Source organism: Janthinobacterium sp. P210006, assembly GCF_036231885.1.
In the GTDB taxonomy this organism is placed as follows: Bacteria; Pseudomonadota; Gammaproteobacteria; order Burkholderiales; family Burkholderiaceae_D; genus Janthinobacterium; species Janthinobacterium violaceinigrum.
The window spans coordinates 1,193,157-1,250,827 of sequence record NZ_JAZARD010000001.1; the positions used below are offsets into that span (position 1 = coordinate 1,193,157).

A 57,671-nucleotide genomic window follows, 5' to 3' on the forward strand; every position below is an offset into this window, starting at 1 on the left:
TGACTGAGTTCTATCCTGCTATAGAGCAATAGAGATCGCGTCCGAGTCTATCTAAATCAAGAAGATCATCAACTTTTGAAACTGCCATGAAGTTGACATAGTCATATCGAATGCCTATTATTTTATTAATACAGCCTCATCACGATGCGGTGCTTTCCAAGGTAAAGGAGGGACGAAGTGAACAACGAAGACATAATTGTGCTAAAGCAATATAGGCGTTATAGCTACGCACTGAACAGGATGCGAATAGCGGTGAATCGAATGACAAGGTCCGAGTCCGTTAGAGAGCACGAGATTGCATTTAGGTGGGCAAATGCCTGGCTTAATGTAATGAGAAATAGTTTAAAGACCTTTGCCCAATCAAATATTGAGTATTCCCGCTTCACTTAGATAGTGACGACAAATGATGCAGGAGAGTTTCGCGAATCAGCGTATGATCAGTTGCATTGATGCCTATAAGAGGCCGCGCAGGAAATGTATAGGCTGGGCCTTTTTTGGATAAACGATCCTGTTGCCCAAAGTGATGCACCCGCGCCACGCGCGCCACCCAGCCAAAGAACCCGACCTCGATCTGGTCATCGCTTGCCTTCACTTTCAGGTGCTTGGCGGTGCGAACCTTGGCGAACATCGCCGCTTTCTGCCGCTTGATGCGCCCATTCTTTCCCTTGAATTCCTTGCGCTGCTTGCGCGCCGGATAGGCCGCGCCGTCCGGCCCCTGCTGTGCCTTGATGCGCTTCGCCTGGCTGCGGCGCAGGTCGATGGCCACCTTGTGATTGATGGCGCGGCGCTGGGCTGGCTGCAGCTTGGCCAGCAGGGCGCCGGCCCAGGCTTCCAGCGCGTGCAGGTCGCCGCTCATGGCGTGGCCTCGGGTGTGCGCCATTCGGCCAGCAGTTTCTCGCCGGCGTACAGCTTCCAGAATTCGTCCGCGTAGGCGGGCATGTGCTGTATCTCGGCCAGGTGCTTGATGTCGAGGCGGCCCGCCTTGCCGGCCTTGACGGCTACGCGTTCGGTCAGGTCCAGCTTGATCGAAATATCGACCGTTTCATGGTTATTAAAATCGACTTCGAAGGCGATGCCGTGTTTGCGCGTTTCCTCGTTGGCCATCAGGTCGAGCTGGTGGACTTTGAGCCAGGCGATCAGGGCCACCATGATGGTGTCGGCGTCGCCCGCGTAGTCGGTGACGATCAGGTTGAGCTTGAAGCGGTATTCGAAGGAGAGGGAGGCGGTGGCCGACGCCACCACGTTGCCCTCGTCGGCGAAGACCAGCAGGCGGTCGGGATCGCGCTGCAGGTCGGGGATGGCGGCGGCCAGGTGCTGGCGCAGGCTATTCGGTTTGTACATGGTAGGTGTTCCGCAAGGTGTTGTAGGCGTCGATACAGGCGTTCAATTGGCGGGTGGCGTCGTCGCCGTCGCCGGCAATGGCGTCAAGAGCTGCCGCAGTCGCCGGGTCAAGTTCGGCGCGCGTTTCATGCCGATGGCCTGCGGCAGCGGTGGTATCTGCTGTTGCGGCGCACTGGCCGCTGGCGACGGGGATTGACAGGCGCACAGCGCCGCTGCGCACATCATCGTTAAAACGGTCACGCTCGGTTTTCGCATGGGTTTGTTCCTGGGTGAGGTGGTCGGCGCGCAGCATTAGGGCGGCGCCGGCGGCGCGCTCCAGGGTGAGCACGCGGGCGGTGGCCTGGGCCAGTCGGGTGGCGGCGTTGGTCGCTTTGGTGGCCGCCGCCCGCCGCAGCTCGGCGATTGTGACGTCCTTGCGCCAGCCCTGCGTCGTCCAGCCCGCAATGGCGCCGCACAGGAGAACAGCGGCCAGCGGGCGCCAGGTGCTCGCAGTCACATAGCCACCCGTTCCTTGATCCAGCCGAACAGAAAACGGCGCTGGGTCTTATTGGCCTCGGTGATGTCCAGGTAGCGCGCTGCCTGCAGTCCGTTCAGGGCGCGCAGCAGCACGGTGGCGCCATCCTGGCCGCGCCATTTCAGGAAGGCGGCCAGCGCGCCCAGCGACTGCGCGCCCAGGCGGCCGTCGACGAACAGGGCGGGGTAGCGGGCGCCCGTGTCGTTGAAACCGTTCAGCCATCGCTGCAGGAACTCGGCCGCGCGGTGCGGTCCCATGTTCACGCCCGTGTCGATCACTTCGGCGCCGATGCCGGCATGGATGGCCAGCACTTGGTCGAACTTCGGTTCCGTGATGTAGCGGGCCGTGTAGATGGCGCGCGCCACGGTCACGGGCATATTGCGCATTGGCCCCGCGTAGCCGTTGGCGCGCGCCACCGACACGGTGATGCCGTAATTGGTTTCGCCGCCCTTGTCTTGCGGGTCATTCACGTAGCCGCCTTCGGCGCGCAGGATGGCGTCGATAACATGTGCGATCAGGGGATTTTCCATGACGGCCATCAGTGTTCCTTCGCGTCTTTGACCAGCTCGGCGATGTCCTTGTCGCTGCGGTGCTGGAACCACAGGGCGACGGCGCGCGATACCCACCAGCCGGGCGCGCCGACGATCAGGTCGATGGCGCTGGCGTTGACCATGGCGCCGATGGCGGGGAGCTGGGCGCACAGCAGCTGGTACACGGTGCCGCCCAGCAGGCACGAGAACACGCCGGCGCAGGCCAGGCGGGCGACGAACTCGCCCTTGTTGAAGGTGCCGTCGCTGTTCAAGGGCGGCAACACGATGTACAGCATGGCGGCGCCGACCATGCCCAGCGCCGCCTTGAAGCCGTACAGTTTGACCAGGGTGGCGAAACCACCAAACGATTCTGCGGACATTGCTTGATTCTCCGGGGTGAAGTTAGATAGATTTTTCATGAGGGTAAAAAGGTGGATTGCTGCTTTAATCCCATAGCTGCACAAGATCGGCTGCCGCCACCTGGGCCGTGCTGGGCGCCGGCTCGGGCAGGGTGACGACCAGGCCGGCAGGCAGCACGGCGCCGTGGCGCGCCAGTGCGGGATTCATTTCCAGGGTTTGCTCGACGTATCCCGCGCCGTCGCCCAGGTAGCGCCACACCAGGGCATCCACCGTGTCGTGCTGCTGTGCGCGTACCTGCATCAGATCAGTTCCACGGTCAGGTGCGTGCGCCCGACGATATCGGCGATGGCCCATTGCGCATTGCGCCGCTGCGCGCCGGGTGCCTCGTCCAGCCACTCCATGCTTTTCTTGTCGCTGACGGACGTGGCCGTGCTGTCGTAGTCGCGGTAACGTTCGATCAGGTCGGCTTTCGCCGTGCTGTAGACGGCGCGCCGGTACTGCGCCAGCAGGCGGGACTCGCGGTTGATGCGCGCGGCCGGCACGTCGACCAGGGCGGCTATGCCGGTAGCGGCCTGCTTGCCCTGCCAGTCGGCCAGCTCGCGGTTGACCTGCAGGATGGCATCGACCACGGCTTGCACCAGGCGCGCGTCGGTGACGGTGCCATCCAGGCGCATGGCGTCGCGCATATCGGTGAGCAGGATGTCGGGAAACCAGCCGTCGTTCTCCACGATTCCGGGAACGGGGATCGGTGCCGGCGGCGTGCCGGCGACGGGTTGCGCACGGGGAGGGAGGGCGATAAAGGACATGGTGTTTGCGGTGGGATTGAAAGGGAGGCGGTGGACGGGGTTCATCGGATCGATGGATTGATCGGAATCCCCCCGTGCCGCCTGTGCGCCGGGGGCTGCTCTTTAGCTGGAATCGGCCGCGCGCTTGATGCGCCGTTCCAGCCGTTCCATTTCTTTCTTGACGCCGACGGACTCGGACAAGGCCCGCGCCCGCTGCAACTGGGCCATGGCCACGCCGGCTTGTTCCAGCAGGGCCGGGGCGATATCCGCCTCGTCGTGCTGGTCCAGCACGGCCACCATGGCCAGGCCGATGGCCTTGTGCAGCTTGGCGCGCGCCTGGTCGGGCGCGTCGCAGAGGACCGTCATGGCTTCGACGGCGCCTAGCACGGCCACGGCGTGCTGCGGATCGTCGCCCAGCTTGCCCTGCAGGTAAGCGGCGGCAAATTCGTCCAGCATCATGGTCGGAATGTCACGGCTGTAGCCGTCCGGCAGGGTGAACTTGTGTTCCATGCAGTAGGCGGCAATCACCAGGGCGCGGTCATACGCGCCGGTATCGATGTGCCACACCAGCAGTGCGGCCACGACATCGTCCTGGGCGCCCTTGCCGCCGGCCAGCACGCCGTCGATCCACTGGTCGTAATCGGGCAGCAAGGTAGTCTTGACTTCGATCTTGCGTTCCACCGACTGGATGGATTTCAGGCGCCGCCGGTCGTCGGCCAGCTTGTACAGCATCAGGTCGTAAGCGTTGCCAGTGGTCACGCCCAGCGGTTCGGCGGCGCCGGCCGTGCGCTCGGCCAGCATGCGCGCGCGGTGGCGCAGGGCAGGAGACAGATTGCTCATGGCTTAGGCTTTCAGCTCGATGTGCTCCACCAGTGCGGCCAGGCCCAGGTCTTCGATCACGTAGGCGTCATTCGACGATTCGTAGTTCTCGATGCGGTCGCGCGAGGGTTTGTCCTCGACGCGGCGGCGGCGCGCGCCGTCCTGGAAGTAGATCGACAGATTGTCGAAGCGGGTAATCAGGATGGCGTTGTCCGGGAAGTAGGGAACGCGCGCCGCCGGCAAGCCGCCGATGCGTTTCTGGCTCAGGATAATGTCGGCCGCCAGGGTTTCCGTGGGCGCCTGCTTGGTGTTCACCAGCGGGAAGTATTTATCGCTCAAAAGCTTGCGCCCGACGATGGCCACCAGGCCCGTGTCTTCCTGATACCACGGGTCCAGCAGGTTGACGGCATCGACCACGGCCGCGTCCAGATTGGCATAGTCGGCATCTGCACCCTCGCCGATGATGACCTTGCCCGGCAGGCCGGCGCCGGCCAGGCCCAGCACGCGCTCGGGCGCCTGTTCGCGCAGGTGCTGCAGCCAGCCCTTGTTCACGTCCTGCAGCAGCGGATTGGCGGCCAGGTCGGTGGTGGCCATGACTTTCACGCCGTTGAAGCCGATGACGATGCGGTCCAGCGCCTGGCGAATCACGATGGCGTTGGCCACGCGCGATTGGAAATCGGGGAACTTGGCCCAGGCGTCCAGCTTGGCATAGGTCAGGTGCGTGTCGAAGTTGGTTTGCTCGCAGCGGTATTTCGTGCTATCCAGGGTGGACAGGTCGCGCGTTTCGCGTTCCTTGGCCTTGGTGTCGGTGCGGCCTGCAATCGGGCCAGACACGCCCAGGCCCAGCTTTTCGCCTTCCTGCTCGGCCACGCCCATGATGTTGATTTTTGACAGGAACTCGCTCGACTCCTGCATCTTCGTTTCCAGCTTTTGCTGCACGCTGGGCGCCACGCTGAAGGTCTTGGCCACGCTGTCCGTGTCGTTCAGTTGGCCCAGGCGGTTTTCGTACTGGCTGTAGACCTGGCGGGTATTCTTTTTCATTGCTCGGTGCTCCGTTGTTGGTGGGGTGTTGGGGATGGCGTGTGCTTAAAACTCGGTTTGCACGGCGCCTTCGTTGCCGGTGGCGGACGGGCGGCGCGGGCCATTGCCGGGCGCCTCGTCCATCTGCGTCTTGAAGGCGGCCAGTTCGGTTTGTGTGGCCGTCAAGGCCGTTTCCGCTTTGTCCAGGCGGGCCAGGGCGCTGGCGTAGTTGTCGTTGGCGGTGACGACGTGGCCTGCCAGGGCCTGCACGGCTTCGCTGATGTCGGCGAACTGTGCCGCGTCGCCGCTGGTCTTGGTGGAAAAGCGCGACAGCAGGTTTTTGACGGCATCGGCCAGCTTGACGCCCGCCGGTTCATCGAATGCCAGTTCGACTTCGATGCCCGCCGTAAACAGGTTGCTGTTGTGCTGCTTGCGACCGGCGGAAAACTTCAGCGCATCGGTGCCTAGGCTGGCAGGGCTGTCGGTGACGCCCAGGCCGACCAGATAAGGCAGGCCCGTGTCGGCAAAGTCGGGGGAAATTTCCAGGCTCGAATAGAGCTTTTGTTTTGCCTTGTTGATGGCGACCAGTTCCGGCGTGGGTTCGATCTGCGCGAACAGGGCCAGTTTTTTGCCGCTGTCGGTGTCCACTTCCTCGGCTTTCACGGCGATCACGTCGCCGTAGGCCTTGAACTGGCTGTCGGGCAGGATGCCGCGAATGTGTTCCAGCCAGATGCGCGCGCCGTAGGTCTTCGGGTTGTAGGTGGCGGCGATCTGCTCGATGGTGGCGCGGTCGATGTTGCGGCCGTCCGTGGTGGCGCCTTCGGTGGCGACGCGGAAGTATTTCGATTTGGACATGGTGGGCGTTCTCGGTTGATCGGATAACGCCATGGTCAACGTCTTGGCGCTGCGATTCAATGCGCTGCGGGTTGCTATGGGCCATAGCGACTTTTGCCTTTCCCCGTTCCGCGCGCGCGCGGCCTACGCTGGCGGCATGCTGACAATCGAGAAAACAAGCGAACAAATCTCCGACGAAATCATCGGGGAATTGGCCCTGCCCGAATCCGAGCCGCGCCGTGCCGCGCGCGCCCTGTACTGGAAGGGCTGGCGCATTTCGTCCATCGCCCGCCACCTGGGCATCAAGCGCAGCACCATCAATAGCTGGAAGCTGCGCGACGAGTGGGACAAGGCGCAGGCCATCGAGCATGTTGAGGCCGCGGCCGAGCTGCGCCTGGTGAAACTGATCGAAAAAGAGGTCAAGAGCGGCAGCGACTACAAAGAAATCGATCTGCTGATGCGCGCCATCGTGCAGGCGGCGCGCGTGCGCCGCTACGAGCAGCCGGGCGGCAACGAAGTGGATCTCAACCCAAAGCTGGCGAACCGCAATGCCGGCCCAAAGAAGAAGCCGACGCGCAACGATTTCAGCGAAGAACAGAAAATCCAGCTGCTCGACGCCTTCCAGGATTCGCTCTTCGACTATCAAAAGGTCTGGTTTCGCAACGGCGACCAGCGCACACGCGCCATCCTCAAGTCCCGCCAGATCGGCGCCACCTGGTATTTCGCCCGCGAGGCGCTTGCCGATGCGATGGAAACAGGGCGCAACCAGATTTTTCTGTCTGCCTCAAAAAGCCAGGCGCACGTCTTCAAGCAATATATCGTGCAATTCGCGCGCGAGGCGGCCGGTATCGAGCTGACGGGTGACCCCATCGTGCTGCCGAACGGCGCGCACCTGTACTTCCTGGGCACGAACGCGCGCACGGCGCAGGGTTACCACGGCAATTTCTACTTCGATGAATTTTTCTGGACGCAGAACTTCCAGGAGTTGAACAAGGTGGCCTCGGGCATGGCCATTCACAAGAAATGGCGCAAGACCTACTTTTCAACGCCGTCATCGACCACGCACCAGGCCTACCCATTCTGGACGGGCGAGCTGTTCAACAAGCGTCGCGCCAAGGCAGAACAATTCAACATCGATGTGAGCCATGGGCGCCTGTCGTCGGGCTACACGGGCGAGGACAAAATCTGGCGCCAGATCGTCACCATCCTCGATGCCGAGCGCGGCGGCTGCAACCTATTCGACATCGACGAACTGCGCAACTTCGAATATAGCCCGGACCAGTTTGAAAACCTGTTGATGTGCAATTTCATCGACGATTCCGCCAGCGTCTTCCCCTTGAACGAGCTGCAGCGCTGCATGGTCGATTCCTGGGTGGAATGGGAAGACTATAAGCCGCTGCTGGGCCTGCGCCCGTTCGGCAACCGCGCCGTGTGGATCGGCTACGACCCGGCCTTGAACGGCGACAGCGCCGGCTGCGTGGTGCTGGCGCCGCCCATGACGGCCGGCGGCAAGTTCCGCATCCTCGAGCGCCACCAGTGGCGCGGCCAGGATTTCAAGGACCACGCCGAAGCCATCCGCCAGATGACCCAGCGCTACAACGTCGAATACATCGGCATCGACACGACCGGCATGGGCATCGGCGTGCTGCCCATCGTGCGCGGCTTCTTCCCGGCCGTCACGGCCATCAACTATTCGCCGGAAGTCAAGACGCGCATGGTGCTGAAAGCCAAAAACATCATCAGCAAGGGCCGGCTTGAATTTGACGCCGGCTGGATCGACATCGCGCAATCGTTCATGGCGATCCGCAAGACCCTTACGCCCAGCGGGCGGCACGTCACCTATGTGGCCGGGCGCAGCGACGAGACGGGCCACGCCGACCTGGCGTGGGCCTGCATGCACGCGCTCGATCACGAACCCTTCGAAGGCAGTACCGACAACAACCAATCCATCATGGAGATTTACTCTTGAGCAAAGCACGACATCAGCGCGCCCGGGCGCGCTCCGCGCCCGGCGCCAACACGAACGCGCCCGCGCCAGTGGCGCCGGACGCCACCGGCATCCAGGCGTTTTCCTTCGGCGATCCCACGCCCGTGCTCGAGCACGGCGACATTCTCGACTGCTTCGAATGCTGGAAGAACGGCCACTGGTATGAACCGCCCATCAACCTGGCCGGTCTGGCCAAGTCGTTCAATGCTGGCGTGCATCACTCAAGCGCCATCCACTTCAAGGCAAACGTGCTGGCGTCTACCTTGGTGCCCAGTAAGTATCTGTCGCTCGACGCATTTAAACGCCTGGCGTTGGACTTCCTGACGTTTGGCAACTGCTACCTGGAAGACAGGCCCAGCCGCAGCGGGCGTCCGTTGAGCTATGCGCATGCGCTGGCCAAGTACATGCGCCGCGGCGTCGATTGGGACACCTATTTCTTCGTCACCAATCACGGCACGGCGCACCAGTTCGACAAGGGCCGCATCTTCCACCTGATGGAACCGGATGTGAACCAGGAGCTTTACGGCGTGCCGCAGTACTTGAGCGCGCTGCAGTCGGCCTGGCTCAACGAGGCGGCCACCTTGTTCCGCCGCAAGTATTACAAGAATGGTTCGCACGCCGGTTTCGTGTTCTACATGACGGATGCCGCCGCCAACACTCAGGACGTGGATAACCTGCGCCAGGCCATGCGCGACAGCAAGGGGCCGGGCAACTTTCGCAACCTGTTCATGTACGCGCCGAACGGCAAAAAGGACGGCATCCAGATTCTGCCCGTGTCGGACGTGGCCGCCAAGGATGAGTTTTTCAACATCAAGAGCGTGACGCGCGACGACCAGCTGGCCGCGCACCGCGTGCCGCCGCAGTTGATGGGCATCCTGCCGAACAATGCCGGTGGTTTCGGCGCCGTCGAGCCGGCCGCGCGCGTCTTCGCCCGCAATGAGCTGGTGCCCCTGCAGGCGCAGTTCATGGCGATCAACGAGTGGGCCGGCGTGGAAGTGGTGCGCTTCGCCCCGTATGACCTGGGCCTGGGCAAGGAGGCTGCGCAATGAGCGACCATATCGACAACACCGACAAGATCATCTTTGCCGAGGTGGCCCGCGGCCTGGCCGCCGTGCGCTGCCGTCCCGCCTTGGTGACGCACGGCGCCTGCCACTACTGTGACGAGCCGCTGGCGCCCGGCCTGCCGTTTTGCAACGTGGACTGCCGCGACGATTACGACAAGGAGCAGGCGGCCAGGGCGCGCGCCGGCCGCGCAGGATGACCGCCACGCCGCGATAGCCGCCGGGCCAGGGCTGCGACAGCCCATCCGCGCCAGAGCGCCCCAGCCACCGCACAAGCCGCCCACGAGGCGGCTTTTTCACGCCCCATCAATTGATATTGCCGTGGAGGCAAGAAAAAGCCCTGTTTCGGCCCGGCGCGCGCAGTTGTCCCCCCTCCACACCTGCCCGCTATATAGGGCTCTTTTGACTCAAATTTGCACCATGGCCGAAAGCGCATGAGGACTGGCGCGGCGGGGCGAAGAGGGCGTGTGCGATTTGACGCATTTTGACGCACTTTGAGCGGTTTTGCGTGTGGGGGGGGGCTACGGCGTGGAAAGAAAAGATTTTCAACTACCGTATTTCTATTTAAATACTAATTTCAACCCTTTTTACCTTATATCTATCTTTTTCTCTTGATGCTTTATACAATTTAATGTTGATATTGGCCGCTTTGATTGCTGCTATGACTTTTTTTTCATCTTCATCATTAACGTTCATTCCAAGGGTTACATCAATGATGCTCTTTTTTTTAAATTTATATGTATTTGGGCCGTCGAAATCTCTTACGAATCTATGAATTCGTGAGTTTTCATTTCTTTTAAAAAATTCATTCTTTTCATCATTGCTCCATTGTGGTCTTATAACTCGCCATTCCTTTTCATACGCCCAGCATAGCGACTTTCTCAAAAATGTCTTTTCGAGAATGGTATCGGGAGAATCTTGTGGCCTCATAATTATTGGGAAGTCGCTATAATATGAAACTTTTTGAGCTGTCCGAAAAACATCTTTCGTTCTATTAAATCCTATGCATATCCCTGTATGGTGCTTGGCATAATGTGACCAAAGGAGTATGTTATCCCATGAAGATGCAAGTGATAATATTCCTGTGTTGTCTAAGCTTTTTTCAATATTCGAATTTTCATTAATTTGATGTTTTGATTCAAGAATTCTTTTAGTTATTTCATCGACTTGCTCGGGAGTGTGAAGGTTTAAATCTGTAATTCCATTTCTGATATGTTGCTCTGCATCTTTTGAGCTATAGTCGAAATGCATTGATGACCGTGAATCGAATGGGTCGTTGAAATTATTTCTGGCAGTGAATTTTAGGGAGCTTCCATTAAGTAGTGAAGGGAGCCAATCTTCAATGGGCGTATATTTATAAAAAACTCGCGGAACTAGATTTTTCATATTAATGATAGATGATCTTGTAATCGGCGAATATTGCATAGCTTTCTTACTCCTTGTTCTTTCGTGTTTGTTGTATGATTGTTGCATGTGTGCTGACTATACTCCAAGCCGAATTGATCAGATTGAGGAGCACTTCGGTGTTCGCTCGACTCAACTTGAGCTGCCGCCAGAGGCGTGGCCTGGATACATGGCACCAATTTTACGCGGCTCGTATGAGGCGTTAGGCGATCTGGAAATCCTGCCCGCCATGTTCGGCATAGTACCCCACTGGGCCGACCACAAACTGGCCCGCCAGACTTACAACGCCCGAACGGAGACAGTGGCCAGCAAGCCATCCTTCCGCAGCGCCTGGAAGCGCAAGCAGTTTTGCATCATTCCGGCGGCCAACTTCTTCGAACCCAACTACGAAACTGGCAAGCCTGTGCGCTGGCGCATCGAGCGCGCAGACGGCGGCCCGGTGGCCATTGCCGGGATATGGGAGTACCGACCAGTTGATCAGCTGCTGTCGTTCTCGATGCTGACGATCAACGCCGACGGGCACCCGCTGATGCAGCGCTTCCACAAGCCCGACGATGAAAAGCGCATGGTGATGATCCTGGACCCGGACCAGTATCAAGGTTGGCTGGACGGCTCGCTGGTGTCGGAAGAGGATGTTTATCGGCAGTATCCAGCTGACCTTTTGATCGCGCAGCCTGATCCTTTGCCCCCTCGTACGAGAGCGAAACCGGCCGCGAAGGCTGATTCGGCGCCGCCCGACTCACTTTTCTAGCAACAATTTTATACTTCCTGTTTCTTGCTTAGGTCGATATACTGTATAAAAACACAGTATATCGGCCAGCCATGGACACAACATTATCAGTATTTCAACCTAGCCAGCCCGGTGTATCGCAGGTGCCTTTGCCGCTTGCGCAGTACCCGATCCCCAGTGCGCGGCCGGAAATTTCGCACCGGATATCCGCTGGGTTCCCGTCGCCGGCCGCCGACTACACAGAAGACGGCCTGGACCTGAATACGCTGCTGGTGCAGCACAAGGCTGCCTCGTTCTTTTTCACGGTTGAGGGCGACTCGATGCGCGATGCCGGCATACTGGATGGCGACAAGGTGGTGGTCGACCGCTCCGTCGCGCCGTTGCACGGCCACATTGTCATTGCCGTCATCGATGCCGAATACACCCTCAAGCGCCTGTATTGCCAACGGGGCAGGGTAGAGCTCCGTCCAGACAACCCGGCATACAAGTCGATCTGCCTGGCCGAAGGTAGCGAGCTGCAGATATGGGGTGTAGTGACCGGCGTCGTGCGCAAGCTGCGGGTGTGACATGGGCGACCCGACCAAGCAGATTTTTGCTCTTGTCGACGTCAACAACATGTACGTCAGCTGCGAGCGCGCTTTCAACCCCCGTTTGCGCGACCGCCCGGTAGTGGTCCTGTCAAACAACGATGGCTGTGCCGTGGCCAGGTCGAACGAGGTGAAGGCCCTGGGCGTACCGATGGGTGCGCCCTGGTTCCAGATGCGCGACCTGGCGCGCCAGCACGGCATCGTGGGTCTGTCCTCCAATTACACCCTCTACGCGGACATGAGCAACCGCATCATGACCATCCTGCGGACCTATAGCCCCAATGTCGAGGTCTATTCGATCGATGAGTCATTCCTCAGCTTGAATGGCCTGGGCGGTCTATGGGCGTCACCGACGGCATTGGGGCAGGATATTCGCGCCAAGGTGGCCCAGTGGACAAGCCTTCCTGTCTGCGTGGGCGTAGGCCAGTCGAAGACCCTGGCCAAGCTGGCCAACCACGTCGCAAAGAAATTTCCTTTGTTCGATAGCGTAGCCGACTTCACGACCATGTCGGATGCCCGCACCGCCTGGCTGTTGCAGCGCATCGACGTCGGTGAGGTGTGGGGCATCGGCCGGCGCATCGGCGCCAAGCTGCGTGCCATGGGCATCAGCACGGTGCAGGATTTGAAGGATGTACCACCCTGCACCATGCGCGCGCACTTCGGCGTCGTGCTCGAGCGCACGTGCAATGAGCTGCGCGGTGTTTCCTGCCTGGAGCTGGAAGAGGTGGCGCCGCCGCGCAAGGAGATTGTGTCGTCGCGTTCCTTCGGTACCATGGTTACGACGGCGGCCGAGCTGGGCGAATCGCTATCCACCTATGCCGCGCGCGCCGGCGAGAAGCTGCGCGGCCAGCATTCGCTATGCGGTGCCGTTCATGTTTTCGTACAAACGAACCGGTTCCGCGAGCACGACGAGCAGTACTCCAACGGCATCACTATCCCTTTGGTCGAGCCAAGCGCCGATAACCGCATCCTGGCTGGCGCCGCACTGCACGGCCTGGCCATGATCTATCGGGAGGGGTTCAAGTACAAGAAGGCCGGGATCATGCTGATGGATCTGCAGCCGGATACGCAGCGCCAGGGCGTCTTATTTGATGCGGGGCGAGACCGGTCGCGGTCGGTGGCCGCCATGGCTGCCCTGGACGCACTCAATGAACGATTCGGCCGGGACACTGTGCACCTGGGTTCGGCGGGCCTGGTCAGGCGCTGGGCAATGTTGTCGGAAAACCGCACGCCGCGGTACACCACGAACTGGCTGGAGCTGCCGAAGGTGAGGGCGCAATAGTGTCCACGGTTCTGGATTGGCGTTATTTAATTGAAAATTTGGCAAAGGTGAAGGGGTATGAGCAAGCATCGAAAACCGCTAAGTAGTGCAGAGTTGACGGAAATCCGGATAAGAAGCGACTCGCCAGATATTCGCGCGTTGCTATGGGAAATTCATCGCCTGAGACAGGTGGCAGGAAAGGCGGACCAGTTAGATCGTAGCCTCGGGCCGCGTGTCGGTGCTTTGGGGCTTATCCGCGCGGAGCTACGCGTGCTGCTCGATGACGAGCCGTGCATCGTGGAAATGCCACGTATTGACCTGAGCACGAGGTAAAAAATTAGCGAGTCCGGATGACACACATCGAGCCCATTGATGCCCAGCCGGCCACACGTTGTTCCTGATCGACCAGCACGATGATCCGGCAGCCGGTCGCCTCGGCGCCATAATTTAGCTGCAAGTAGTCGCCCAAGTGCTGATAGCTGACGGGCGTGCCGTAGCGAGCGGCGAGGGCGAAGCTGCTTTGTCCGACTTGGGGCATATCAGCTACTGTTTCAAGCCTTGGGGAATTGCAAGACAAAGTTGAAAATGCGACCAAATATTTAATCAAGAGATTCATGATCACCCCTTCATAAACGGTATACGAAAAGAGGATCAGGATGCCATGAGTAAAAGGGAAGGGGTATGCGCCACCGCATGTTGAGGCATTGAGGTGGGCATGTGCGTTGGAAAATTAAGAAAACCATTGGAAAGCGCAAAAAAAAGGCTACAAGCTGAAGCATGTAACCCTTTGATTTTCCTACTCATTTTGTGGGGTGGCTGATGGGGCTCGAACCCACGACAACAGGAATCACAATCTAGGTGTCGTCATTTCATAACGATGTTCCAATCAATTGCATAATTGCCGGTGTCACTCAGCTCTTGTGCCAATTTCATCCTCCAAGCGCCTGCATCATCCAATGGTTCCCATACCATTCCGGCAAAATCTGTTGGAATCTCTAGATCTCCTTTTGCTAGAGAGAAGACATTTTGCCGCCCAAGGCGACCTATAAAATAGCCAAGCTCAAGTAAGACATTTTGACGCGCGCGTGGCTTTAGAGTGTCAATCGATTTGCCACCTAAATCATCGGGGGTCAGTAGAACAACAGCAAAACCTACATCACCATGGGCTTCGATCTTTTCAATGACGGTTCTACCTTGATTTGGTCGCTCACTCAATATGACTGCGTCAAAGCCAATCTTTTCTATAAACCGTGCCACAGTAAGTCGAGCAACGTCATCGTGGCCATGAACGATGAAAATCTTTCGCGATACGTTGCGGGCAGCCTGTGAGTTATTGGCAACTGCTTCAGACTCGGGATGGAAGCTGATTTCATCTTGCAGCCATTTAAGCGCCGACTTCAAGGTTAGCACTGATGCTCGTTTGCCCTCTGCAACGTAAATGCGGGCCTTGGCGGCGTCGTTTTGTTGATCATAGGAGCTATACGCTATGGTGACAGGACCATCGTCCAGTCGCATTGCATCAGCATATCGATGATATTCAACAGTCCGAGGGCCGAAGACGGATGCCAAAACTCCTTCGATTGTGGTTTCTAGGCTGCTCTGCTCTGGTCCCCATCGCTTTGTTAGTAGTGTCTCGTCAAAGCTTTCAATGTCTTCAATTAGACGATTGATGCGAAGAACACCAATGCGCATTTGCTCTGGAGTCAAGTTAGCCTGCGCAGGAGGCACAGATGCTTTGCGAGTAGCCATATTTTAAGTTCCGTAAAAGCTCTGGAACTCATTATGCCCGAAAGTGCAAAAAAAAAAGCTATCATTGAGTTGTATTTTTAGACATTAGCAATGTCAAAAAAACAAATAAAGGCATCCGTTTATCACTAAGTCTTTGATATTAAATAACCTTGTGATGGGGAGCCCGCTGCCACTTTGAATTTTATTCATCTATCAAAAGGCGTTACTTTTGGCGTAACTTTCATCGCGGCAGAAATTTTCTCATAGGGGAAATACGCTATTGCATCATGGGAGTAAGCTTTTCAGCCGAATTTTTCTTTGCCGCGGCGGCGTTGATTTCTTTTGGGACGGTGGTCATGTGTTCTTTGTCGTTGGTCCGGCGGCGGGAAACGCATGCCTGCCGGGCTGTGTGTGGTGCTGTGTGCGTGCCAGGCCGCGCCAGGGGGCGGAGCTTGGGTTCAAGGCCGTCATTTTACCGCTTTCGGCGGGCGGGGCGGCGTATTGCGTGCGCAGATGAAAAAGCCGCATCGACAATGTCGATACGGCCTTGGGTATGCGCAGACCGAAAGGCAGCGCTATGCATAGTTGATTTTATAAGTTGCCGTCGCCGCCCACCGAGCTTTCCGGATCGAAGGAAAAGACGCGCAATTCCGGTTGTACATCTTCGCCGCGCATGATGCGTACCGTCATCACGAAGGAGAGTTCCCAACGACCGGCGGTGTAGCCGACATCCAGATTATGTTTCCACTCCTGGCGGATGCGGTGCAGGGGCGTTTGCTCTGGTTCACCCAAGAGTTGCTGGATTTCGAAGTCCAGCGGGAAATGGTAGGTGGCACCTACCGACTGAAGGAATGGCGAAGGCGGTGAATAAATGGTGGGTACTTTCGGTCCAATCTGAGTCAGTTGCGGTACGGTGACGATGCAGCAATCGATGATCTGAAACGATGTGAAGCCGCTGTCCTTGGAGCCGCAGCATGTGACGTCGAGATAGACATGCTGGCCCTTCTGGAAATGCACGCCGCCCATGTAGGGACCATGGCGGGGATCGGCCGTGCCGTCGCAAGAGGTAAAGTTGTAGTCGAGCTGGTTGGTGATCTGGTCTGCATCGAAGTGCACGGATAACTTCATCCAAGGGCTTACAGGCGTCATTTTTTACTGTCTCTTTCTAAGTTGATGAGAAATTGTTGGTAGCGGGAATCGCGTCGGAGGTTCAGCAGATCTGGCGCTGATTCGATGAGATTGAAGGGATAGCCTAGCTTGCTTGCTTGGAATAGCGCGGCCAGTGCCGCGCTGCGGTTGCCTATCAGTTCATATGTTAGGGCTGCGCGAAACTGGACGTCTGCGATCTGTGGTGCCAGGTCGAGTGCATGTCGCACGACTACCAGGGCGCCTTCTTTTTCTCCGGCGTAGGCTTTGTATAAAGCCATACGGGAATTGAGCGTAATGTCACTGGGCATGCGCACCAGCATGGGCTGCAACAGCGCGATCGCACGCAGATATGATTGTTTCGATGCTTGAGCCAATGCGGGAACCCAGCGTTGCGCATCAGCTAGGTTGGCCCAAAGCAAATAGGTGCCGGGGCTGCCTTTTTTCTCGGAAACGGCATTTTCAAATGCTTGTACCGCACCAAGGTAGTCGCCCTTGGCAAACAGCGACGTGCCCAAGTTGGTGTAGAGTTCCCAGTGTGGACGTACCAGAAGACCTTGCTGGAGAACCGCAAGTGCCTCGTCTTCTCGGTTCTGGCGCAGCAAAGTTGCATTCAAATAGGCATAGGCTCCGGGTGATTGCGGGTCCATATGTATACACTTGCGAAAAATTTTTTCTGCGGCTGCGTAGTCACCCTTTCTGTAATTCATCACACCGAGTGACATATCGAACATGCGTTCATTTGGATATGCCGCAACGGCTTGTTTCAGTACTGCGTGCGCCAGATCAAAATTATGAGCGGCGATATGCAAGCGTGCCTTGCCATACAACGCCAGCATATTGTTTGGTTCCAAATTTAATGAGATGTTTGCTTCGTGCAGCGCTTCGTCATTCTTGCCCTGGAATTCCAGTACCCATGCTTGCGCGACATGGGCGAGCGCTAACTGATTATCCGCCGCCAATGCTTGCTTTGCGCTGACATCGGCTCTTTGCAACCAAGTGGCATCGCGGCCATTTCCCGTATAGCGGAAGCTCGACGCCAGTGACAGGCCTGCCGCCGCCGCCGCATTACCTGGATTATGTTGCAGAACTGTCATGAAATGTCCGATCGCCTGCGCCTGGCTCGTATCGCGATCAAACACCCGCAACGCCTCCATCCCCGCCGCCATGCTCGCCATTTCCGAATATGGCGCGGGCGCTTTTTCGCCCGTGATGAACGATTTGACGGCAGGAAGGATATTGGGCAACTGCCATCCTGTCAGCACGGCCAGCAGCGCCACGCCCGCGCCCCATTTCAGGGTGCGCTTGCGGGGCAGGGGCAGGTGGATGGAGACGGTGGTGGGTGGTTCTTCCTTTGCAGGCGGCTCATCGGCAAGAGGCGCAGCCAAGGTGAGCGGCTCCCCGCGTTGCGCGCCTATCGCCTCGCGTACATCGCGCATCGTGCGTGGCCGTTCGGCCGGGTCGTGCGCCGTCATCGCGCGCACGAGGGCGTTGATGGCGGGCGGGACGGAGTCGGGCAGGTCGGGCCACGGTTCCGTCGCCTGCATGTGGGCGGCGGCCAGGGCCAGGCCGTTCAGGTGGGCGAAGTGGCGCTGGCCGGCCAGCATTTCGTACAGCATGGCGCCCAAGGCATACACGTCGCCGCGCGTGTCGGGCAGGCGGCCCATCAGGCGCTCGGGCGCCATGTAGGCGATGGTGCCCTGCAAGTCGCACAGGGTGGTCGTTTGCGTCGCTTGCGGGTCGATGTGGCGGGCCAGGCCGAAGTCGAGGATGCGCACCTTGCCGCTTGCCTCCAGCATCAGGTTCGACGGTTTCAGGTCGCCGTGCACGAGGTCCATGGCGTGCGCCTCGTCCATCGCGTCGGCGATCTGGTAGGCGATGTCGAGCGCCCCCTGCAAGTCAGCCTTGCCGCTGTGCATGAACTGGCCTAGGGTCTGGCCTTCGACCAGTTCCATGACGATGGACTGGCTCGTGCCCTGGCCCTCGATGGCGAAAATGCGCACGAAGGCCGCATGCTTGAGCGAGGCGGCCAGGCGCGCTTCATTGATGAGTTTTTCCGGATGCAGCACGTCGGCTTGCGGTTTCAGCCGTTTCAGCGCCACGCTGCGGCACAGCTTGGCATCCCAGGCTTCGAATACATGGCCGAAACCGCCTTCACCCAGCAAGCGGCGCACTTCGTAGTGCCCGCTGATCGTGTCGTCTTGCGGCGGGGTCTGACGCAGGGAGTCGAGCAGTTCCATATACCTTGGCTTCAGAGTGCATCAACGTGGACATCCAGCATCGAAAAAGGACAATTCGATGTCGGCATGCTCAAGATGATTGATTTTGAGTAACTTCCTGATTTAAAACGATTGTTTCGAATAAGTCAATTAATATTGACAAGGAGTGAACAAAAGTTGCTTTGCCTGCGCCGGGAAGGCATTCCTTGCTGACGTCTGCGCGCAATCTTGTTCAAACTCAATTTTCATCTTTCCCGCTTCCTTGATAATGCAGACGGGGCTGTACCGGCATGTGCCGATCAGGCGATGGGAGCGGGCATGGACGAGTTGCTGCAGTATTACGAGCGCGAACTGGGCACCTTGCATGCGCACAACCAGGTGTTTGCCCGGCGTTATCCGGCCATCGCCGGCGCACTGGGTCTCCTGGGCGGCGACATGGGCGACCCCCACCTGGCGCGCATGCTGCAAGCGTTTGCCATGTTCAACGCGCGCACGGCCAAGCGGCTGGCCGATGGTTTCGGCACTTTCAGCGAAACCTTGTTGGAGGTGAACTTTCCTCATTATTTGCGCCCGTTTCCTGCCTGCGCCATTGCGCGCATCGATAATGACCTTGGAACGGTGACCGAACTGGCCACCATTGCGCGCGGCACGGTCATGCATGCTGCCGAGCATCAGGGCGTCACCTGCAAGTTCACCACCACCTACGATGTTGCCGTGGCGCCGCTGCGCCTGTCCGACGTGCGCTTCCAGTCCATCGTGGCGGCGCCGCCCGCAGTGCGCCTGGCCCCGGATCTGGGGGCGGCAATCAGCATCACGCTTGAAGCGACGGGCGCCACGTCCACGCTGGACGGGTTGCCGCTGCCGATGCTGCGCCTGTTCCTCGACGGGGAGCCTGCGTTTTGCGCCACGCTGCGCGACAGCCTGTTCCTGCGCGCCCGTAGCGCTTATGTGGAAGCCGATGGCGTCTGGCAGGCGCTGGACGCGGTGCCCTTGTACCCGGTTGGTTTTGCCGACGAGGACGCATTGATACCGGCCCGGGCCGCCTCGCATCCCGCTTACCGCCTGCTGGGCGAATGGTTTGCCTTTCCGGAAAAATTCCATTTCGTCGACCTGGACCTGGCCGCGCTGCGCCCATTGTTGCCGTTGGCCTGCCGGCGTTGCACCGTGCACTTGCTGCTGGCCGGCGTGCAGGCCGATGCGGATGTCGCGCGCATCTTGCGCCCCTTGTCCGCAAGGCATCTGGTGCCGGGATGCACGCCTGTCGTCAACCTGTTCCGCCAGGCGGCCAATCCCATCCGCCTGACGCACGCGAGCGCCGACCATGTGCTGCTGCCATCGGTCAGGCAGGCGCATTGCTACGATATCCACAGCGTCGACAGCGTGCATGTGCTAGGTGAAGCGGCGCAGGGCAGCACGCTCGATGCATTCCACCCGTTTTATTCGATGCGCCATGGCGAGGCGGGCGGACGCCAGGGGCGCTACTGGGTGACGCGGCGCGACGAGGACATGGCGTTGAGCAATCCCGGCTACGACATGCGCATCGCCTTTGTCGACGGCGCCATGCAGCCGCTGCACGATGCGACGCAAACGGTATCCATCATGCTGACCTGCAGCAACCGCGACTTGCCGGGCCGTCTGGTGTTCGGCAATGCTGCGGGCGACCTGCATCATGACGGCGTCGCCAGCGCCTTGCCGGTGCGCCTGCTGCGCAAGCCTGGCGTGCCTTGCCGTTTCCCTGCGGGCGCGGCGTCGCACTGGCGGCTGATCGCGCAATTGTCCCTCAATCATCATTCGCTGAATGAACAGGGCTTGCCGCTCTTCAAGCAAATACTCGAGTTGTACAACTTGCCCGGTTCGGCCAGCGCCGCGCGCCAGATCGCGGGCATGAGCGGATTGCGCCAGCGCGCCGCCAGTACCTGGCTGCATGACGAGGCGGGCGGCAGCCTGGTCTTCGGCATCGACGTGCTGCTGTCCGTCGACGAGGACGCCTTTGTCGGCAGTGGCTTGCATGCGTTTGCCCAGGTCATCGAGCGCTTTCTCGGGCTGTACGTGCACCTGGGGTCGTTTACCCGCCTGATCGTCCTGTCGCAAAAGACTGGAAAGGAGTTGCTGTGTTGTCTGCCCCGCAATGGAAGCCAGACGCTGGTGTAGTCGCGCGCCTGATGGCCGATCCGTCCGGCACCGGTTTCTTTCAGGCGGTGCGCTTGTTGTGTGCCTGGATGATGCAGCAAGGCATTTCACAGGAGCAAGTGTTTCGCGATTGCCTGCGCTTGCATGGCAGTGCGTCGCTGTCATTTGCGCCGGGCGAAATCGAACAGCTGTGGCTGGAATCGCAGGCGGACGGCGAGACGCAGGTGCACGTGCGCGCAGCCATGGCCGGTTTCCTGGGCGTGCATGGCAGCTTGCCTCTGCATTACACGGAAACGCTGGCCCGCCACGAGCGGCAGACGGGCGATGGTGGTCCCCGTGACTGGCTCGATACCTTGTCGCACCGGGCGCTGGTCCTGTTTTATCAGGCCTGGGCCCGCTACCGCATCGAATGCCAGCAGGACGCCGACGGCGGCGATTTCCTGCCCTTGCAACTGGCGCTGGCGGGCGCCTGGCCCGCCGAGGTGGCCAGGCAGGCGGATGGTTTGCCTGCGCATGTGCTGGCCCATTACGCGACCTTGCTGCGCCACCGGCCCGTGGCGGCCGACGTGCTGCAGGCGGTGCTGGCCGAGTATTTCGGCGTGCCCGTGCGCTTGCAGCGTTTTGTCGGCGCCTGGTTCCGGCGCGCGCCGCAGGAGCGCGCTGTGCTGGCCACGGCGCCTGCCCGGCTGGGGCACGGCGCCATGCTGGGCGAGCGCTGCCGGCGCGCCGACTTGCGCGTGCGCCTGGTGCTGGGGCCGCTGGCACGCCGCGCCTACGAAGACTTCTTGCCCGGCCGGCCAGGCGCGCTGGCCCTGCGGCAGATGCTGGCGCTGTTTGGCTTGCCCTGCATGAGCTTTGAAATACGCCTGGTGCTGCGCCGGGAAGACGTCCGTACATGTGTCCTGGGCAAGGGCGCCTGCCTGGCCGAGGATGCCTTCCTGGCCGACAAGTTGCCGGCCCGCGAGCGTGACGACATGCATTACGAGCTGCGATTCGAGGGTTCCGCCTGAGACCGCCTGTATGCCGTACTCCGATGAATGTTGGAAGGAAGAAACCCATGGAAGACTTCGCGCAATGGCTGGCCGTGAACAAGGATTTGAATGCAAGCAACCGCGCCTTGCGGCTGCGCCTCGCTTACCCGGAAGGCATCAACGACGATGCCTTGCTGCCGCAACGCATCAGCGGCAGCGAGGCCATCTGCGGCGGCCTGGAATACCGCATCCTGTGCGTGGCCACCGAGGTGCAGCTGCCGCTGAAACAGTTCATCGCCGTGCCGGCCGAATTGCAGATCGTTACCGATCAGGGACAGCTGCGCAGGGTCTGCGGCATCGTCGCCGAAGCGTGCGCGGGCCAGAGCGATGGCGGCCTGGCCACCTATCAGCTGGTGCTGCGCGATGGCCTGGCATTGCTGGAAAAACGCATCAACACGCGCGTGTTTCGCAACAAACATGAATTGCAGATTGTCCAGCTCCTGTTTGATGAATGGCGGCAGGGCAATAGTGTGCTCGCCGCCAGCCTGGATCTCGCCATCGACGCGGCGCTGGCGGCGCGCAGTCTGCCTGCGCGCGAATTCACGATGCAGCACAATGAATCCGATGCCGCCTTTATCCGCCGCCTGCTCCGGCGCCGCGGCATCGCCTGGTGCTTCCAGGCGGGAGCGCCGGCCGGCCCGAACGCCGCTGCCACGCCCGTGCATACCCTGCTGCTGTTCGACGACGCCAGCCGCCTGGCGCAGAACGCGGCCGGCACGGTGCGTTATCACCGCGATGACGCCACCGAGGAAAGGGATGCCGTGACGGCCTGGAGCGCCGTGCGTCGCTTGCAACCGGGAAAGTCCGAACGCTACAGCTGGGACGACGGCCACCCGCACAGCCCGCAGTTCATGGCCACGCAGTCACACGGCGGTGTGGATCAGGGCAGCAATGGCAACCGCCTGGCAGCCAGTCTCGACGACTATATCGTGGAGCCGCCGCTGGCCGCCGGCAGCAATGACGACTTGCGGCAACTGGGCCAGCTGGCGATGGCGCGCCACGATATGGACAGCAAGTGCTTCCAGGGCGAAGGCTGCGTGCGCGACTTTTGTGCGGGCCAGTGGTTCAGCCTGGAAGGGCATGCGGACATCGACAGCCACCCTGCCGCCGAGCGCAGTTTCGTCATCACGGCCTTGAGCGTGGCGGCCAGCAACAACTTGCCGACAGGGTTAGAGGCGCGAGTGGGGCGCCTGTTTGCGCAGAGCGGTTGGCGGTGGGATGTTGATATGGCGCAAGGGGCAGGCGCCGATGGTCAGGCGGCCTTGCGCTACCGCAACCGTTTTACCTGCGTGCGGCGCGGCATCGCCATCGTCCCTGCCTTTGATCCGCGCAGCGAATTCCCCATCGTGCGCCTGCAAAGCGCGCTGGTCGTGGGGCCTGCCGGCGAAGAGGTGCATTGCGATGCGCTGGGACGGGTCAAGGTGCGTTTTGGCGCCACGCGCGCGCCGGATCACGTACATGCCAACGGTACCGGCGCCTCCGATACGGAGCGCGATTCGGCCTGGGTGCGCGTGGCAACAAGCTGGAGCGGCAATGGGCCGGGCAGCGGCACACAATGCGGCACCGTGACCTTGCCGCGCATCGGCGCGGAAGTGCTGATCGATTTTCTCGGCGGCGACCCGGACCGGCCCATCATCGTCGGCCAGCTGTACAACGCCGTGGGCGCGCCGCCGGGCCTGAGCGCGCGCGGCGCCTTGCCTGGCAACCGTTACCTGTCCGGCATGCGCAGCCGCGAAGTGCGGGGCGGGCGCGGCAACCAGCTGTGCTTTGACGATACGCCATCGCAGATCAGCGCGCAGCTGGCCAGCGACCAGGCGGCCACGCAGTTGAACCTCGGCTACCTGACCGAGCCGCGCAGCGATGGGGCAGGGCAGCAGCGCGGCGACGGCTTTGAATTGCGCAGCGACGCCAGCGGCAGCGTGCGCACGGCCCGCTCGCTGCTGATTTCGGCCTGGAAACAGCTGGGCGCCAGCGGCAAGCAGCTCGACGGCAGCGAGCATGCCGCCGTGATGAAGGAATGTCTGGAATTGTTGAGCTCCTTGGGCGAGTTTGCCGCCCAACATCAGGCGCTGGCGCTGGACGCGGCCGGCAGCAAGGCGCTGGGGGCCGCCATCACCGCCGACCAGCCCACCGTCAGCATCACGGCGCCCGAGGGCGTGGCGCTGAGCACGCCCAGGACCATTGCAGGCAACGCGGGTGCGAATATCGACCTGGTAGCCCAGCAGCATCTGCAACTGAGCGCGGCCCAGCGCTGCAACGTCAACGCGGGCAAGGGTATTTCCCTGTTCGCGCACCAGGATGGCATCGTGCAGGTAGCCCACTTCGGCAAGTTCCTGCTGCAAAGCCAGCATGATTTGTTGCAGGCGGACGCTGCCAAGGACATCCGCCTGACGGCAGGCACGCGCCTGGTCGGCGTGGCGCAGGACGAGATCACCTTCATGACGGCGGGAGGCGCCTACTTGAAACTGTCCGGCGGCACGGTCGAACTGGGCGGTCCCGGTGCGCTGACGGTGAAGACCGACGGCCACCATTGGAACGGTCCGGCCAGCATGAAAGGCGAGCTGTCCACCTTCGGCGAAGGCGAGCTGGGCCGCGTGCCGCGCTTGCTGCGGCCCACCGACGGCTTGCCCGTCGAAGGCGTGGAAGTGCACATCGAGCGCGAAGGCGACAGCCCGTTGACGGGCGTCAGCGATGCCGATGGACGCGGGCCGAAGTTGGCAACCGACCATCTGCAGCGGCTGAAGGGATTCTTCTTCCGCCGCCGTTCCTGAAACCCGACCTCGGAGACCACGCCATGCAGTTCGATCCCCACCCGCCGCTGTGCGACGACCCCCAAATCGATATCCTCGGCCAGTTTTCCTGCAACGCCAATTTCCAGAGCAGCGACCATGAAGTACTGCAGCAGTTGCCGCTGCCCGGCATCATGATCTTCGTGCACGGCGTCAATTCCGACGGCGAGTGGTACGCGGCGGCCGAAGAGGGCTTGTGCAACGGCCTCAACGAGCGCCTCAAGCGTTCCTGCCATCACCTGCAGCACCGTGGCGTGGAAGGCGGCGAACTGAAGGCGGTCAATTATGGCGCCGAGATCACGGCCGAAGGTTTTCTCCATCCGGAGATGTCGGCCGATACCCTGATCTGCGATGCCGGCACGTTTTCTCCCGTGATCCGCTTTCGCTGGGGCTACAAGGCGTCCGGCGAAGAACTGCAGAAATACGGCAAGGGTATCTACCTGAATGAACAGGATTACTGGGGCGGCGGCCCGTTTGCCAATGGCTGCAGCGCGCTGGCCGACCTGTGGAAGGAGGGGCTGAGCGAGGATTTATTTTTGTGGAACAAGATCCAGCACATGAATCCCTTCCCGGAACGGCAAGTGTACAGCTGCCCGCCGCGCCCGTATTTCGTGCTGGCCGCCTATCGCCTGGCCAGGCTGGTGGAAGCCATCCGCCAGCAGCAGGCCGACGTGCCGGTCACCATCGTGTGCCACAGCCAGGGCACGATGGTGGCGATGGCAGCCGCCTTTCTCGGCGCGGGCCTGCCCAAGGTGGATGGCGTTCCCTGCGTGGCCGATAACTACGTCATCTGCAATTCGCCGTACAGCCTGGCGAAACGCAATAGCTCCGAGAACTGGGTGGCCAGCAATCTGCGCGCGGCGGACGGCAGCATGGGAAGGGTGACGGTGCAGGCGCGCATAGCCACCTTGAAAAACTTCTTTGCCATCATCCGCCAGCGCGCCACCTTGGGCGAGCTGCAGACAGACGAGGAAATCGACCGCTGCATGGCCAACCTGCAGCACGGTTTTTCCGCCGCCCAAGACCGTGAGCAATACGGGATTGCGGGCGCCGCGCGCGACGGCAAGAAGTCATCGTATGGCAGGGTGACCATCTATTGCAATCCGCACGACGTGGTGGTGTCGTCCGTAGCCATCGAGGGCATCGGCTGGCGCGGCCTGTCGGGCTCGCTGGACAAGGACAGCAAGGACGGCGGCGAGCTGGCTGCCACCGACGCGGCAGGCGTATGCGTGCAGCGCGTGTTTGCCCAGGGTTTCGAGGTGGGCAAGCAAGGCAGCTATCACTACTGGACCGATCACTGGCGCAAACCTGCGCCGGGCGGCAAGGACTTCTGGTTTCCGGCGCAGAAATATGCGTCGTATTCCGTCAAGCAGGGCGTCGAGGCCAGCGAAGGCGCCTTTTCCACCATCCTGACGGTGGGATTGGCACCCCTGTTCATCGTGATGACGGGCCTGGCCCGCAGCCCCTGCAATGCCTCGCCCCACAAGGATTGGAAAATAGAACTGCGCGCCCCCGACCTGGTTTCGCCATTCAAGCCGCAGTCCTTGCGCTTTGGCCAGACCAGCGAGGAATTCGACGAAGGCTACGATCCGCCCGGCGAATCGCGCCAGGCGGGCAAGCAGCGCGCTGCCGGCGACGATTACCTTGCCGATCATGCCATCCCGCCCGGCGGCTTGCAGGGTCAGGCGGGAAAAGACGAGGCCAGGCGCATGGACAGCGCCAGGGGCACGGCCGACGACGAGGCGCGTTTGCGGTTCGAGCAGCGCGCGGTGATACGCGCCCAGGCGGTGCGGGAAGGGAAAAGTCCGGCCGGCCAGAAAGTCCAGCAGGAAATGCCCAACGCCACGCCAGACGCCGGCTACCAGCAATGGCGCAGCACGCGCATCGGCGAAATGATGGCTAGCCAGGCGGGCGCCTACGCTACCGACCATTCCTCCATCCTGACCAACCCCATGCACGCGGAGCGGGCGCTCGCGTATGACGTGGCGGTGGGCGTGTGCCGTATCAAGGCCGACCAGTTGCGCAAGTTGCGGGTGGCGGCGGATTGGAGGTTGTTGAAGTGGTTGGATGAAGCTGCCTCTGCAAAGATGTTTGAAGAGTATTTTGCAAGTGCCACCATTGATGAATTAAAGATAACCGTTTGGGCAGGTTGCGAAGGCGGACCGGCCAGTATGCCGAGTTTGATAGTCGATAAGCGTGAAAATCCACCACCTGCCGTCAAGCCAACGTCAGGAGAGTGCGTCCATGGGTGACATTGCAGTGTCTTAAAAATGGAGAATTCAATATGACGAAATCCTTTTTTATTTATGCTTTGATGGTTTTTTTGGCGTTGATTTCCCTGATGGCCTGTGTACGTCTTCGTTCATCGCCGCCTGCGTCGGAAAATGCTGTTACCGAGGTACCTGACACTGACAAACGCCGCTATATGGCACAGGTTGTCGCTGTGCAATGGTTGAATCCGCTGCAGCGTCGGGATTACCCTACGCAATGGCAATTGTTGTGGACCTTGGGGCTGGTGCAACCGAATCCAGGAGATGATATGGTCAAGGAAAATCCTATTAAGTATTCCAGTTTACAGGCAGTTTCACCTGTCGTCGCTGGAAATGAAGGTCAGGAAACGTTTCGTGGTTATCATCGAAAATACATTCGCGAAATCATGGATCTATTCCACGACATTTACTATTCCGACCCCGAGTATTTTTACAATGTCCATTCTGCTAAAGACAGATCACGCTGGCGCGAGCTGGCTGGCATCCATATCGAATACGCCATCCCTGAAGGAAAACTCGACCCGGTAGATGCTGGTGCTTTCGTGCAAGACTATGTGCGCCGCACCTTTACCATCGGCAACCCAAACTTCCCTACACTGTGGACCCGCTCCACCCTCCCCGACGTTCGCGTCACCATGGGCGGCCCTAACGCCGGTTTTACCTCCTTGGCCGCCGCGCTCGACTACCTGCAAAGCCACCCGAAGGAAACCGTCTGGGCCATGAACTGGGATGCGCCCAGCCGGCCTTTGGACCGGCAGATCAACGAGAACCTGGTGCTGCTGGTGCTGGCCGGTCCGGACTACAAGACTGAGCGGGCGCCGCTGGCGTGGCTTGGCTACCCAAGCACGAAACAGACGGCGGATTTTGAAGTCAAAAAGGGCGAACCGCCGCGGCTGGTGCAGGCGTGGACGGCAGCCATCGAGGAGGCGGCGGCGAAGGCCAACAGGCAGGATACGGAGATCGGCTATGTGATCCACGATGCGGGCAATACGCACAAGGATTCTTCCGAACGGCTGGGTGCGCTGGCGCAGACGCTCACCGTGCAATTGCCGGAATTCGACTTTCTCAAGCAAAGCTTCAATCTGACTGCCGTGCTGGGCGAGACGGGCGCGGGTACGGCCCTGACAAACGTGGCGCTTGGCATCGCCTATGCGCATCATTTTGGCAAGCCCGTGCTGGTGGCCGGCACCAGCGACCTGTCGGCCCCCGTGGCGCTGGTGGTGGCGCCGCCTGCCGTCGCGCGGCCGATCCGGCCTGACAAGCCATGGTTCCGCGCGCGCGGCGGCAACCATGCCTATTTGCCGTGGTGGGGCTTGCGCCACGATGCGCCCGAGTATTACCAGGGGTTTTCGCAATGAGGGCGCTGATCGCTGTTCTCATGTCGCTTTTGCTTGGCGCGTGCACGACGCCGTCCGTGCAGGAAGGCACGGTGGCACGCAGTGGTCCGTTGATGGCGCAGGTGGTGGGGCTGCAATGGCTGAATCCCTTGCAGCGTCGGGATTACCCCACGCAATGGCAATTGCTGTGGACCTTGGGCTTGGTGCAGCCGAATCCGGACGATGAGATGGTCAGGGAAAAACCCGAGAAATATACCAGGCTGCAAAGTATTGCTTCTGTCGCGGTTGGAAATGAGGGTTCTGAAACGTTCGATGGTTACCATGAAAAATACATAGAGAAGACTTTCAATTTAATTCATGACGTGTACTACTCTGACCCAGAATATTTCTACAATGTTCATTCAACTGAAAACAAGTCACGCTGGCGCGAACTGGCTGGCATCCATATTGAATATGCTTTGCCCGAAGGCAAGCTCGATCCAGTGGAAGCGGCCGACTTCGTCCGGGAATATGTTGCCGATACTTTTAGCATTGGCAACGTCCATTCTCCCACCCTCTGGACCCGCTCCACCCCACCCGACGTCCGCGTCACCACGGGTGGCCCCAACGCCGGTTTTACTTCACTTTCCGCCGCGCTCGACTACCTGCAAAGCCACCCGAAAGAAACCGTCTGGGCCATGAACTGGGATGCGCCCAGCCGGCCCCTGGACCGGCAGATCAACGAGAACCTGGTGCTGCTGGTGCTGGCCGGTCCGGACTTTAAAACGGAGCGGGCGCCGCTGGCGTGGCTTGGCTACCCAAGCACGAAACAGGCGGCGGATTTTGAAGTCAAAAAGGGCGAACCGCCGCGGCTGGTGCAGGCGTGGACGGCAGCCATCGAAGAGGCGGCGGCGAAGGCCAACCGGCCCGATACCGACATCGGCTATCTGATCCACGACGCGGGCAATACGCACCAGGATTCGTCCGCGCGACTCGGTGCGCTGGCGCAGACGCTTACCGTGCAATTGCCGGAATTCGATTTCCTCAAGCAAAGCTTTAATCTGACTGCCGTGCTGGGCGAGACGGGCGCGGGCACGGCCCTGACAAACGTGGCGCTGGGCATCGCCTACGCGCATCATTTCGGCAAGCCCGTGCTGGTGGCCGGCACCAGCGACCTGTCGGCGCCCGTGGCGCTGGTAGTGGCGCCGCCCGCCGTCGCGCGGCCGATCCGGCCTGACAAGCCATGGTTCCGCGCGCGCGGCGGCAACCATGCCTACTTGCCATGGTGGGGCTTGCGCCACGATGCGCCCGAGTATTACCAGGGGTTTTCGCAATGAGACGCTTGATACATCCAGGGAGAAGAGCATGCGTGGCGTGATCCGCCTGAATGACCCCACCAGCCATGGCGGCAAGGTGGTGGGGGCGGCGCCAAACAGCACGGTATTCGGCGTGGCCGTGGCGCGCAAGGGTGATCCTTGCGTCTGCCCGATAAAAGGTCACGTGCGCTGCGTGATCGCCGAGGGCGATCCGCAGGTGCTGATCGATGGCGTGCCCGTGGCCTTCGAGGGACACAAGACCAGCTGCGGCGCCAGCCTGATGTCCACCGTGGGCAACTGCGGGCGTGCTTAGGCCAGGCTAGGCTAGGCTAGGCTCGTGTCGATGGCCGCGCCCAGCTTGTCGACGATCTCGTCGACGTGGCTGGCGTCAATGATGTAGGGCGGCGCCAGCAGGATGTGGTCGCCGTGCAGGCCGTCGATGGTGCCGCCCATGGGATAGCACATCAACCCGTTTTGCATGGCGTGCGCCTTGATGCGCGCGTGCAGGCGGCGGGCGGGGTCGAGCGGCTGCTTGCTGGTGCGGTCCTGCACCAGTTCCAGACCCAGGAACAGGCCGCGTCCGCGGATGTCGCCCACGTGCGCATGGTCGTCGAAGCGCTGGTGCAGCCGCTGTTCCAGCAAGGCGCCCATGGCGCGCACGTTGGCCAATAAATCGCGTTCCTCGATCTGCCGCTGCACGGCCAGGGCGGCGGCGCAGGCCGTGGCGTGGCCGATGTAGGTGTGGCCGTGCTGGAAGAAGCCCGTGCCGGCGCGAATCGTGTCGCGGATGTCCTGCGACACCATCACGGCGCCGATGGGCTGGTAGCCGGCGCCCAGGCCCTTGGCGATGCAGATCAGGTCGGCGGTGACGCCTTCCTGCTCGCAGGCAAACAGGCTGCCCGTGCGCCCCATGCCGCACATGACTTCGTCGAGAATCAGGAGGATGCCGTGGCGCTGGCAGATCTCGCGCATGCGCTGGAAGTAGCCGGCGACGGCGGGCAGGGCGCCGGCCGTGGCGCCGACGACGGGTTCGGCGATGAAGGCCATGACCTTGTCCGCACCCAGTGCGGCGATATGGTCTTCCAGCTCCTGGCCCAGGCGCGCCACGTAGTCGCCATCCGTTTCATGGGCTGCCTGGTCGCGCCAGGCGTAGCATGGGGAAACGTGGGTGACGCCGATCAGCAAGGGCTCGAACTGCTGCCGGCGCCAGGCGTTGCCGCCCGTGGCCAGCGCGCCCAGGGTGTTGCCGTGGTAGCTCTGGCGGCGCGCGATGATGTGGCGGCGCTGCGGCTGGCCCCGTTCCACGAAATACTGGCGCGCCATTTTTAGCGCGCTTTCCACCGCTTCCGAGCCGCCCGAGACGAAATACACGCTGTCGATGCCGGCAGGTGCCCGGGCGACGAGGAAATCGGCCAGCTGCTCCATCGGCTCGCTGGTGAAGAACGAGCTGTGCGCGTAGGCCATGCTGGCCACCTGCTGCTGCACGGCGGCGATCACGGCCGCATCCGCATGGCCCAGGCAGGAGACGGCCGCGCCGCCGCAGGCGTCCAGGTAGCGCTTGCCGTCGGCATCGATCAGGTAGGGACCGTCGCCGCCCGCAGCGACGGGATAGCTGGTACTCAAGCTGCGGTGGAAGACATGGCTCATGGCATCGCTTTCATATCGGCAAGGGGGAAGGCCGATTATAGGATGCGATGCGCCGCGATGCAACGTTTGATGTATTTGTTTTTAATTTGCATCGTTTGATGTTTTTGCGTAGGCACCCAGCGCCCGCAGCTGGCTTTCCGCCGCGCCGATGGCCGTGACGGCATCCGGTCCCGCGCGCGCCACCAGCAATTCCACGAGGCTTTCCACGGCCGCGACGCCGGCCACGATGGAGGGGAAGAACGAGGGGCTGTCGACGGCGATGACGATGCTGGCGTCGGCTTGCAGGGCCAGCGGCGACATGGCGCTGTCGCTGATGGCGATAAGTCGGCAGTCGGCCTGGTGCGCCGCCTGCGCCACCAGCAGCGCTTCGCTCGAATACGGCGCGAAGCTGACGACGACGACGGCTTCGCCCGCCTGCAGGGCGCGCAAGTCCATTTCCAGGGTGCCGCCCTGGCCGCTCAGCAGCTGCACGCTGGGGCGCAGCAGCCGGTACAGGTAGTGCAGGGTGTAGGCGATGGGGTGGGCGGCGCGAAAGCCCGCCACGTGCACGCGGGGCGCCGCCTGCAGCAGCTTGGCGGCCCCGTCCAGTGCTGCGTGGTTGGCGCTTTCCGTGGCGGCCAGGTTGCGCTGTTGCACCGTGAATACTTCGGTGACCAGGTCCCCCTCCTTGCCGGCGAGCGCATCGGCCTTGGCCGCATAGCCGGCCGGCCCCGCGCGCAGGCGTTCCACGAAGATGGCTTTGAGCTCCGGCCAGCCGGCAAAGCCCAGCTGCTGCGCCAGGCGCACGAGGGCGGCCGACTGCACCTGGGCGCGTGCGGCAATGCTGCGCATCGACGACACGGCCACCTCGTCCGGATGGTCGGCCAGGTAGCGGGCGCCGGCCTGGAATTGCGGGCTCAGTTCCGAATGGCGCGCCTTGATCAGGGCCATCAAGGCCGCATAGGGGTCGTTGGGTGTCGCTGCCTGCATCGCCGTGCCTCGTCTAATGGGTTGCGGCGATGGTACAGGATTCGTCAGCGCGCCGGTAGCGGCAAGCCTTGCGTCCGGGCGGCCGTGCGCGGACGCAGGCGGGCAAACAGGTGCGGCCCGGCCGGTTTGCGGCGCGGTCCCGTCGTCAGCACGCGCAAGGCGGTGGGCAGCGGCACGTCGTGGCAATGCAGGAACAGGGCGGCGGCGCCCGTGCCGGCCATTTCCTGCAAGGCCAGCGCATGCTCGACCAGCGCCGCCGTGCGCATGTCGAGCCGTACCGGGATATCGGGTTGAAATAACTGTGCATCGACGTGCCGTGCATTGTGCATGCTGTCCCCGCCGGGTTCGCTAGTCAAGCTGACAGCATAAAAGCGCCCCGGCGGCGGCACTTTGTGCCAAATCAATTCCGATGTCGGATAGATTCCATAAGGCAAAAAAAACGCCAACCGTTGCCGGCTGGCGCTGAAAACCCTCGAAGGAAGAAAAACTATGAATATCAACGACGTTTCGACGCCTGGCAAAACCATCACTGCCGCGCAGCCGGGTTGGTCAGGTGTTACTGCCAATGCTGAAAACGGCCAGGGCGAGGCGCGGCAACAACGCCCTGGGTGTTGTTAGTAGCTCCAGCGTACCGACAGGCCGACGACCTTGTCATAGCGCCGCACATCGCGCACATAGTCCGGCGTGTCGTGGTAGTCGCGGTAGGTCGAGTCGAGCAGGTTGTTCGCGTCCAGGGTCACCGTGGTATTCGGATTGAGCTTGTACGATACCGACGCGTCCAGGGTCTTGGTAGGCGCCACGGTCAGGTGGATGCCCTTGCCGCGGTAGTTGTAGTCGTCCACGTACTTGTCGCGCCAGCTGTAGGCCAGGCGCGCCGACCACGGTCCCTGTTCGTACAGGCCGACGATATTGGCAGACCACTTCGACATGCCCGTGAACGGATGCACGCCGCCATCGAGTTCTTCCAGCTCGCCCGTCATGTAGGTGGCGTTGGCCTGCAGGCCCAGGCCGCTCATCCAGCCGGGCAGCTTGTCGTAGAACTGCTGGTAGGCCATTTCCACGCCTTGCAGATGGCCTTTCGAGGTGTTGCGCGGACGCGTGATGTCGTACTCGATGCCGCCATACGTTTCCTTGGCCGAACCGGACAGGATGTAATTCTTGAAGTTATGGCGGAACACGGTGGCCGTGACGGAGCCCGTCTGGGCGAAATACCATTCCAGCGCCACGTCGAGATTCTTGCCTTCCACGGGTTTCAGGTCGGGATTGCCGCCGCCGCCCGTCGGGCGCACCATCTCCAGGCTCTGGCCCAGGCTCACGCCGGGGTTGAAGTCGGCGAAGTTGGGGCGCTGCACGGCCTTGCCGGCCGTCATACGGGCAATCAGGTCCTGGCGCAGCATGGCTTTCAGGGTCATGCTGGGCAGCACGTCCGTATCGGACGTTTTCACCCGCACCGGCGTGATGATGCCGTTTTGCGCGGAGTTGCCCTGCAGGTCCTGCTTGGTCTGCACGACGCGCACGCCGACGGTGCCGTCGACGGGCACCTGCGCCAGGTCGAAGCCGATGCGCGCCTTGCCGTAGACGGCATTGGTTTTTTCCACGTCCTTGTAGTGGGTCATCGGATCGTCCGGGCTGCGTTCGCTGCTGCCCGTAAACAGCTGGCGCAGCACGGCCGTGTTGTTGAGCATGAAGTCGCGGCAGGGCGTGAGCCAGCTTTGCAGGCCGAAGTTGCCCGTGTTGCCGTGCGAGGCGCAGGCCAGGCCGGGAATCGCGTCCGCATACATGGTCGACGTCAGCCCGCCCTGGCCATTTTTTTCGCGGATCGATTCGGCCTTGCGCTTGGCGATACGCACGCCGCCCGAAAATTCGCGGAAGAAGCCCGTGCTGTCCATGTCGTACGTGAGGTCGCCGCGCCAGTCGGTCGAGCTGCCTTCGTCGTGGCTGTGGTTGTCGTAGAAGCCCAGCAGGGTGTAGTTCTTCGGGTCCAGCATGTTGTAGCCGGGGTAGCTGATCTGCGCGCCACCGTTGACATTCGTGCTGCCGATCACGCTGGTCGGATGGGCGAGGAAGTCGAGGATGGGAAATTCACGCTCGAAGTTGCTGACCGTGCGCGCCAGTTCCGTGGTGGCGCGCAGCTGCGGCGTGATGTCCCAGCGCGCGCCGATGGCGCCCTGCGAGCCGATCGAGCGGTCGCGCCGCGCCTGGGTTGAACCGAGCGTGAACGGCGACCAGGGGCCGTCGATCTTGCCCACCGTGGCCGCCTGATTGGTGCCGGGGATCAGGGTGATGTCCGGGTTCTGGCCCCAGGGCAGCGAGCCGACGAAGAACTGGCTGTCGAACGCGTGCTTGATCAGGGTCGACATGCCTTCCGCATACGCTTCCACCTGCGAGTTCGGGCGCCACTGGAAGGCCGCATTCGCCGCGTAGCGCTTGCGGTCGCCCACGGTGGGGATCATGCCGACGGAATCGGGACCCGTGATATTGCCCGCTTCGGGGCGTTTGACGGGTTCGGCGTTCCAGATCGTCTCGTCATAGTATTTGCTGCGCTGGTAGGACAGGCCGAGCAGGGCGCCGAATTCGCCGTACGGCGTCTTCCAGCGGTTCGACACCATGCCGCTGACGTTCGGGTCCGTCGAGCCGGACTTGTCGCGGTGCTCGGCGCGCACATTGCCCGATGCCGTGAAGCCCTTGAAGTCGAACGGGCGGTTGGTGCGCACGTCGACCACGCCGGCCGTGCCGCCTTCGACCATGTCGGCGCCCTGCGATTTATACACGTCCACGCGCTGCAGCATGGCCGTCGGGATGTCGGCCAGGTACAGGCTGCGGCCCACGGAGGTGAACATTTCGCGGCCATTGAGCAGGGTCACCACGCCGGGCAGGCCGCGGATGATGACGGAGCCCGCCTCGCCGCCTTCGCGGCGGATCTGCACGCCCGTCACGCGGCCGAGGATTTCGGCCACGTTCTTGTCGGGGAATTTGCCGATTTCATCGGCGACGATGGAGTCGACCACCTGGTCGTTGTTTTTCTTGATCGTCTGCGCGCTTTGCGCTGCGCGGCGCACGCCCGTGACGGCCACCACGGCGATGCCCGCATTGTCGGCGGCGGCTTCCGGTGCTGCCACTGCCGCTGCTGGTGCCGTTTCGTCCGCCGGAGGCGCCACGACGGGCGCCTGTTGCGCCCAGACGGAAGCGCTGCTCAGCAGGCCCGCGCCGGCCAGCGCGGCCACCGTGGCCTTCAAGGTCGGCCGCGTGTTTTGCCGGGGCGTGCGGGTGCCCGTTGCCATCAATTGCTTCATCTTGTCTCCACCTGTATTTTAGTTATGTTGAGAACGCTGCGGCAGTCGCCGCCAGAGCTGAAACTTGCTCAGGAAGCATGGTAGGCGGAATGACTTTGCCCCACAAATGACTTCTTTTGCGATGTCCATATCAATTCCGGTATCCCTGCTGCATCCATGCGCCCTGGCGGCGCACTGCGCGTTTTCGGCGGGCCGCGCGTGCTGCAGGGGAGGTGTCAGGCGGCGCGCGGCGCGGCGCTTTGCGCCAGCCATGCGATGAACTGCGCCTGCGGCATGGGGCGGGCAAAATAGTAGCCCTGCAATTCGTCGCAGCCGGCGTGGCGCAGCACGTCGGCGTCGGCCGCGCTTTCCACGCCCTCGGCGGTGACGCTCAAGCCCAGGGTGTGGCCCAGGCCGATGATGGTTTTCGTCACGGCCAGATTCTGCGGCGAACCGTGGATGTCCTGCACGAAGCTCATGTCGATTTTCAGCTTGTCGAGCGGGAAGCGGCACAGGTAGTTCAGGCTCGAATAGCCGGTGCCGAAATCGTCGATCGACAGCGCAAAGCCCAGCGCCTTGATGGCGTGCAGGGTGGCGATGGTGTCGTCCACATTGTCCATCAGGATCGATTCGGTCAGTTCGAATTCGACCTGTCCCGGCGTGACGGCAAACTCGCGCAGCACCTCGCGCAAGGTGGCCACGAGGCCGCCGCTTTTCAGCTGGATGGCCGACAGGTTGATCGACACGGCGATGTCGCCCATGCCCGCCTCGCGCCAGGCCACCTGTTGGCGGCACGCTTCGCGGATGACCCATGCGCCGATGCAGACGATCAGGCCCGATTCCTCGGCGGCGGGTATGAAGCTGTCGGGCGCGATCAGGCCGTGCTGCGGATGCTGCCAGCGGATCAGGCTTTCCACGCCATTCAGGCAGCCGCTCCTGGCATCGATGCGCGGCTGGTAATACAGCACCAGTTCCTGCCGCTCGACGGCGTGGCGCAGATCGCTTTCCAGGTGCAGCTGCTGCAATTGCTGTTCCTGCATCTGCGGCGTGAACATGCGCGCATGGTCGCGCCCACCGCTCTTGGCCTGGTACATGGCCGCGTCGGCGTGGCGCATCAGGGTATCCATGTCGTCGCCGTGGTCCGGGTAGACGGCCACGCCCACGCTGCACGAGACATACAGTTCGTTGCCCTCCACCTGGTGCGGCTCGCGCATGGCCGGTATCAGGCGCGCGTCGAGCAGCGCGGAGATGGCTTGCGCGTCGCCGATGCCGTTGAGGATGACGACGAATTCATCGCCGCCCAGGCGGCTGACGGTATCGCCTTCGCGCACCAGCTGCAGCAGGCGCTTTGAGACCGATTGCAGCAGCGCGTCGCCCACATGGTGGCCCAGCGCATCGTTGACGTGCTTGAAGCGGTCCAGGTCGACGAACAGCACGCCCACCTTTTCGCCGCTGCGGCGCGCCTGCGCAATGGCGGCCGCCAGGCGCAGCTTCGACACGTGGCGGTTCGCCAGGCCCGTCAGCGCATCGTGGTGGGCCATGTGCTCGATCTGCCGCTCGCTGGCCTTGCGTTCGCTGATGTCGAGCGAGCTGGCGATGAAATGCGTGGTCACGCCATCGAGGTCGCGCACGGCGTTCATCACCAGCCAGGCGGGATAGCTTTCCATCGACTTGCGCTGTACCGAGATTTCGCCCTGCCAGTAGCCGCGCCGCGCCAGGGTCCGGCGCAGGCTGTCGAGCTGCTCGGGGCTGTTGTCCGGCGCCAGCAGGAAGCCCGGGCGCTTGCCGATCAGCTCCACCAGGTCGTACAGCGAATGGCGGCGGAAAGCCTGGTTGACGGTGATGATGCGCATGTCCGCATCCATCACGATCAGGCTTTCGGCCGATGCCTCGAAGACCTTGGCCCACAGTTCCAGGCGCGACTCCATCAGCTTCATCTTGTTGATCGGCGTGAAGGTCGACAGCACGGCGCGCTGGCCCTGGTAGTCGATCAGGCGTGCGGAAATCAGGGCCCAGGTGGGCGTGCCGCCACCGCTCCAGCACACTTCGAATTCGTCGACGGCCCCCAGGTCGCTCAAGCGCTGGAAGAAGCGCGAGCGGGCCTGCGGACTCATGCCGCCCACCCACGGGTCGCGTTCCAGGCTGCCCTGCCACGCATGTGCGGCCTGGTTCGCGTGCAGCACCTGGTGGCGGGGGATCGAAGTGACCATCAGCGGGATGGGAATGGCGTCGACCAGCTGGCGCTGCGCGTCGGCCGCGCTGGCGCGCGCCACCAGGTCCTGCTGCGCCATGCGCTGGAAGTCGAGCTGCTGCAGCATGGTATTGAAGGCGCTGACCAGGCGTCCCGTCTCGTCCTCGCTGTCCCAGATGGCGCGCAGGCTGTGGTCGCCCGTTGCGCGCACCTCCTGCGCCACGCGCGCCAGGCGGCGGATGGGCAGGGCGATCTGCCGCGCGACGAAAAACACCAGGCCCAGTATCATCGCCAGCAGCAGCACGGCCGTGCCCAGGTGCAGCCACATGCGCGTGAAAAAGCCGTCCACGCGCAGCTGGATCAGGCGGTGCAATTCGCCTTCCGCCGCGCCCCACGCGCGCTGCAGGGCCGCGACGGCCGCCGCGTCGTGCCTGGCCAGCGCCGCGCCGGCATCCGCACGGGCCGGCCCGCCCGCCAGCGCCTGGGTGCTGGCGCGAAACTGCGCCACGGCTTGCTGCAGGGCCGCGCGCGAGCCGTCCAGGTGCTGGCGCAGCAGCGGCGTGCTGGCCGCGAACGCCTCCGTGTAGTCGCTGCCGATGCCGCCCATGGTGGCGTCCATGCGGCCTTCCAGGATCAGGAACTGGGTCTGCAGGCGCTGGCGCTGCGCGCCTTCGGCCGTCGCCAGCTGCAGCGCCAGGCCGCGCGTGCTGTTGATCACTTCCAGCAGCTCGGGAAAGCGCAGGATCACCAGCGACATGGTGTAGTAGCTGTCCAGGTCCGGGTCGAGGATCAGGTTGGACTGGTTGCCCACGCGCGTGAGCAGTTCGCGTCCCGCCACAAAGGCGGGCGAGGGCGCCATGCCGCCGTGCGCGGCGGGCGTGCCGCCGGCCTGGCGCAGCAGGGTGGCAAATTCCCCGCTCAATTCTGCGCTGCGCATGCCCGTGCCGAACTGGCGCTCGGCCTGTTCGATGGCGGTGGCCGACGGGGCCGCATCGGCGTGTTCGCGCGTCAGGGGCAGCAGCGCGTCGCGGATCGCGGCAATGTAGTCGTTGCCCGCCATTTCCTTGCGCGAGAAATCGATGGCGATGTATTTTTCGTTGATGAGGATGCCGGAAATGAAGATCACGGCAGAAAGATCGAGCAGATAGATCAGCGCCAGTTTGCGCCCTACCGTCAATTTTCCGATCATGCGCGAGATTCTGCCCACCATGCGTGCACCACCTTCTCGTCAGCCAAGTTTGTGTTTTCTTATGAGCAATTTCCATGCCCGAATTTGCAAGCTTGCAAGGTGGATATCGGCAGTTGTTGCACCATGCGGGTGCGCGATTGGCCCCGGCGCGCGCCAATAAAAAGGGCGGCCCGCAGGCCGCCCTTGTGCGCAATGCTACGACGCTCAGGCTTCGGCGACGCGCTTGGCGATGTGCGCCAGCGCTTCTTCCACCTGGTCGATCAGGATCAGGCACAGGTCGCCGTCGTTCAGGCGCGCCAGGGCCTTGTCGATGGCGACGAATTCGCCGTTGATTTCATCGATATGGCTGGTGCGCTTGGCGCCGTCCAGGCCCTGGCGCAGCAGCGCCACGACTTCGCCGTCGGCGCGGCCGCGCTGGCACTGGTCCTGGTACAGCAGCACGTCGTCGAACGCGGCGCCGAGGATTTCCGTCTGCTGGCGGATGTCTTCGTCGCGGCGGTCGCCGGCGCCGCTGATGACCACCGAACGGCGCTTGGCCGGCATGCTTTCCACTGCCTGCACCAGCGCCAGGATGGCGTCCGGATTGTGGCCGTAGTCGGCGATCAGCGTGGCACCTTTGTAATCGAAGACGTTGAAGCGGCCCGGCGCATTGTCGGCTTCATTGGCAAAGGTTTTCAGGCCCAGCGCGATGGTTTTCCAGTCCAGGCCCACGGCCCAGGCGGCGGCCAGCGAAGCCATGACGTTGTCGACCTGGAAGCCGATGGCGCCGTTGCGCGTGATCGGCACCTGCGACAGGGCGATTTCGTGGCGTTCCGCGCCTTGCGCCGCGACCAGCTTGCCGTCTTCCACGTACACGACGCGGTTGCCCTGGGCGCGGTGCGTGGCCATCACGGGATGCGTCTTGTCGGCAGCGAAGAAGGTCACCGTGCCGCTGCAATTCTTGGCCATGCGCGCGACGGCGGGGTCGGTGGCGTTCAGCACGGCCACGCCGCTGTCGGCCACGTTCTGCACGATCACGCGTTTCAGTACTGCCAGGTCTTCCACGGTGGTGATGTAGTTCAGGCCCAGGTGGTCGCCCGCGCCGATGTTGGTCACCACGGCGACCTGGCAGCGGTCGAAGGCCAGGCCTTCGCGCAGCATGCCGCCGCGCGCCGTCTCGAAGACGGCCGCGTCGACGTCGGGGTGCAGCAGCACGTTGCGCGCGCTGCGCGGGCCGCTGCAGTCGCCGCTGTCGATCTGGCGCCCTTCGATGTACACGCCATCCGTGTTCGTCATGCCCGTGCGCAGGCCGGAAGCCGTCAGCAGGTGGGCGATCAGGCGCACGGTGGTGGTCTTGCCGTTCGTGCCCGTGACGGCGACGACGGGAATGCGGCCATCGTCGCCCTCGGCGAACATCGCGGCGATGATGGCTTCGCCCACGGGACGGGGCTTGCCGAACGACGGCGCCAGGTGCATGCGCAGGCCCGGCGCGGCGTTCACTTCCACGATGCCGGCGTTCTGTTCTTCCAGCGGTTTCAGGATGCTGTCGGACACCACGTCCACGCCGCAGATGTCCAGGCCCACCATGTGCGCGGCAGCGACGGCGCGCGCCGCCACTTCCGGGTGCACGTCGACGGTGACGTCGGTGGCCGAGCCGCCCGTCGACAGGTTGGCGTTATTGCGCAAGATCACGCGCTGGCCTACGGGCGGCACGGATTCGGCCACGTAGCCCTGCTTGGCCAGGCTGGCCAGGGCGATGTCGTCGAAGCGGATCTTCGTCAGCGAGGTGGCGTGGCCGCTGCCGCGGCGCGGGTCCAGGTTGACCTGGTCGACCAGTTCGCGCACCGTGTGCTGGCCGTCGCCCACCACTTGCGGCGGGTCGCGGCGGGCCGCTGCCACCATCTTGTTGCCGATGACGAGCAGGCGGAAATCGTGGCCAGGCAGATAGCGTTCGACGAGGATATCGTCGCGGAATTCCTGCGCCGCGATGAAGCCGGCCGTCAGCTGTTCGCGCGTGGTGACATTGACGGTGACGCCCTTGCCCTGGTTGCCATCCTTCGGCTTGACGACGACGGGCAGGCCGATCTCGCAGGCCGCGGCCCAGGCGTCGTCCACATCGATGGCGACGCGGCCTTGCGGCACGGGCACGCCGGCCGAATCGAGCAGTTTCTTCGTCAGTTCCTTGTCTTGCGCGATGGCTTCGGCAATGGCGCTGGTGCCGTCCATTTCGGCGGCCTGGATCTTGCGCTGCTTGCTGCCCCAGCCGAACGTCACCAGGCTGCCTTCGGTCAGGCGGCGGAACGGGATGTTGCGGGCCACGGCGGCGTTGACGATGGCGCCCGTCGATGGACCGAGGCGCACGTCTTCATCGAGTTCCTGCAACTGGTGCAGGGCACCGGCCAGGTCGAACGGCGCATCGTCCAGCGCGGCGCGGCACAGCTGCTGCGCCAGTTCCAGGGCCAGGCGGCCCACGGCTTCTTCCGAGTATTCGACGACGACCTGGAAGATGCCCGTTTCCAGGGTCGGCGTGGTGCGGCTGAAGGTGACGGGGCAGCCGGCTTGCGCCTGCAGGCCCAGCGCCGCCAGTTCCAGCACCTGCGCCATCGGCGCCGCGTTGTAGTTGCCCAGCGGTTGCAGCGGGCTCAGTTGCGGGAAGAGCGCGCGCAGGCGGGCTTCGAAGCCTGGCAGCTGGGCGATGTCGAGTTCCTGCGTGGTGCAGGAAACAATGGCTTCCACGGCGGTGTCGTGGCTCCAGAGGTTAGGGCCCCGCAAGGCCCGTACGCGAGATACTTCCATAATTAAACCGTAATCCTGTTGTGTTCTTGTGGGCCCGGCCGAAGCCGGGCTTTTACATCAAATTAAACCGTAGCGAGCGGATGGGATTTGTGGCCGAGAAGCGGAGCTGTGCGGATGCACAGTGAGCATCGGAGGCCGCAAATCGCGACGCGCAGTAGGTCTGGTTTGACGTCTCTGGTTTTCAGTTCCCGATGCAGCCGGGGGCTGCGTCGAAGGTGCGCAGGCCGGCGCAAATCAGATCGACGGGCAGGTTCAGGGCCCAGGCGGCGGCCGCCACGGCCAGCACGCTGTCGACATTGCCGGCCGTGGCCGGTTTCAGCAGGTCCAGGCACAGCAGGACCGTTTCGATGCCGCCTTCGGCCAGCACGATGTGGTTGCCGCGCACGAATACGGCGCGCTGGCCTTTCGACAGCTGTTCCGCGATGGCGGCCAGGCTGCCATCCTGCGCGTACAGCGTCACGCTGCCGTCGCACAGCTCGGCCAGTTCCAGCACGTGCGCGTTGGCGGCGTTCAGCACGGCCACGCCCGTCGGCACCACCACGTCGACCTGGCTGCGCACGGCCTTGTACAGGCCCGCTTCGTCCAGCACGTCGAAATCCTTGACGCTATCGAGGCTGCCCATGTCCGTGACGACGCCGATCTGGCATTTGTCATAGGCCAGGCCTTCGGCCAGGATCATGCGCGGATTGCTCTCGAACAGGGCCGTCTGCACGGTGCGGTTGAGCAGCAGGCGCTGGCCCGCATCCCAGTTCACGCAGTCGCTGCTGACGACGCGGCGCTGGTCCAGGTACATGCCTTCGCTGCAGACGGCGCCCGTGTGCAGGCCCGACAGGTTGAGCAGCTTGCACAGCATGCGCACGATCAGGCTGGCGCCGCGCGTGCCCGTCACGCCGATCAGCGGAATGCGGCCCGTTTCCTCGGGCGCGAACAGGTGGTCGACGATGGCGGCACCGACAGGGCGGGGCTGGCCCACGCCCGGCTTGATGTGCGCCAGCAGGCCGGGGCTGGCATTGACTTCGATGATGGCGCCGCGCTGCTCTTCCAGCGGACGGGTAATATCCTTCGTCACCAGGTCGATGCCGGCGATATCGAGGCCAACGACCCTGGCAGCCAGCAGGGCCGCATGCACGACGGATGGATGCACGTCGTCCGTGACGTCGATGGCCACGTTGCCGTTCGGCTGGATCAGCACTTTCTGGCCCGCCTGCGGCACGGACAGGGCGGTCATGCCCTGGCGCTGCAGTTCGAGCACGATCTCGCCCGATTCATGCGGCTTGACGGTGCCCAGCGGGAAATCTTCGCCTTCGCCGCGGCGCGGGTCCGTATTGATCTGCGTGTTGACCAGTTCCAGCACGGTGGAGACGCCGTCGCCGTCGACCCACAGCGATTCGCCCTTGGCGGCCGCGATCAGCTTGTTGCCGACCACGAGCAGGCGGTGCTCGTCGCCCGTGATGAAGCTTTCCACCAGCACGGCCGAGCTGTCGCCCTTGCGCGCGGCCAGTTCGTAGGCTGCCTTGACGTCGCTTTCCGTCATCAGGTTCAGCGACACGCCGCGGCCATGGTTGCCGTCATACGGCTTGACGACGACGGGCACGCCGATGTCCTGCGCTTCTTCCCAGGCCGCTTCGGCGCTGCGCACCAGGCTGCCCTCGGGGACGCGCACGCCGCACGATTTGAGCAGGAACTTGGTCAGGTCCTTGTCGCTGGCGATGCCTTCGGCAATCGCGCTGGTGCGGTCCGTTTCGGCCGTCCAGATGCGGCGCTGTGCGGCGCCGTGGCCCAGTTGCACCAGGTTGCCGTCGTTCAGGCGCAGGGAAGGGATGCGGCGCTCGGTGGCGGCATCGACGATGCTGGCCGTGCTCGGGCCCAGGCAGCGCGCGTCGACCATGTCGCGCAGGGGCGCCAGGGCCGCTTCCAGGTCGTAGGCTTCATCGTTGATGGCGGCCATCAGCAGTTCGCGCGCGGCAGCCAGGGCGGCGCGGCCGACCTGTTCTTCCCGCGTGCGGAAGGCCATCTTGTAGACGCCGCGCTGGCTGGTCGAACGCGTCTGGCCGAAGCCCGTGCGCATGCCTGCCAGGTTTTGCAGTTCCAGCACCACGTGCTCGAGGATGTGGGCCGACCACGTGCCTTCGCGCAGGCGCTCGAAAAAGCCGCCCCGTTCGCCTACGCCGCAGCGGTGCTCGATCATGCCGGGCAGCCACGCCACCAGGCGCTCATACAGGCCGGGCAGGGTGTTCGATGGGTAATCTTCCAGTTCGCCGATGTCGACCCAGGCTTCAATCACCGGGCGGTAAGTCCAGATGTTGGGGCCGCGCAAGTGGGTGACGCGGGCAAATTCGATGTTCTTCTTCTTGATCATGTAAGTGGTTTCTTGATAACAAGCCAGGCGTCTGGGCGCCAGATACTTTATGTTGGCTCTACAGAGTCTTTTCAGGCTCGTGCTTGGTTCTTTATCCCGGGTATGCGCAGTGTGCCACTTTTAGCGGTCTCTTGTCGCGTTTGCTTCTCGTATTCTGCTGGTGTTGTCATTCTAATTGTTACTAATTGTTGCCTTACTTGTTATAAAGATACCGACTCTGCTTAAAGCTGGAGCATTTGTGCAACAGCGAGCTGTTGTATACTTGCCCATGTACCGGCGCCCCGTTGCAAAAGCGCCGCGCCTGCCTGGCACTTGCTGCGACGGACGCTTATTTTTTGCGCCGTTTGGCCATCATTCCTTACCGGCAGGCATCCATTCGATACAATACAGGAAATTGCCACTGGTGCATCTACCTCGCATCGCGCAGTCCACAAACATTGATCGGGCGTCTGCCCCATCCCCCAAATCCCGCCCTGAAGGGCTTGGCCTCGAGCCGGAGTATGCTTTACGATGACAACTGAACTGAGTGTTCCTGCAACAACTATTCCCCTCACCTCGCTGCCGGAACACTGGCTGGCGGAGGTGGAGAGCAACCTTTCTCCAGGGGAGAACGTTTTAAGTAGCGTTGAGGTTGACCTCGATGCGCGATTACGTTTCACAAAAGGCATAATAGTTGTCACCGAGAAGCGTTTGCTGGCCCGTTCCCCGGGCGATACGGCCTGGAAAAGCTGGTCTTTCCGCCCTGGATTGCGCCTCACGCACCACGACCACGCGGGCGTGGGCCACCTGGAACTGTTCGACGACCACGGCCGCCTGGCCTCGTGGCGTTTTACCTTGGGCCAGAATCTGCACGCGATCCGCGTGCTCGAGCAATTCGTCGAGCGTCTCGACAGCCACCTGACGGGCCAACCCGTGCTGGAAGCGGAGCAGGAAGTCTGTCCCAGCTGCAAGGCCCCGCTGGAGCCGGAGCAGGAAGAATGCCCGATCTGCGCCAAGGTGCTGCACACGCCGCCATCGACCTGGACCCTGTTCCGCCTGTGGCGCTTCGCCCACCCCTACCGCGGCCAGCTGGCCCTGGGCTTCCTGCTGATGCTGCTGAGCACTGCCGCGCACATGATTCCCCCGTACCTGACGGCGCCGCTGATGGACAATGTGCTGATCCCGTATCAGAACGGCAAGCATATCGACCCATGGCTGGTGGTGTACTACATGAGCGGCTTGCTGGGGTCGGCCCTGCTGGCCTGGCTGCTGGGCTGGGGCAAGACCTATGTGCTGGCACTCGTGTCCGAGCGCATGGGCGCCGACCTGCGCTCGGCCACGTATGAGCACCTGATGAAACTGTCGCTGGAATTCTTTGGCGGCAAGCGCACGGGCGACCTGATGGCGCGCATCGGCAGCGGCAGCGACCGCATCTGCGTCTTCCTTTCGCTGCATTTGCTCGATTTCGCATCCGACGTGCTGATGATCATCATGACGGGCGTCATCCTGTGGTCGATGAACCCGTGGCTGGCCATCATGACCCTGGCGCCATTGCCCTTCATCGCCTGGATGATCCATCTGGTGCGCGACCGTTTGCGCACGGGCTTTGAAAAGATCGACCGCGTGTGGAGCGAAGTGACCAACGTGCTGGCCGATACCATCCCCGGCATCCGCGTGGTAAAAGCGTTTGCGCAGGAAAAACGCGAAGCGGCCCGCTTCCGCGACGCCAACGCGCACAACCTGGCCGTCAACGACAAGCTCAATAAAGTCTGGTCGCTGTTCTCGCCCACCGTCTCGTTCCTGACGGAGATGGGCTTGCTGGTCATCTGGTGCTTCGGCATCTGGCAGCTGTCGCGCGGCGAAATCACCGTCGGCGTGCTGACCGCCTTCATCGCCTACAGCACGCGCTTCTATGGCCGCCTCGACTCGATGAGCCGCATCGTCTCCGTGACGCAGAAATCGGCGTCCGCCGCCAAGCGCATCTTCGACATCCTCGATCACGTGTCGAGCGTGCCGGAACCGGCGCAACCGGTCAAGCTGGACAAAATCGAAGGACGCATCGACCTGCGCGAAGTCGGCTTCCGCTACGGCAACCGGGCCGTCAACCGCGGCATCACCCTGAACATCAAGGCGGGCGAGATGATCGGCCTGGTGGGCCACAGCGGTTCGGGCAAGAGCACGCTGGTCAACCTGATCTGCCGTTTCTACGACGTGTCGGAAGGCGCCATTTTGCTCGACGGCGTGGACATCCGCTCGTTTGCCGTCTCCGACTACCGCCGCAACATCGGCCTGGTGCTGCAGGAGCCGTTCCTGTTCTTCGGCACCATCGCGGAAAATATCGCCTACGGCAAACCGAACGCGACGCGCCAGGACATCATCGCCGCCGCGCGCGCCGCGCATGCGCATGAATTCATCCTGCGCCTGCCGCAAGGCTACGACTCGATGGTGGGCGAACGGGGCCAGGGCTTGTCCGGCGGCGAACGCCAGCGCATCTCGATCGCCCGCGCGCTGCTGATCGATCCGCGCATTCTGATCATGGATGAAGCGACATCGTCGGTGGACTCGGAAACGGAGAAGGAAATCCAGAAGGCGCTGGACAACCTGGTGCAGGGCCGCACGACGATCGCCATCGCGCACCGCCTGTCGACCCTGCACCGGGCCGACCGCCTGGTGGTGCTGGACCGTGGCCAGGTCGTCGAAGTGGGCAGCCACGATGAACTGATGGCGAAAGAGGGCGCCTATTTCCGCCTCTACGAAGCACAGGCGCGCAACAACGAACTCGCCCTGGATGACAAGGAATAAGCATGGCCAGTACAACTTTTACATTACACCGCGATACCTTCGGCAAGCTGGTGATGACGGACGCGGACGGCCAGGTCTTTGAAGGCGTGGCGCCCGTGCGCGCCTTTCCCATCCAGTCGCCTGACGAAGGCATTTCGCTGGTGCTGGGCAATGGCAAGGAAGTGGCGTGGATCGACCACGTCGACGCCTTGCCGGAGCCGGCGCGCAGCCTGCTGCAGGAAGAGCTGGAAGGACGCGAATTCATGCCCGAAATCGCGCGCGTGAAAAGCGTTTCCAGCTTCGCCACGCCATGCACCTGGCATGTCGACACGGACCGGGGCGAGACGCAGTTCGTGCTCAAGGGCGAGGAAGACATCCGCCGCATTGGCGCCGCGTCCCTGCTGATCGCCGACAACCACGGCATTCACTTCCTGATCCGCGACATGTTCAATATCGACAAGACGACGCGCAAGATACTCGACCGCTTCCTGTAGGCGTCGGACATGCCCGAAAGCCGCTGCCTGCAGCGGCTTTTTTTTCGCCTGCCGGACATGAAAAAAGCCGCATAAGAATGCGGCTTTCGAGGGCAGTGCCGGCAGCCCGTTTCAGGCTGCCGGCAATTGCGTGAGATTACATGAACTTGTAGCCTGCGCCGATGTAGAAGTAGCGGCCGCGCACGTTGTACAGCTGGGCAAAGCCCAGGGTGCCGTACTGGTTGCCCGCGCCCATGATGCTAAACGGCGGCATTCTGTCGAACAGGTTCTTGATGCCGGCCGTGAAGGTCAGATTTTTCATCGCTACGTACTGGCCCGTCAGATCCACTTCGGTGTGCGAAGGAATGGTGCGGGTGCCAGGCTTGATTTCGTCGCGGCGCAAGTCCGAGTCGATCATGTCGCCCGTCGTGCGGACAACCAGGGAGCCGGACATATTGTCTTTTTCCAGGCTGGCCGTGAACGTGTTGCGGTACTTCGGATTCATGAACGTCTTGAGCGTGCTTTGCACCGGATCGGTTTCCGTATCCTGCGTTTCCATGCGGGTGTAGATGGTGGACGCATTGCGGATCGTGAACTTGCCGAACATGGTTTGCGGCGACGTGTAGCGCAGGTCCGTATCGAAACCGCGCACTTCGGTGGTGGCCAGGTTCTGGTTGTTCAGCAGGATGCGGGCGTCGCCATTCTTGATTTCGACGTTGCCGCGCTCGATGGCCTTCAGTTCCGACAGGGTGCCGATTTCGTTTTTCTTGTCGATCTTGAAGTAATCGATGCTGACCGTCAGCGAGTTCACTGGCGAGAACACCATGCCCAAGTTGTAGGTCTTGCCCGTTTCCGGTTTCAAGTCCTTGTTGGAGCCAGAGACCTGGTAGTAGGAGAAGTTGGTGCAGTTACCCGCGATCGAAGGGAAGGCATCGCAGACTTGCTTGTCGTTCGTCGTGTAGGCGCCCGCATCGACGCCGCCGAACATCTGTTTCAGCGATGGCGCCAGGTAGCTGCCCGCATACGAGCCGCGGAACATCAGGTTGTTCAGAGGCTGGTAGCGCAAGGCCAGTTTCGGGCTGGTCTTGCTGCCGACATTCGAGATGTCGTCATAGCGCAGGGCCACTTGTGCTTCGACGTCTTTCAGGAATGGAATCGACAGTTCGCCGAAGATGCCCTTGGAATTGCGGTCTGCCTTGACGGCAGCCTGCTGGATGCTGCCGAAGACCACGCCATCGATCTGGTTCTGGTCGGGCTGGTCGCTCAGCGTTTCCTTGTTGTACGACACGCCGACGGCGTAAGCCATCGCGCCGCCTGCCAGATCCATGATCGGCGCGGAAGCCTTGGCATTGAAGAAGGTCAGTTCCGATTTGCCGGCGCGCGTAGGCGTCAGACGGATCTTGTCGACGGCTGCCTGCGAGTTGTCGGTGCGGGTCGGGTCGATCGAGCCATTGGCGATTGCTTCGTTGAACAGCTCGTAGTGCGCGTAGTTCGAATCGCGGTTGGTGGCCTTGCTCACGCCCTTGCCGATGGCCACATCCCAGTCGATGCCGCGCGTCGTGCCTTCCAGGCCCGTCGAGAACTGGGTCATCGTGCCCTTGCGGTTGGTCTTGCGCGGACCCATTTGCATGAAGCGGCCGGCAACAGTCTTGCCGTTGACTTGGAAGTTGCCCGGTGCGGCCTGGGACTCGAAGTCATCCTTGCTTTCGGAATACGTAAATTCCGCAAACGCGCGGATGCTGTCGCTGATCTTCAGGCTGCCGATCAGCATGCCGCTGGTGCGGTCGGCACCGTTGGTCGAGGTCAGCAAGGTCTTGTTGACGTCGAAACGGCAGGAGCCGGCGCTCAGATCGCCCGGTGGGCATGGCACCAGGGTGCCGCCGCCGGCGATATTGCCGCTAGGATGGTAGCCGCTGCGGCCATCGGGGCCGCCAAAGCGGCGGAAGTCGGCCGAACTGGTCAGGTCGCGGTCCTTGCGGTAGATGGGATCGCGCTTGAACACGTCGACCGTGGCCAGCACGTTGAAGCCCTGGGTGTCATAGTCGCCAAAACCGTACACGAGGTTGGCGGTCTTTTCCTTGGCGTCCGAACGCGAGCTCTGGCCGTAGCTGGTTTTCGCTTCCAGGCCCTGGTAGTTCTTTTTGGTGATGAAGTTCATCACGCCGGCCACCGCATCGGCGCCGTAAATGGCCGAACCGCCGTCCTTCAGGATTTCAATGCGTTCCAGCGCGCTCAGCGGGATGGCGTTGACGTCGACTGCGGCACCCGCGCCCGAACCGTCAGCCAGCGCATTGGTCGGCAGGCGGCGGCCGTTCAACAGGATCAGCACGTTGCGTTCGCTCAAGCCGCGCATCTTGATGTTGGTGGTGCCGGAACCCGATGGGGAGCTGGCGCTCAGTTCGCCCTGGTCGTTGATGTCGATGGAGGCCAGGTTGCGCACCAGTTCCGCGACGCTGGTGGCGCCCGTGCGCTCGATGTCTTTCTTGCTATAGATTTCCACTGGCGCGGCGGTCTCGGCATCCACGCGCTTGATGGCGGAGCCGGTCACGACCACGCGTTGCAGCTTCTCCTCGCCAGCCTTGGCTTCCTGTGCCTGGGCTGCCTGGTGCATGAAACCGGCGCCCATCATCAAGGTGCCTGCGAACATCATGCGCAAGGATTTGCTTAATTTCTTTTCAATCATTGTCTGTCCTCCAACTAGGAAACTTTAGTTTCCTTAGGGTTTTATTTAGCTATTTGAAATTATTTTCAAAATTACCATGTTTACAAATTTAATAGATTAAATTTGCAATTCATCAGACCATTTTTTGATCTTTCCTGTCAAGAACTGCCGGGGATTTGTGCCTGCGCATGGCAGCGCCCAGAATGAAAGCGGATGAATTTTATTTGCGATAAGCAGGAAAGTGTTAAATTCCAATTGTTAAATAAATTAAATTTGCCAATTGGAAAAAATGTCGTTGAAAGTTTGGTGTTGGCGAGGCGCCTGTCTAGACAGCTGTTGTTTTTTTGTGACGACGCGGACGCCCGATACGGTGGCGCGAACGGCGTTGCCGGTGCGGGGCTTCTGGCAAAAAAAAGCCGCCCGGCAAGGGCGGCTGGCGTGGCGCATGAGGGGTGCTACTGGAACGCTACCTCGGCAAAGCTGCGCAATTTCCGGCTGTGCAGTCGGTCCACGCCCTGGCGGCGCAGCAGTTCCACGGCGCGGATGCCGATGCGCAGATGCTGGTCGACCCGTTCGCGGTAAAAGTGGTTGGCCATGCCGGGCAGCTTGATTTCGCCGTGCAGGGGCTTGTCGCTCACGCACAGCAGGGTGCCGTAGGGGACGCGGAAGCGGAAACCGTTGGCGGCGATCGTCGCGCTTTCCATGTCCAGCGCGATGGCGCGGCTCTGGCTGAAGCGGCGTTCGGGCGTGCGCTGCGGCAGCAGCTCCCAGTTGCGGTTGTCCGTGCTGGCCACGGTCCCCGTGCGCATGATGTGTTTCAGATCATGCCCCGTCAGCTGGGTGATTTCCGCCACGGCCGTTTGCAGCGCCTGCTGGATTTCCGCCAGCGGCGGGATCGGCACCCATAGCGGCAAGTCTTCGTCGAGCACATGGTCTTCGCGCACATACGCATGCGCCAGCACGTAGTCGCCCAGGCTTTGCGTGGTGCGCAAGCCCGCGCAGTGACCCAGCATCAGCCAGGCGTGCGGACGCAGCACGGCGATATGGTCGGTGATGGTCTTGGCGTTGGCGGGGCCCACGCCGATATTGACCATGGTGATGCCGCTGCCGTCCGCGCGCAGCAGGTGATACGCGGGCATCTGGGGCAGGCGCGGCGGCGCGGCGCCCAGCGCATCCTCGCTTTCGACCGTCTGGCCGACCCTGCGCGTGACGACGTTGCCCGGTTCGACGAAAGCCACGTAGCCGTCGTCGTCCGATGGCGCTTGCGCGTCGGGCGCGCGGTCCATCATGGCGTGGCCCAGGCGGATGAATTCGTCGATATAGAACTGGTAATTGGTGAACAGGACGAAGTTCTGGAAGTGCTGCGGCGAGGTGCCGCTGTAGTGGCGCAGGCGCTGCAGCGAATAATCCACGCGCGGTCCCGTAAACAGCGACAGCGGCTGCGCTTCGCCGTGCGCCGGTTCGTGCGTGCCGTTGGCGATGCCGTCGTCCATGGCCGACAGGTCGGGCAGGTCGAACAGGTCGCGCATGGCCAGGCGGCGGCCCGCATCCATATTGCCTTCGATATGGTCATGCTCGGCGAACGAGAAATGCACGGGAATGGGCTGGGCGCTCACGCCCACTTCCAGGTGCACTTTCTGGCCGCTGTTATGGTTTTTCAGCAGCAGGGTGAACTGGTCGAGATAATAGTCGCCAAACAGGTCGGGACGCGTCAGGGTGGTTTCGAACACGCCGGGGCCGGCGACAAAGCCGTAGGCCAGCGGCGAGTCGGCGCGCGCCACGGTGTCCGTCTGGATGCGCACGAAAGGATAGCAGGCGCGCACTCGTTCGTGCATGTCTTCGCCGGCGACAAAGCGCTGCAGCGCATCGCGCAAGTGTTCGATGCTGCTGCGGTAGATGGCTTGCACTTGGGCCAAAGCCAGGCGTGGATCGTCGAAGCGGGAGGAGGCGATGAAGGGGGGCGTAAGCAAGCGGATTCTCCTTGTAGCGGTTCGTGCATACCATTGTAAGGCAGCGCCGCTTCTTCTGTCGGCTCTTGTTGCGCACGCCAGGAAGCATGCCGGGGCGCTTGACGGATTCAAATAGAATCTGTATTCTATTTGAATGGTCAGACTAGCCAAATTCAACGAAAACAACTTTATCGACAGCGCGATCGCCGTCGCCGCCCAGTGCGGCGTGGCCGCCGTGTCGATGGCCGCCATCGCCGTCAAGGCGGGCGCGCCCATCGGCTCCGTGTATCACCGCTTCGATTCGCGCAACGCCATCCTGGCGCGCGCCTGGCTGCGCGTGAAAAGCGACTTCCGCGAGGAGGTGGCCAGCCGCTGGCTGGGCGGCGATACGTGGGCCGGCGTGCATGGCTTGCTGGACTGGTGCCGGCGCAAGCCCGTGTACGCGCGCTTCCTGCTGCAATGCGCGGACAGTCCCGATTTCAACGGTGGCCTCAGCGAGGAGCTGGCCGCTGCCGTGGAAGAGGAGCAGGCGGCGCTCGATGCCTGCTTCGTGCGCTGCGCCGAAGCCATGCCCGCTGCCACGGAGCTGGACCTCGATCACATGCTGCTCAAATTCGTGCTGATCGACGCTCCCGTGGCCGTCGTCAAGCCTTACCTGACCCAGGAGCGGCCGATACCGGCCAGCGTCGACGCCATGCTGCGCGCCTCGCACGATGCCGTGCGCGGCTGGGCTGCCCACGCCACATCACACTAACCAAAAAGAAAACCATGCGCTATTCCACCCAGCTTGAACACGGCAAGAAAATCCCCCTGCACGACGAAGAAGGTTTCATCGGCATGCGCGCGGCCGGCCGCATCGCCGCCGACACGCTCGACTACATCACGCCGTTCGTCAAACCCGGCGTCTCGACGGCCAAGCTCGACGCCCTGTGCGAAGAATTCATGCGCGCCGCCGGCGCCATCCCCGGCACCATCGATTACCACGGCTACAAGCACGCCAGCTGCATCTCCGTCAATCACGTGGTTACGCACGGCATCCCGTCCGAGACCAAGATCCTGAAGGTGGGCGACATCCTCAACATCGACGTGACGCCGAAGTTCCAGGGCTGGTTCGGCGACACCAGCCGCACCTTCAAGGTGGGCGCCGTCTCCATCCTGGCCAACCGCCTCGTCAACACGGCGTACGACGCCATGATGGCCGGCATCCACACGGTGCGCCCGGGCGCCACCCTGGGCGACGTGGGCGCCGCCATCGAGGCGGTGGCCAAGGCGCAGGGCTTTTCCTCCGTGCGCGATTTCTGCGGCCACGGCGTGGGCCAGGTCTTCCACGACACGCCGCAGGTGCTGCACTACGGCCGCGCGGGCACGGGCATCGTGCTGGAGCCGGGCATGATTTTTACGATTGAGCCGATGCTCAACGTGGGCAGCTATCAGGTCAAGGTCTTGCCGGACAAATGGACGACGGTGACGAAAGACCGCTCGCTGTCGGCGCAGTTCGAACACTCGCTGGCCGTGACGGAAACGGGCTTTGAAATCTTCACCCTGACCGGCTTGCCGGACCCGCTGGTCTAGCCATGGATGCGGCGCGCCGGCAGCAGCTCACCGATATCGTCGCCGCGAAAGCGGGCGTGGATGCGGCATGCGCGGCGCGCCACCTGGCGCTGCACGCATACGAGGTGGCGGCCGCCTTGCGCGGCATCGACGCCGAGCGCTACACGCTCACGCAGCGCCTGTTGATCAAGCAGGGGCGCGACCCGGAAGACGCGCTGCAGCACGTGGCGCTGGCCGTCTTGCAGCATGAAGATATCCGCACCGACAGCGTGCTGCGCCTCGAACGCATCGCGGCCCTGGCGCCGCCCGTCGCCTGCGCGGTGACCCTGGCCGAGTGGCTGGCCTACGTGGACTGGGAAGGCTTCGACAGCGCGCTGCATGCTAATGTGGAAGCGGTGGCGGCGCTGCTCGCCGGCGAATTGCAGCTGGCCGATGCCGGCGCCAACCTGCTGCAGGCGCGCGACGAAGCCGTGTTCGAGGCGCAGCGCCCCGCGCTGGCGCTGGCGGCGCTGGCGTACATCGAACGTCACATTACGCAGTTTCCCTGACGGCCGGCGCTTTGCCGGCGTCAGCCCAGGTCTTACAATAGGGGCAAGCACTGTTGCCCCATTTTGAAGACTTCCGCATGAGCGATTTTCCCGACGATATCTACACCGAGCCGTCCGCCGACGTGCATACCCTGAACAACCTGGGTCCCCTGACCGGCATGGCCGGCATCTGGACGGGCACGCGGGGCCTGGACGTCAAGCCGAAAGCCGACGGCCCGCGCAAGCAGGCGTTTGTCGAGCGCATCGAACTGCAGCCGATCGATCCCGTCACCAACGGCCCGCAACTGTTCTACGGCTTGCGCTACTACATCCACATCACCAAGCCGGATCAGGTCAAAACGTATCATGAGCAGGTGGGCTACTGGCTGTGGGAACCGGCCACGGGCGCCGTGATCCAGACCCTGGCCATCCCGCGCGGCCAGATCGCCATGGCGTCCGGCACGACGACGGCGGACGCCACCAGTTTCGAGCTGGTGGCCAAGCGCGATTCGACGGCCTACGGCATCTGCTCGAACCCTTTCCTCGAACACGCGTTTACCACCGTCGAATACCGGATCAAGGTCGATATCCACGCCGACGGCACCTGGGGCTACGACGAGGACACGGTCATGCTGATCCGCGGCAAGGACGAACCGTTCCACCACACGGACCGCAACCTGCTGACGAAGGTGAGCGAGCCGACGCCGAACCCGATGGCCTTGCAGGCGCTGGCGGCGGTGTAGACATCAAAAAGCGGCGACTTTTGCCGCCGCTCTGCTGGAGCGCCTGAAAAATGCTCAGGGCTAGGCGCGTTGCCGCAGGCAGTACGAACGTACGGCCAGGCAACGCAACAACGCCATGGGCTTTTTCTCAGGTGCTCCTTAAGGCTTGCCCTGCGCGACGGCCTTGATCGCGCGCTCCTCGCCCATGGCGGCGGCGATCTTCCAGCGCTGCATGGCGCTGGCGCGGTCCGGGCGTTGCAAGCCCGCGCCTTCCCAGTCCATCAGTCCCAGGTTGTAGATGTCGCCCGCGCTGCCCTTGTCGGCGGCCAGGGTGAACCATTTGCGCGCTTCCTTGTGGTTGACGGGCATCTGGTAGCCGCGCACGTTGTACAGGCCCAATAAGTGCATGGCTTGCGCATTGCCCTTGTTCGCGGCCTGTTTCAGCAGGTCCAGGCCGCGCGCCATGTTGCGCGGCTCCTGCCAGCCTTCGGCCAGCATCACGCCCTTCGCCGCCAGCGCGTAGCTGTCGCCCTTCACGAGGCCCTTGTTGACCAGGGGCTTGGCGGCCACCTGGCGCGCTTGCCGCTGCTGCGCCGTGGGCGCCGTGGCGGGGCCGCCCTGGCCTTCGCCCATCAGCAGCATCCAGCCATACAGGCCATACGCGCTGGCGTCGCCCTTGCCGACCAGGCTTTCCAGCATGGCCAGCGCCTGTACCTTGTCGCCATTTTCATACAGCTTGACGGCTTTCGGCGTGCTGGCATCCGGCGGCACGTCGGCCGGCGCATGGGGCGCCACGGGCGCCGACGCCATGGCGGCCTGCGGCGGCGCGGAAACCGGGCGCACGCGCGCGGGCAAGCCATAGCTGGCGGCCAGCACGGCCAGGCTGGCGGGGGCGAGGATCAGCACTTGCGCCAGCTGGTTGCGGCGGCCCTTGCCGGCGATCTGCATGGCGCGCAGCGCCTGCCGCTCGCCGCCCAGCGCTTCGCTCAGCACGGCCTTTACCTTGCGGTTGAACAGCCAGTAGCCGGCGCCCGTGACGAGCAGGCCGGCCACGGCGGCGGCCCCGCGCCCGGCGAAAAACCAGGTGGCGATGGCGGCGGCCAGGGCGGCCAGCGCGCTCTTCCACCAGAATTGCTTGGCCAGTCGCGTGTAGACCTGGCGCAGCGCGCCCAGCACGCAGGTGCGCACATTGTTGGCATAGTCGGCGGAGACGACATCGACGTGCGCATGGTCCGCTTCGCCGCTGAGGACGGACTCGATCACGTCCGCATTCAGTTCCGACGCGGCCACGTCGCGCAGCGGCGTGAGCAAGCCTTGCACGTGGGCCGAGAACAGGCCGTCGTCGGCGCTGCCGGCCAGCGCGTCGCTGAGCGCCTTGAGGTCGCCGCGCAGCAGTTTTTCCACGATGTCGTCCAGGGTCAGCCAGCGAAAGTCCGTGCCATACGCCACCAGGTGGTGCTTTTCTGCGTTGCACGCTGCATCGAGGCGCACGATGCGCAGCCTGGCCGCATACAGGGCGTCGACTTCCTGCGGCTCGTCTTCATTGTAAATGCTCACTTTTGCCAGGGTCAGGCTGCTGGCGATGGCTGCCAGTGAGTGCACGCTCTCCTTGTCGCGGATGCGGCGCGCGTCGTCGGGCGCCTGCTTGGGCAGGCTGACGCTGTAGCCGGGCGCCACGTGCACATCGACCCACGCCGCCTTGCCCACCTTGCCGGAACCGTCGCAGGGGTTGCAGCGCAAGTCGCCCGCGCCGCTGCAGGTGCGGCACGTGACCTGGCCGCTGGCGCGGCAGGTGCCGCAATTGACGTTGCCGGAACCGTGGCAGGTGGTGCAGCTGACCTTGCCGTAGCTGCAATGGTAGCAAGAGCGGTATTCGGTGCGGTACTGCGTGCGCGTTTCACTGTGGTAGCTGGTGTGCGAGCTGCCGTTGCTGTAGGTGGTAGTGGGCACTTGCACTGTCACGTAGTCGGTGACTTGCTCGGCCACGGTGCCGCTGCCGCTGCAATACGAGCACGACACCTTGCCGCTGCCGTAGCAGCCGTAGGCGTTGCAGCTGACGGTGCGCCCGCCGTGGCAGCTCCAGCACGTCTCCGTCGTCGCGCCGTGGCAGGTATGGCAGCCGATGCGGCCTTTCCCGTGGCAGGTGCCGCAGGTGTCCAGGTGCCAGTACTTGACGGCGTGCGGCAGGTAGACGCCCGCCTCGACGCCGTTGTAGGCCTGGCCCGGTTGGCGCAAGGCATTGTCGAGCTTGTCCGCCGCGCGGCGCAGCCGCTCCTTTTCCTGCGCGTGAGCGAGTGCTCCCACTTCATGGGAGCCGCAGCGGCAGTCGCTGCCCGCTGGCGCAAAATAGCCGTTGATGACGCGCTGTTCGAAGCGCGCTTCCAGCGCGTAGTTGGCTTGCAGAGAGAAATCCTGCAGCACGTCTTCCTCGCCCAGCGGCGTGATGTCGTGCGGCTCGAAACGCGTCTTGTCCTGCACCAGGGTGCGCAGCTTGCCGAGTACGGTGGGGATCTCTTCCTTGTCCAGGCGAATGGGCGCTGGCGCCGTCACGGCCGTCTCTGCTACCGGAGGCGCATCCTCGCTGCCTGAGGTTTCACGGGCCGTTTCAGTGCTGGCATTCATGCGCATCCTTTTGCTCTCTGGAAAGATGTTTGAATTTTAGCATCCCCATATGACAAGGCGGCTACCCCTAGTCCCCTTTTTCAGCGCAGGCCGCGGCGGAACTGGTCAGGCGTGCCGCCGCTCTGGCGGCGGAACATGGCGATGAAGGCGGAGGCCGTGCTGTAGCCCAGTTCCAGCGCGATCGCCTGCACGGTGTCTCCCCGTTCCAGCAGGGGCAGGGCGGCCAGGAAACGCTGGCGCTGGCGCCATTCGCCAAACGGCATGCCCAGCTCGCGCTGGCAGCGCCGGGCCAGGGTGCGCTCCGTTACGTGCAGTTGCGCGGCCCACTCGGCCAGTGAGCGGTTACTGCCGGGCTCCGCCTGCAGGGCGGCCAGCAGCGCCGCGATGACGGGTTCGTCGCTGCCGGGCAGGTAGTTGCGGCTGCAGGGCGCCAGCTGCAACTGGTCGACCAGCACCTGCGCCAGGCGCCGGTCGGCTTCGGTGGCGGGCGTGGTGACGCCCCGTCCGGCAAAGTCGCCGAGTATGGCTTTGAGCAGGGGACTCAGGACCAGCGCGCAGGGCCGGGCCGGCAGCTGCGCGCACAGGCTGGCGTCGATGTAGGCCGAGTGAAAGGTCACGTCCTGGCGGATGTAGCCGTCATGCAAGGTCTCGGGCGGTATCCACACGGCGTACTGGGGCGGCGACAGGTAGCGCTGGCCCGCCACCATGATTTCCATCACGCCCGTGGAGCAGTACGTGAGCTGGCCCCACGGATGGCTCTGGTAATCGAACTGCTGGTGCGCGTGATAGTCGTCGAGGCGAAAGTACACGGGATAGGGCAGGGTG

At 62.6% G+C, this 57,671-nt stretch carries 47 protein-coding genes (1 of these 47 only partly in view); 21 read left to right on the top strand and 26 right to left on the bottom strand.

Features of this window, described 5'->3' with window-relative positions; genetic code table 11:
* Nucleotides 1–382: 382 nt before the first annotated feature.
* The 10 genes from VPH41_RS05345 to VPH41_RS05390 all read right to left on the bottom strand — a co-directional run bounded on the left by VPH41_RS05345 (nucleotide 383) and on the right by VPH41_RS05390 (nucleotide 6,224).
* On the bottom strand, nucleotides 383–856 hold the full coding sequence (locus VPH41_RS05345; protein WP_328569191.1) for a phage virion morphogenesis protein: 474 nt from the start codon (nucleotides 854–856) through the stop codon (nucleotides 383–385).
* Nucleotides 853–1,341, bottom strand: coding sequence for a phage tail protein (locus VPH41_RS05350; RefSeq protein ID WP_328569192.1), 489 nt, complete (start codon nucleotides 1,339–1,341; stop codon nucleotides 853–855). The genes VPH41_RS05345 and VPH41_RS05350 overlap by 4 nt, the downstream gene beginning before the upstream one ends.
* The gene (locus VPH41_RS05355) at nucleotides 1,325–1,837 is read right to left on the bottom strand and encodes a lysis system i-spanin subunit Rz (RefSeq protein ID WP_328569193.1); all 513 of its coding nucleotides are present in this window, start codon (nucleotides 1,835–1,837) and stop codon (nucleotides 1,325–1,327) included. Before VPH41_RS05355 ends, VPH41_RS05350 begins: the two co-directional genes overlap by 17 nt.
* Nucleotides 1,834–2,394, bottom strand: coding sequence for a glycoside hydrolase family 108 protein (locus VPH41_RS05360; RefSeq protein ID WP_328569194.1), 561 nt, complete (start codon nucleotides 2,392–2,394; stop codon nucleotides 1,834–1,836). Before VPH41_RS05360 ends, VPH41_RS05355 begins: the two co-directional genes overlap by 4 nt.
* Nucleotides 2,394–2,765 (bottom strand): hypothetical protein, encoded by a 372-nt coding sequence (locus tag VPH41_RS05365; protein WP_328569195.1) that lies wholly within the window; start codon nucleotides 2,763–2,765, stop codon nucleotides 2,394–2,396. The genes VPH41_RS05360 and VPH41_RS05365 overlap by 1 nt, the downstream gene beginning before the upstream one ends.
* Before the next feature lie 64 nt (nucleotides 2,766–2,829).
* On the bottom strand, nucleotides 2,830–3,045 hold the full coding sequence (locus VPH41_RS05370; RefSeq protein ID WP_328569196.1) for a tail protein X: 216 nt from the start codon (nucleotides 3,043–3,045) through the stop codon (nucleotides 2,830–2,832).
* The gene (locus VPH41_RS05375) at nucleotides 3,045–3,551 is read right to left on the bottom strand and encodes a head completion/stabilization protein (RefSeq protein WP_328569197.1); all 507 of its coding nucleotides are present in this window, start codon (nucleotides 3,549–3,551) and stop codon (nucleotides 3,045–3,047) included. Before VPH41_RS05375 ends, VPH41_RS05370 begins: the two co-directional genes overlap by 1 nt.
* A gap of 102 nt (nucleotides 3,552–3,653) precedes the next feature.
* Complete coding sequence (gene gpM, locus VPH41_RS05380) at nucleotides 3,654–4,370, bottom strand: phage terminase small subunit (protein ID WP_289952005.1); 717 nt, start codon at nucleotides 4,368–4,370, stop codon at nucleotides 3,654–3,656.
* A gap of 3 nt (nucleotides 4,371–4,373) precedes the next feature.
* Nucleotides 4,374–5,390: a phage major capsid protein, P2 family gene (locus VPH41_RS05385; protein ID WP_328569198.1), complete on the bottom strand. Its 1,017-nt coding sequence runs from the start codon at nucleotides 5,388–5,390 to the stop codon at nucleotides 4,374–4,376.
* 45 nt (nucleotides 5,391–5,435) lie between these two features.
* Complete coding sequence (locus VPH41_RS05390; RefSeq protein WP_328569199.1) at nucleotides 5,436–6,224, bottom strand: GPO family capsid scaffolding protein; 789 nt, start codon at nucleotides 6,222–6,224, stop codon at nucleotides 5,436–5,438.
* Between the two features lie 136 nt (nucleotides 6,225–6,360).
* On the opposite strand from VPH41_RS05390, the gene VPH41_RS05395 reads away from it, so the two are divergent.
* From VPH41_RS05395 to VPH41_RS05405, 3 genes are read left to right on the top strand one after another with little or no spacing between them, the layout of a single operon-like run.
* A complete protein-coding gene (locus VPH41_RS05395; RefSeq protein WP_328569200.1) occupies nucleotides 6,361–8,172 on the top strand; it encodes a terminase ATPase subunit family protein in 1,812 nt (603 codons plus the stop codon).
* Nucleotides 8,169–9,239: a phage portal protein gene (locus VPH41_RS05400; RefSeq protein WP_328569201.1), complete on the top strand. Its 1,071-nt coding sequence runs from the start codon at nucleotides 8,169–8,171 to the stop codon at nucleotides 9,237–9,239. Before VPH41_RS05395 ends, VPH41_RS05400 begins: the two co-directional genes overlap by 4 nt.
* Nucleotides 9,236–9,451 (top strand): hypothetical protein, encoded by a 216-nt coding sequence (locus VPH41_RS05405; protein WP_328569202.1) that lies wholly within the window; start codon nucleotides 9,236–9,238, stop codon nucleotides 9,449–9,451. Before VPH41_RS05400 ends, VPH41_RS05405 begins: the two co-directional genes overlap by 4 nt.
* A gap of 364 nt (nucleotides 9,452–9,815) precedes the next feature.
* Here the strand turns inward: VPH41_RS05405 and VPH41_RS05410 are convergent, their stop codons facing one another.
* Nucleotides 9,816–10,502 carry a DUF2971 domain-containing protein gene (locus VPH41_RS05410; RefSeq protein WP_328569203.1) on the bottom strand — a complete coding sequence of 229 codons (687 nt, stop codon included), beginning with the start codon at nucleotides 10,500–10,502 and terminating at the stop codon, nucleotides 9,816–9,818.
* A gap of 220 nt (nucleotides 10,503–10,722) precedes the next feature.
* Between VPH41_RS05410 and VPH41_RS05415 the strand changes: the two genes are divergently transcribed.
* From VPH41_RS05415 to VPH41_RS05430, 4 genes are all read left to right on the top strand, one after another.
* The gene (locus tag VPH41_RS05415) at nucleotides 10,723–11,406 is read left to right on the top strand and encodes an SOS response-associated peptidase (RefSeq protein ID WP_328569204.1); all 684 of its coding nucleotides are present in this window, start codon (nucleotides 10,723–10,725) and stop codon (nucleotides 11,404–11,406) included.
* A 71-nt stretch (nucleotides 11,407–11,477) separates the two neighbouring features.
* Complete coding sequence (locus VPH41_RS05420) at nucleotides 11,478–11,951, top strand: LexA family protein (protein WP_328569205.1); 474 nt, start codon at nucleotides 11,478–11,480, stop codon at nucleotides 11,949–11,951.
* Nucleotide 11,952: 1 nt separating this feature from the next.
* Nucleotides 11,953–13,254, top strand: coding sequence for a Y-family DNA polymerase (locus VPH41_RS05425; protein ID WP_328569206.1), 1,302 nt, complete (start codon nucleotides 11,953–11,955; stop codon nucleotides 13,252–13,254).
* A gap of 57 nt (nucleotides 13,255–13,311) precedes the next feature.
* Entirely contained in the window at nucleotides 13,312–13,566 is a 255-nt protein-coding gene (locus tag VPH41_RS05430) for a hypothetical protein (protein ID WP_328569207.1), read from the top strand.
* A 4-nt stretch (nucleotides 13,567–13,570) separates the two neighbouring features.
* Here the strand turns inward: VPH41_RS05430 and VPH41_RS05435 are convergent, their stop codons facing one another.
* The 4 genes from VPH41_RS05435 to VPH41_RS05450 all read right to left on the bottom strand — a co-directional run bounded on the left by VPH41_RS05435 (nucleotide 13,571) and on the right by VPH41_RS05450 (nucleotide 18,347).
* Entirely contained in the window at nucleotides 13,571–13,849 is a 279-nt protein-coding gene (locus VPH41_RS05435) for a hypothetical protein (RefSeq protein WP_328569208.1), read from the bottom strand.
* Between the two features lie 248 nt (nucleotides 13,850–14,097).
* Complete coding sequence (locus VPH41_RS05440) at nucleotides 14,098–14,982, bottom strand: nucleotide-binding protein (RefSeq protein ID WP_328569209.1); 885 nt, start codon at nucleotides 14,980–14,982, stop codon at nucleotides 14,098–14,100.
* Nucleotides 14,983–15,552: 570 nt separating this feature from the next.
* Nucleotides 15,553–16,077: a hypothetical protein gene (locus VPH41_RS05445; protein ID WP_328569210.1), complete on the bottom strand. Its 525-nt coding sequence runs from the start codon at nucleotides 16,075–16,077 to the stop codon at nucleotides 15,553–15,555.
* A 29-nt stretch (nucleotides 16,078–16,106) separates the two neighbouring features.
* Nucleotides 16,107–18,347: a protein kinase domain-containing protein gene (locus VPH41_RS05450; RefSeq protein WP_328569211.1), complete on the bottom strand. Its 2,241-nt coding sequence runs from the start codon at nucleotides 18,345–18,347 to the stop codon at nucleotides 16,107–16,109.
* Between the two features lie 297 nt (nucleotides 18,348–18,644).
* On the opposite strand from VPH41_RS05450, the gene tssF reads away from it, so the two are divergent.
* Genes tssF through VPH41_RS05485 form a run of 7 tightly spaced genes read left to right on the top strand, consistent with a single transcriptional unit; the run spans nucleotide 18,645 to nucleotide 29,491 of the window.
* The gene (tssF, locus tag VPH41_RS05455) at nucleotides 18,645–20,477 is read left to right on the top strand and encodes a type VI secretion system baseplate subunit TssF (RefSeq protein ID WP_328569212.1); all 1,833 of its coding nucleotides are present in this window, start codon (nucleotides 18,645–18,647) and stop codon (nucleotides 20,475–20,477) included.
* The gene (gene tssG, locus VPH41_RS05460; RefSeq protein ID WP_328569213.1) at nucleotides 20,441–21,466 is read left to right on the top strand and encodes a type VI secretion system baseplate subunit TssG; all 1,026 of its coding nucleotides are present in this window, start codon (nucleotides 20,441–20,443) and stop codon (nucleotides 21,464–21,466) included. The genes tssF and tssG overlap by 37 nt, the downstream gene beginning before the upstream one ends.
* A gap of 47 nt (nucleotides 21,467–21,513) precedes the next feature.
* Nucleotides 21,514–24,258 (top strand): type VI secretion system Vgr family protein, encoded by a 2,745-nt coding sequence (locus VPH41_RS05465; RefSeq protein WP_328569214.1) that lies wholly within the window; start codon nucleotides 21,514–21,516, stop codon nucleotides 24,256–24,258.
* Between the two features lie 23 nt (nucleotides 24,259–24,281).
* Complete coding sequence (locus tag VPH41_RS05470; RefSeq protein WP_328569215.1) at nucleotides 24,282–26,528, top strand: T6SS effector phospholipase Tle3 domain-containing protein; 2,247 nt, start codon at nucleotides 24,282–24,284, stop codon at nucleotides 26,526–26,528.
* A 32-nt stretch (nucleotides 26,529–26,560) separates the two neighbouring features.
* Nucleotides 26,561–27,904: a hypothetical protein gene (locus VPH41_RS05475; RefSeq protein WP_328569216.1), complete on the top strand. Its 1,344-nt coding sequence runs from the start codon at nucleotides 26,561–26,563 to the stop codon at nucleotides 27,902–27,904.
* Nucleotides 27,901–29,199 (top strand): hypothetical protein, encoded by a 1,299-nt coding sequence (locus tag VPH41_RS05480; protein ID WP_328569217.1) that lies wholly within the window; start codon nucleotides 27,901–27,903, stop codon nucleotides 29,197–29,199. Before VPH41_RS05475 ends, VPH41_RS05480 begins: the two co-directional genes overlap by 4 nt.
* 28 nt (nucleotides 29,200–29,227) lie before the next feature.
* Nucleotides 29,228–29,491 carry a PAAR domain-containing protein gene (locus VPH41_RS05485; protein WP_328569218.1) on the top strand — a complete coding sequence of 88 codons (264 nt, stop codon included), beginning with the start codon at nucleotides 29,228–29,230 and terminating at the stop codon, nucleotides 29,489–29,491.
* Nucleotides 29,492–29,502: 11 nt separating this feature from the next.
* Here the strand turns inward: VPH41_RS05485 and VPH41_RS05490 are convergent, their stop codons facing one another.
* From VPH41_RS05490 to VPH41_RS05500, 3 genes are all read right to left on the bottom strand, one after another.
* Nucleotides 29,503–30,825: an aspartate aminotransferase family protein gene (locus VPH41_RS05490; RefSeq protein WP_328569219.1), complete on the bottom strand. Its 1,323-nt coding sequence runs from the start codon at nucleotides 30,823–30,825 to the stop codon at nucleotides 29,503–29,505.
* Between the two features lie 81 nt (nucleotides 30,826–30,906).
* Nucleotides 30,907–31,794: a MurR/RpiR family transcriptional regulator gene (locus tag VPH41_RS05495; RefSeq protein ID WP_328569220.1), complete on the bottom strand. Its 888-nt coding sequence runs from the start codon at nucleotides 31,792–31,794 to the stop codon at nucleotides 30,907–30,909.
* 44 nt (nucleotides 31,795–31,838) lie between these two features.
* Nucleotides 31,839–32,123, bottom strand: a complete 285-nt coding sequence (locus VPH41_RS05500) for a hypothetical protein (protein ID WP_152258356.1) — start codon at nucleotides 32,121–32,123, stop codon at nucleotides 31,839–31,841.
* A 160-nt stretch (nucleotides 32,124–32,283) separates the two neighbouring features.
* On the opposite strand from VPH41_RS05500, the gene VPH41_RS05505 reads away from it, so the two are divergent.
* Nucleotides 32,284–32,412, top strand: a complete 129-nt coding sequence (locus tag VPH41_RS05505; protein WP_328569221.1) for a hypothetical protein — start codon at nucleotides 32,284–32,286, stop codon at nucleotides 32,410–32,412.
* On the opposite strand, the gene VPH41_RS05510 is transcribed toward VPH41_RS05505, so the two are convergent.
* The 4 genes from VPH41_RS05510 to VPH41_RS05525 all read right to left on the bottom strand — a co-directional run bounded on the left by VPH41_RS05510 (nucleotide 32,409) and on the right by VPH41_RS05525 (nucleotide 43,580).
* Complete coding sequence (locus VPH41_RS05510) at nucleotides 32,409–35,087, bottom strand: TonB-dependent receptor (protein WP_328569222.1); 2,679 nt, start codon at nucleotides 35,085–35,087, stop codon at nucleotides 32,409–32,411. The genes VPH41_RS05505 and VPH41_RS05510 overlap by 4 nt on opposite strands.
* A 215-nt stretch (nucleotides 35,088–35,302) precedes the next feature.
* Nucleotides 35,303–38,446 (bottom strand): EAL domain-containing protein, encoded by a 3,144-nt coding sequence (locus tag VPH41_RS05515; RefSeq protein WP_328569223.1) that lies wholly within the window; start codon nucleotides 38,444–38,446, stop codon nucleotides 35,303–35,305.
* A 204-nt stretch (nucleotides 38,447–38,650) separates the two neighbouring features.
* The gene (cphA, locus tag VPH41_RS05520; protein ID WP_328569224.1) at nucleotides 38,651–41,221 is read right to left on the bottom strand and encodes a cyanophycin synthetase; all 2,571 of its coding nucleotides are present in this window, start codon (nucleotides 41,219–41,221) and stop codon (nucleotides 38,651–38,653) included.
* Nucleotides 41,222–41,402: 181 nt separating this feature from the next.
* Nucleotides 41,403–43,580, bottom strand: a complete 2,178-nt coding sequence (locus VPH41_RS05525; protein ID WP_328569225.1) for a cyanophycin synthetase — start codon at nucleotides 43,578–43,580, stop codon at nucleotides 41,403–41,405.
* Nucleotides 43,581–44,090: 510 nt separating this feature from the next.
* Between VPH41_RS05525 and VPH41_RS05530 the strand changes: the two genes are divergently transcribed.
* Both VPH41_RS05530 and VPH41_RS05535 read left to right on the top strand, forming a co-directional pair.
* Entirely contained in the window at nucleotides 44,091–46,361 is a 2,271-nt protein-coding gene (locus tag VPH41_RS05530; RefSeq protein WP_328569226.1) for a cyanophycin metabolism-associated ABC transporter, read from the top strand.
* A gap of 2 nt (nucleotides 46,362–46,363) precedes the next feature.
* On the top strand, nucleotides 46,364–46,834 hold the full coding sequence (locus tag VPH41_RS05535; protein ID WP_287778995.1) for a cyanophycin metabolism-associated DUF1854 family protein: 471 nt from the start codon (nucleotides 46,364–46,366) through the stop codon (nucleotides 46,832–46,834).
* 136 nt (nucleotides 46,835–46,970) lie between these two features.
* On the opposite strand, the gene VPH41_RS05540 is transcribed toward VPH41_RS05535, so the two are convergent.
* Together VPH41_RS05540 and VPH41_RS05545 are read right to left on the bottom strand one after the other, a co-directional pair.
* Complete coding sequence (locus VPH41_RS05540) at nucleotides 46,971–49,463, bottom strand: TonB-dependent receptor (RefSeq protein ID WP_328569227.1); 2,493 nt, start codon at nucleotides 49,461–49,463, stop codon at nucleotides 46,971–46,973.
* A gap of 467 nt (nucleotides 49,464–49,930) precedes the next feature.
* On the bottom strand, nucleotides 49,931–51,445 hold the full coding sequence (locus VPH41_RS05545) for an AMP nucleosidase (protein WP_328569228.1): 1,515 nt from the start codon (nucleotides 51,443–51,445) through the stop codon (nucleotides 49,931–49,933).
* A 133-nt stretch (nucleotides 51,446–51,578) separates the two neighbouring features.
* Here VPH41_RS05545 and VPH41_RS05550 point away from each other — a divergent pair, with 133 nt between their 5' ends.
* The 4 genes from VPH41_RS05550 to VPH41_RS05565 all read left to right on the top strand — a co-directional run bounded on the left by VPH41_RS05550 (nucleotide 51,579) and on the right by VPH41_RS05565 (nucleotide 54,245).
* Complete coding sequence (locus VPH41_RS05550; protein ID WP_328569229.1) at nucleotides 51,579–52,178, top strand: TetR/AcrR family transcriptional regulator; 600 nt, start codon at nucleotides 51,579–51,581, stop codon at nucleotides 52,176–52,178.
* 14 nt (nucleotides 52,179–52,192) lie between these two features.
* Nucleotides 52,193–52,996 (top strand): type I methionyl aminopeptidase, encoded by an 804-nt coding sequence (map, locus tag VPH41_RS05555; protein WP_152281248.1) that lies wholly within the window; start codon nucleotides 52,193–52,195, stop codon nucleotides 52,994–52,996.
* 2 nt (nucleotides 52,997–52,998) lie between these two features.
* Nucleotides 52,999–53,523 (top strand): hypothetical protein, encoded by a 525-nt coding sequence (locus tag VPH41_RS05560; protein WP_328569230.1) that lies wholly within the window; start codon nucleotides 52,999–53,001, stop codon nucleotides 53,521–53,523.
* Nucleotides 53,524–53,600: 77 nt separating this feature from the next.
* Entirely contained in the window at nucleotides 53,601–54,245 is a 645-nt protein-coding gene (locus VPH41_RS05565; protein ID WP_328569231.1) for an FABP family protein, read from the top strand.
* Nucleotides 54,246–54,383: 138 nt separating this feature from the next.
* Here the strand turns inward: VPH41_RS05565 and VPH41_RS05570 are convergent, their stop codons facing one another.
* Nucleotides 54,384–56,846 (bottom strand): hypothetical protein, encoded by a 2,463-nt coding sequence (locus tag VPH41_RS05570; RefSeq protein WP_328569232.1) that lies wholly within the window; start codon nucleotides 56,844–56,846, stop codon nucleotides 54,384–54,386.
* Between the two features lie 80 nt (nucleotides 56,847–56,926).
* Nucleotides 56,927–57,671, bottom strand: partial view of an AraC family transcriptional regulator gene (locus VPH41_RS05575; protein ID WP_328569233.1) — the 3' portion only. Its footprint extends 35 nt past the window's final position; the window shows 745 of its 780 coding nt (coding positions 36–780); the start codon falls outside the window, past its right edge — the gene reads right to left on this strand; its stop codon occupies nucleotides 56,927–56,929.

Coding starts and splice junctions, on each gene's coding strand:
- VPH41_RS05345 (WP_328569191.1), bottom strand. CDS start 856: ATGAGCGGCGACCTGCACGCGCTGGAAGCCTGGGCCGGCGCCCTGCTG.
- VPH41_RS05350 (WP_328569192.1), bottom strand. CDS start 1,341: ATGTACAAACCGAATAGCCTGCGCCAGCACCTGGCCGCCGCCATCCCC.
- VPH41_RS05360 (WP_328569194.1), bottom strand. CDS start 2,394: ATGGCCGTCATGGAAAATCCCCTGATCGCACATGTTATCGACGCCATC.
- VPH41_RS05365 (WP_328569195.1), bottom strand. CDS start 2,765: ATGTCCGCAGAATCGTTTGGTGGTTTCGCCACCCTGGTCAAACTGTAC.
- VPH41_RS05370 (WP_328569196.1), bottom strand. CDS start 3,045: ATGCAGGTACGCGCACAGCAGCACGACACGGTGGATGCCCTGGTGTGG.
- VPH41_RS05375 (WP_328569197.1), bottom strand. CDS start 3,551: ATGTCCTTTATCGCCCTCCCTCCCCGTGCGCAACCCGTCGCCGGCACG.
- gpM (WP_289952005.1), bottom strand. CDS start 4,370: ATGAGCAATCTGTCTCCTGCCCTGCGCCACCGCGCGCGCATGCTGGCC.
- VPH41_RS05385 (WP_328569198.1), bottom strand. CDS start 5,390: ATGAAAAAGAATACCCGCCAGGTCTACAGCCAGTACGAAAACCGCCTG.
- VPH41_RS05390 (WP_328569199.1), bottom strand. CDS start 6,224: ATGTCCAAATCGAAATACTTCCGCGTCGCCACCGAAGGCGCCACCACG.
- VPH41_RS05395 (WP_328569200.1), top strand. CDS start 6,361: ATGCTGACAATCGAGAAAACAAGCGAACAAATCTCCGACGAAATCATC.
- VPH41_RS05405 (WP_328569202.1), top strand. CDS start 9,236: ATGAGCGACCATATCGACAACACCGACAAGATCATCTTTGCCGAGGTG.
- VPH41_RS05410 (WP_328569203.1), bottom strand. CDS start 10,502: ATGCATTTCGACTATAGCTCAAAAGATGCAGAGCAACATATCAGAAAT.
- VPH41_RS05415 (WP_328569204.1), top strand. CDS start 10,723: ATGTGTGCTGACTATACTCCAAGCCGAATTGATCAGATTGAGGAGCAC.
- VPH41_RS05420 (WP_328569205.1), top strand. CDS start 11,478: ATGGACACAACATTATCAGTATTTCAACCTAGCCAGCCCGGTGTATCG.
- VPH41_RS05425 (WP_328569206.1), top strand. CDS start 11,953: ATGGGCGACCCGACCAAGCAGATTTTTGCTCTTGTCGACGTCAACAAC.
- VPH41_RS05430 (WP_328569207.1), top strand. CDS start 13,312: ATGAGCAAGCATCGAAAACCGCTAAGTAGTGCAGAGTTGACGGAAATC.
- VPH41_RS05435 (WP_328569208.1), bottom strand. CDS start 13,849: ATGAATCTCTTGATTAAATATTTGGTCGCATTTTCAACTTTGTCTTGC.
- VPH41_RS05440 (WP_328569209.1), bottom strand. CDS start 14,982: ATGGCTACTCGCAAAGCATCTGTGCCTCCTGCGCAGGCTAACTTGACT.
- VPH41_RS05450 (WP_328569211.1), bottom strand. CDS start 18,347: ATGGAACTGCTCGACTCCCTGCGTCAGACCCCGCCGCAAGACGACACG.
- tssF (WP_328569212.1), top strand. CDS start 18,645: ATGGACGAGTTGCTGCAGTATTACGAGCGCGAACTGGGCACCTTGCAT.
- VPH41_RS05465 (WP_328569214.1), top strand. CDS start 21,514: ATGGAAGACTTCGCGCAATGGCTGGCCGTGAACAAGGATTTGAATGCA.
- VPH41_RS05470 (WP_328569215.1), top strand. CDS start 24,282: ATGCAGTTCGATCCCCACCCGCCGCTGTGCGACGACCCCCAAATCGAT.
- VPH41_RS05475 (WP_328569216.1), top strand. CDS start 26,561: ATGACGAAATCCTTTTTTATTTATGCTTTGATGGTTTTTTTGGCGTTG.
- VPH41_RS05480 (WP_328569217.1), top strand. CDS start 27,901: ATGAGGGCGCTGATCGCTGTTCTCATGTCGCTTTTGCTTGGCGCGTGC.
- VPH41_RS05485 (WP_328569218.1), top strand. CDS start 29,228: ATGCGTGGCGTGATCCGCCTGAATGACCCCACCAGCCATGGCGGCAAG.
- VPH41_RS05490 (WP_328569219.1), bottom strand. CDS start 30,825: ATGAGCCATGTCTTCCACCGCAGCTTGAGTACCAGCTATCCCGTCGCT.
- VPH41_RS05495 (WP_328569220.1), bottom strand. CDS start 31,794: ATGCAGGCAGCGACACCCAACGACCCCTATGCGGCCTTGATGGCCCTG.
- VPH41_RS05500 (WP_152258356.1), bottom strand. CDS start 32,123: ATGCACAATGCACGGCACGTCGATGCACAGTTATTTCAACCCGATATC.
- VPH41_RS05505 (WP_328569221.1), top strand. CDS start 32,284: ATGAATATCAACGACGTTTCGACGCCTGGCAAAACCATCACTGCCGCG.
- VPH41_RS05510 (WP_328569222.1), bottom strand. CDS start 35,087: ATGAAGCAATTGATGGCAACGGGCACCCGCACGCCCCGGCAAAACACG.
- VPH41_RS05515 (WP_328569223.1), bottom strand. CDS start 38,446: ATGATCGGAAAATTGACGGTAGGGCGCAAACTGGCGCTGATCTATCTG.
- cphA (WP_328569224.1), bottom strand. CDS start 41,221: ATGGAAGTATCTCGCGTACGGGCCTTGCGGGGCCCTAACCTCTGGAGC.
- VPH41_RS05525 (WP_328569225.1), bottom strand. CDS start 43,580: ATGATCAAGAAGAAGAACATCGAATTTGCCCGCGTCACCCACTTGCGC.
- VPH41_RS05530 (WP_328569226.1), top strand. CDS start 44,091: ATGACAACTGAACTGAGTGTTCCTGCAACAACTATTCCCCTCACCTCG.
- VPH41_RS05535 (WP_287778995.1), top strand. CDS start 46,364: ATGGCCAGTACAACTTTTACATTACACCGCGATACCTTCGGCAAGCTG.
- VPH41_RS05540 (WP_328569227.1), bottom strand. CDS start 49,463: ATGATGTTCGCAGGCACCTTGATGATGGGCGCCGGTTTCATGCACCAG.
- VPH41_RS05550 (WP_328569229.1), top strand. CDS start 51,579: ATGGTCAGACTAGCCAAATTCAACGAAAACAACTTTATCGACAGCGCG.
- map (WP_152281248.1), top strand. CDS start 52,193: ATGCGCTATTCCACCCAGCTTGAACACGGCAAGAAAATCCCCCTGCAC.
- VPH41_RS05560 (WP_328569230.1), top strand. CDS start 52,999: ATGGATGCGGCGCGCCGGCAGCAGCTCACCGATATCGTCGCCGCGAAA.
- VPH41_RS05565 (WP_328569231.1), top strand. CDS start 53,601: ATGAGCGATTTTCCCGACGATATCTACACCGAGCCGTCCGCCGACGTG.
- VPH41_RS05570 (WP_328569232.1), bottom strand. CDS start 56,846: ATGAATGCCAGCACTGAAACGGCCCGTGAAACCTCAGGCAGCGAGGAT.